The sequence below is a fragment of the Halorubrum coriense DSM 10284 genome, assembly GCF_000337035.1.
GTDB classification, from domain to species: domain Archaea; phylum Halobacteriota; class Halobacteria; order Halobacteriales; family Haloferacaceae; genus Halorubrum; species Halorubrum coriense.
Genome location: NZ_AOJL01000046.1, coordinates 1 through 55,271, shown reverse-complemented (window position 1 = coordinate 55,271; position 55,271 = coordinate 1). Strand labels below are relative to the sequence as shown.

The 55,271-nt window shown below is 71.7% G+C and carries 56 protein-coding genes and 1 pseudogene; 34 read left to right on the top strand and 23 right to left on the bottom strand.

All coding sequences use genetic code 11. From position 1 onward, the window contains the following. Window positions 1-516, bottom strand: a pseudogene (locus C464_RS11555) (hypothetical protein); the annotation flags it as partial. Window positions 517-698: 182 nt separating this feature from the next. Here C464_RS11555 and C464_RS11550 point away from each other — a divergent pair. After that, window positions 699-1,901: a methionine adenosyltransferase gene (locus C464_RS11550; protein WP_006113883.1), complete on the top strand. Its 1,203-nt coding sequence runs from the start codon at window positions 699-701 to the stop codon at window positions 1,899-1,901. Between the two features lie 137 nt (window positions 1,902-2,038). Beyond that, window positions 2,039-2,491, top strand: coding sequence for a DUF5804 family protein (locus C464_RS11545; RefSeq protein ID WP_006113882.1), 453 nt, complete (start codon window positions 2,039-2,041; stop codon window positions 2,489-2,491). Window positions 2,492-2,510: 19 nt separating this feature from the next. On the opposite strand, the gene C464_RS11540 is transcribed toward C464_RS11545, so the two are convergent. The 3 genes from C464_RS11540 to C464_RS11530 form a co-directional block, all read right to left on the bottom strand. After that, the gene (locus tag C464_RS11540) at window positions 2,511-3,053 is read right to left on the bottom strand and encodes a DUF7109 family protein (protein WP_006113881.1); all 543 of its coding nucleotides are present in this window, start codon (window positions 3,051-3,053) and stop codon (window positions 2,511-2,513) included. Window positions 3,054-3,055: 2 nt separating this feature from the next. After that, on the bottom strand, window positions 3,056-4,264 hold the full coding sequence (locus C464_RS11535; RefSeq protein ID WP_006113880.1) for a glycosyltransferase family protein: 1,209 nt from the start codon (window positions 4,262-4,264) through the stop codon (window positions 3,056-3,058). Window positions 4,265-4,356: 92 nt separating this feature from the next. Continuing rightward, window positions 4,357-5,541 carry an MFS transporter gene (locus tag C464_RS11530; protein WP_006113879.1) on the bottom strand — a complete coding sequence of 395 codons (1,185 nt, stop codon included), beginning with the start codon at window positions 5,539-5,541 and terminating at the stop codon, window positions 4,357-4,359. A 162-nt stretch (window positions 5,542-5,703) separates the two neighbouring features. Between C464_RS11530 and C464_RS19255 the strand changes: the two genes are divergently transcribed. Further along, entirely contained in the window at window positions 5,704-5,874 is a 171-nt protein-coding gene (locus C464_RS19255; RefSeq protein ID WP_004595617.1) for an HVO_0758 family zinc finger protein, read from the top strand. A 102-nt stretch (window positions 5,875-5,976) separates the two neighbouring features. Here C464_RS19255 and C464_RS11525 read toward each other — a convergent pair whose 3' ends face one another. From C464_RS11525 to C464_RS11510, 4 genes are all read right to left on the bottom strand, one after another. After that, window positions 5,977-7,329: a hypothetical protein gene (locus C464_RS11525; protein WP_006113878.1), complete on the bottom strand. Its 1,353-nt coding sequence runs from the start codon at window positions 7,327-7,329 to the stop codon at window positions 5,977-5,979. After that, window positions 7,326-7,985: a hypothetical protein gene (locus C464_RS11520; protein WP_006113877.1), complete on the bottom strand. Its 660-nt coding sequence runs from the start codon at window positions 7,983-7,985 to the stop codon at window positions 7,326-7,328. The genes C464_RS11525 and C464_RS11520 overlap by 4 nt, the downstream gene beginning before the upstream one ends. Before the next feature lie 57 nt (window positions 7,986-8,042). Further along, entirely contained in the window at window positions 8,043-9,155 is a 1,113-nt protein-coding gene (locus C464_RS11515; RefSeq protein WP_006113876.1) for an aldo/keto reductase, read from the bottom strand. A gap of 86 nt (window positions 9,156-9,241) precedes the next feature. Continuing rightward, a complete protein-coding gene (locus C464_RS11510; protein ID WP_006113875.1) occupies window positions 9,242-9,862 on the bottom strand; it encodes a class I SAM-dependent methyltransferase in 621 nt (206 codons plus the stop codon). Between the two features lie 122 nt (window positions 9,863-9,984). Between C464_RS11510 and C464_RS11505 the strand changes: the two genes are divergently transcribed. The 7 genes from C464_RS11505 (at window position 9,985) to C464_RS11475 (ending at window position 18,743) form a co-directional block, all read left to right on the top strand. Then, window positions 9,985-11,607: a GMC family oxidoreductase gene (locus C464_RS11505; RefSeq protein ID WP_006113874.1), complete on the top strand. Its 1,623-nt coding sequence runs from the start codon at window positions 9,985-9,987 to the stop codon at window positions 11,605-11,607. Window positions 11,608-11,729: 122 nt separating this feature from the next. After that, entirely contained in the window at window positions 11,730-12,539 is an 810-nt protein-coding gene (gene dacZ / locus C464_RS11500; protein ID WP_006113873.1) for a diadenylate cyclase DacZ, read from the top strand. Between the two features lie 3 nt (window positions 12,540-12,542). Continuing rightward, window positions 12,543-13,331, top strand: coding sequence for a mechanosensitive ion channel family protein (locus tag C464_RS11495; protein WP_006113872.1), 789 nt, complete (start codon window positions 12,543-12,545; stop codon window positions 13,329-13,331). Between the two features lie 102 nt (window positions 13,332-13,433). Then, window positions 13,434-14,099 carry a GNAT family N-acetyltransferase gene (locus C464_RS11490; protein WP_006113871.1) on the top strand — a complete coding sequence of 222 codons (666 nt, stop codon included), beginning with the start codon at window positions 13,434-13,436 and terminating at the stop codon, window positions 14,097-14,099. A 73-nt stretch (window positions 14,100-14,172) separates the two neighbouring features. Then, a complete protein-coding gene (locus C464_RS11485; protein WP_006113870.1) occupies window positions 14,173-16,593 on the top strand; it encodes a DEAD/DEAH box helicase in 2,421 nt (806 codons plus the stop codon). A gap of 75 nt (window positions 16,594-16,668) precedes the next feature. Further along, entirely contained in the window at window positions 16,669-17,115 is a 447-nt protein-coding gene (locus C464_RS11480; protein WP_006113869.1) for a phosphate-starvation-inducible PsiE family protein, read from the top strand. 92 nt (window positions 17,116-17,207) lie between these two features. Next, window positions 17,208-18,743: a cryptochrome/photolyase family protein gene (locus C464_RS11475; RefSeq protein WP_006113868.1), complete on the top strand. Its 1,536-nt coding sequence runs from the start codon at window positions 17,208-17,210 to the stop codon at window positions 18,741-18,743. Between the two features lie 39 nt (window positions 18,744-18,782). On the opposite strand, the gene C464_RS11470 is transcribed toward C464_RS11475, so the two are convergent. Both C464_RS11470 and mvaD read right to left on the bottom strand, forming a co-directional pair. Further along, window positions 18,783-19,133: a hypothetical protein gene (locus C464_RS11470; protein WP_006113867.1), complete on the bottom strand. Its 351-nt coding sequence runs from the start codon at window positions 19,131-19,133 to the stop codon at window positions 18,783-18,785. 82 nt (window positions 19,134-19,215) lie between these two features. Continuing rightward, window positions 19,216-20,214: a phosphomevalonate decarboxylase MvaD gene (gene mvaD, locus C464_RS11465; RefSeq protein WP_006113866.1), complete on the bottom strand. Its 999-nt coding sequence runs from the start codon at window positions 20,212-20,214 to the stop codon at window positions 19,216-19,218. A gap of 119 nt (window positions 20,215-20,333) precedes the next feature. On the opposite strand from mvaD, the gene C464_RS11460 reads away from it, so the two are divergent. After that, window positions 20,334-20,840 carry a hypothetical protein gene (locus C464_RS11460; protein ID WP_006113865.1) on the top strand — a complete coding sequence of 169 codons (507 nt, stop codon included), beginning with the start codon at window positions 20,334-20,336 and terminating at the stop codon, window positions 20,838-20,840. Window positions 20,841-20,928: 88 nt separating this feature from the next. After that, window positions 20,929-21,261 (top strand): 2Fe-2S iron-sulfur cluster-binding protein, encoded by a 333-nt coding sequence (locus C464_RS11455; protein WP_006113864.1) that lies wholly within the window; start codon window positions 20,929-20,931, stop codon window positions 21,259-21,261. Window positions 21,262-21,279: 18 nt separating this feature from the next. Here C464_RS11455 and C464_RS11450 read toward each other — a convergent pair whose 3' ends face one another. Together C464_RS11450 and C464_RS11445 are read right to left on the bottom strand one after the other, a co-directional pair. Continuing rightward, a complete protein-coding gene (locus tag C464_RS11450; RefSeq protein WP_006113863.1) occupies window positions 21,280-22,632 on the bottom strand; it encodes a short-chain fatty acid transporter in 1,353 nt (450 codons plus the stop codon). 196 nt (window positions 22,633-22,828) lie between these two features. Further along, a complete protein-coding gene (locus tag C464_RS11445; RefSeq protein ID WP_006113862.1) occupies window positions 22,829-23,146 on the bottom strand; it encodes an ASCH domain-containing protein in 318 nt (105 codons plus the stop codon). A 203-nt stretch (window positions 23,147-23,349) separates the two neighbouring features. Here C464_RS11445 and pyrB point away from each other — a divergent pair, with 203 nt between their 5' ends. From pyrB to C464_RS11430, 3 genes are all read left to right on the top strand, one after another. Further along, window positions 23,350-24,297: an aspartate carbamoyltransferase gene (gene pyrB, locus C464_RS11440; protein WP_006113861.1), complete on the top strand. Its 948-nt coding sequence runs from the start codon at window positions 23,350-23,352 to the stop codon at window positions 24,295-24,297. Beyond that, on the top strand, window positions 24,294-24,752 hold the full coding sequence (gene pyrI, locus C464_RS11435) for an aspartate carbamoyltransferase regulatory subunit (protein ID WP_006113860.1): 459 nt from the start codon (window positions 24,294-24,296) through the stop codon (window positions 24,750-24,752). The genes pyrB and pyrI overlap by 4 nt, the downstream gene beginning before the upstream one ends. Window positions 24,753-25,053: 301 nt before the next feature. Further along, window positions 25,054-25,914 (top strand): hypothetical protein, encoded by an 861-nt coding sequence (locus tag C464_RS11430; RefSeq protein ID WP_006113859.1) that lies wholly within the window; start codon window positions 25,054-25,056, stop codon window positions 25,912-25,914. Between the two features lie 210 nt (window positions 25,915-26,124). On the opposite strand, the gene C464_RS11425 is transcribed toward C464_RS11430, so the two are convergent. Both C464_RS11425 and C464_RS11420 read right to left on the bottom strand, forming a co-directional pair. After that, window positions 26,125-26,868, bottom strand: a complete 744-nt coding sequence (locus tag C464_RS11425; RefSeq protein WP_006113858.1) for a ThuA domain-containing protein — start codon at window positions 26,866-26,868, stop codon at window positions 26,125-26,127. Window positions 26,869-26,932: 64 nt separating this feature from the next. Further along, entirely contained in the window at window positions 26,933-27,319 is a 387-nt protein-coding gene (locus C464_RS11420) for a TlpA family protein disulfide reductase (protein ID WP_006113857.1), read from the bottom strand. A gap of 623 nt (window positions 27,320-27,942) precedes the next feature. Here C464_RS11420 and C464_RS11415 point away from each other — a divergent pair. From C464_RS11415 to C464_RS11390, 6 genes are all read left to right on the top strand, one after another. After that, the gene (locus C464_RS11415) at window positions 27,943-28,863 is read left to right on the top strand and encodes a PLP-dependent cysteine synthase family protein (protein WP_006113856.1); all 921 of its coding nucleotides are present in this window, start codon (window positions 27,943-27,945) and stop codon (window positions 28,861-28,863) included. 55 nt (window positions 28,864-28,918) lie between these two features. Next, window positions 28,919-29,317 carry a hypothetical protein gene (locus C464_RS11410; protein ID WP_006113855.1) on the top strand — a complete coding sequence of 133 codons (399 nt, stop codon included), beginning with the start codon at window positions 28,919-28,921 and terminating at the stop codon, window positions 29,315-29,317. Next, window positions 29,317-29,889, top strand: a complete 573-nt coding sequence (locus tag C464_RS11405; RefSeq protein ID WP_006113854.1) for an MOSC domain-containing protein — start codon at window positions 29,317-29,319, stop codon at window positions 29,887-29,889. The genes C464_RS11410 and C464_RS11405 overlap by 1 nt, the downstream gene beginning before the upstream one ends. A gap of 104 nt (window positions 29,890-29,993) precedes the next feature. Beyond that, window positions 29,994-31,106 carry a DUF3179 domain-containing protein gene (locus C464_RS11400; RefSeq protein WP_006113853.1) on the top strand — a complete coding sequence of 371 codons (1,113 nt, stop codon included), beginning with the start codon at window positions 29,994-29,996 and terminating at the stop codon, window positions 31,104-31,106. Beyond that, on the top strand, window positions 31,096-31,725 hold the full coding sequence (locus C464_RS11395; protein ID WP_006113852.1) for a hypothetical protein: 630 nt from the start codon (window positions 31,096-31,098) through the stop codon (window positions 31,723-31,725). The genes C464_RS11400 and C464_RS11395 overlap by 11 nt, the downstream gene beginning before the upstream one ends. 79 nt (window positions 31,726-31,804) lie before the next feature. Continuing rightward, window positions 31,805-33,022 carry an MFS transporter gene (locus C464_RS11390; RefSeq protein WP_006113851.1) on the top strand — a complete coding sequence of 406 codons (1,218 nt, stop codon included), beginning with the start codon at window positions 31,805-31,807 and terminating at the stop codon, window positions 33,020-33,022. Between the two features lie 42 nt (window positions 33,023-33,064). Here C464_RS11390 and C464_RS11385 read toward each other — a convergent pair whose 3' ends face one another. Next, window positions 33,065-35,152 carry a peroxidase family protein gene (locus tag C464_RS11385; protein ID WP_006113850.1) on the bottom strand — a complete coding sequence of 696 codons (2,088 nt, stop codon included), beginning with the start codon at window positions 35,150-35,152 and terminating at the stop codon, window positions 33,065-33,067. A gap of 180 nt (window positions 35,153-35,332) precedes the next feature. On the opposite strand from C464_RS11385, the gene C464_RS11380 reads away from it, so the two are divergent. After that, window positions 35,333-36,118 (top strand): PHP domain-containing protein, encoded by a 786-nt coding sequence (locus tag C464_RS11380; RefSeq protein WP_006113849.1) that lies wholly within the window; start codon window positions 35,333-35,335, stop codon window positions 36,116-36,118. A 223-nt stretch (window positions 36,119-36,341) separates the two neighbouring features. Here the strand turns inward: C464_RS11380 and C464_RS11375 are convergent, their stop codons facing one another. Beyond that, entirely contained in the window at window positions 36,342-37,580 is a 1,239-nt protein-coding gene (locus tag C464_RS11375; protein WP_006113848.1) for a mandelate racemase/muconate lactonizing enzyme family protein, read from the bottom strand. Window positions 37,581-37,676: 96 nt separating this feature from the next. On the opposite strand from C464_RS11375, the gene C464_RS11370 reads away from it, so the two are divergent. Beyond that, complete coding sequence (locus tag C464_RS11370) at window positions 37,677-38,162, top strand: TRAM domain-containing protein (RefSeq protein WP_049911098.1); 486 nt, start codon at window positions 37,677-37,679, stop codon at window positions 38,160-38,162. A gap of 47 nt (window positions 38,163-38,209) precedes the next feature. Here C464_RS11370 and C464_RS11365 read toward each other — a convergent pair whose 3' ends face one another. Together C464_RS11365 and C464_RS11360 are read right to left on the bottom strand one after the other, a co-directional pair. Beyond that, window positions 38,210-39,310, bottom strand: coding sequence for a geranylgeranyl reductase family protein (locus C464_RS11365; protein ID WP_006113846.1), 1,101 nt, complete (start codon window positions 39,308-39,310; stop codon window positions 38,210-38,212). A gap of 88 nt (window positions 39,311-39,398) precedes the next feature. Further along, window positions 39,399-41,636, bottom strand: a complete 2,238-nt coding sequence (locus C464_RS11360) for a thioredoxin domain-containing protein (protein WP_006113845.1) — start codon at window positions 41,634-41,636, stop codon at window positions 39,399-39,401. A 141-nt stretch (window positions 41,637-41,777) separates the two neighbouring features. Between C464_RS11360 and purD the strand changes: the two genes are divergently transcribed. Together purD and C464_RS11350 are read left to right on the top strand one after the other, a co-directional pair. Beyond that, window positions 41,778-43,061 (top strand): phosphoribosylamine--glycine ligase, encoded by a 1,284-nt coding sequence (gene purD, locus C464_RS11355; protein ID WP_006113844.1) that lies wholly within the window; start codon window positions 41,778-41,780, stop codon window positions 43,059-43,061. A 63-nt stretch (window positions 43,062-43,124) separates the two neighbouring features. Continuing rightward, window positions 43,125-43,673: an acyltransferase gene (locus tag C464_RS11350; protein WP_006113843.1), complete on the top strand. Its 549-nt coding sequence runs from the start codon at window positions 43,125-43,127 to the stop codon at window positions 43,671-43,673. A gap of 58 nt (window positions 43,674-43,731) precedes the next feature. Here C464_RS11350 and C464_RS11345 read toward each other — a convergent pair whose 3' ends face one another. Further along, complete coding sequence (locus C464_RS11345) at window positions 43,732-44,052, bottom strand: DUF5798 family protein (protein WP_006113842.1); 321 nt, start codon at window positions 44,050-44,052, stop codon at window positions 43,732-43,734. 110 nt (window positions 44,053-44,162) lie between these two features. Between C464_RS11345 and surE the strand changes: the two genes are divergently transcribed. After that, complete coding sequence (gene surE / locus C464_RS11340) at window positions 44,163-44,957, top strand: 5'/3'-nucleotidase SurE (RefSeq protein WP_006113841.1); 795 nt, start codon at window positions 44,163-44,165, stop codon at window positions 44,955-44,957. Between the two features lie 12 nt (window positions 44,958-44,969). Here surE and C464_RS11335 read toward each other — a convergent pair whose 3' ends face one another. Next, complete coding sequence (locus C464_RS11335) at window positions 44,970-45,611, bottom strand: nucleotide exchange factor GrpE (RefSeq protein ID WP_006113840.1); 642 nt, start codon at window positions 45,609-45,611, stop codon at window positions 44,970-44,972. Window positions 45,612-45,697: 86 nt separating this feature from the next. Here C464_RS11335 and C464_RS11330 point away from each other — a divergent pair, with 86 nt between their 5' ends. The 3 genes from C464_RS11330 to C464_RS11320 all read left to right on the top strand — a co-directional run bounded on the left by C464_RS11330 (window position 45,698) and on the right by C464_RS11320 (window position 47,619). Next, the gene (locus C464_RS11330) at window positions 45,698-46,636 is read left to right on the top strand and encodes a DUF1028 domain-containing protein (RefSeq protein WP_006113839.1); all 939 of its coding nucleotides are present in this window, start codon (window positions 45,698-45,700) and stop codon (window positions 46,634-46,636) included. A gap of 90 nt (window positions 46,637-46,726) precedes the next feature. Continuing rightward, window positions 46,727-47,050: a BolA family protein gene (locus tag C464_RS11325; RefSeq protein ID WP_006113838.1), complete on the top strand. Its 324-nt coding sequence runs from the start codon at window positions 46,727-46,729 to the stop codon at window positions 47,048-47,050. A 38-nt stretch (window positions 47,051-47,088) separates the two neighbouring features. Continuing rightward, on the top strand, window positions 47,089-47,619 hold the full coding sequence (locus C464_RS11320) for a hypothetical protein (protein WP_006113837.1): 531 nt from the start codon (window positions 47,089-47,091) through the stop codon (window positions 47,617-47,619). Between the two features lie 15 nt (window positions 47,620-47,634). On the opposite strand, the gene C464_RS11315 is transcribed toward C464_RS11320, so the two are convergent. Then, window positions 47,635-48,216 (bottom strand): hypothetical protein, encoded by a 582-nt coding sequence (locus tag C464_RS11315; RefSeq protein ID WP_006113836.1) that lies wholly within the window; start codon window positions 48,214-48,216, stop codon window positions 47,635-47,637. A gap of 281 nt (window positions 48,217-48,497) precedes the next feature. On the opposite strand from C464_RS11315, the gene C464_RS11310 reads away from it, so the two are divergent. Together C464_RS11310 and C464_RS11305 are read left to right on the top strand one after the other, a co-directional pair. Next, complete coding sequence (locus C464_RS11310; RefSeq protein ID WP_006113835.1) at window positions 48,498-49,907, top strand: class II fumarate hydratase; 1,410 nt, start codon at window positions 48,498-48,500, stop codon at window positions 49,905-49,907. Window positions 49,908-50,056: 149 nt separating this feature from the next. Further along, window positions 50,057-50,674 carry a class I SAM-dependent methyltransferase gene (locus tag C464_RS11305; protein ID WP_049911095.1) on the top strand — a complete coding sequence of 206 codons (618 nt, stop codon included), beginning with the start codon at window positions 50,057-50,059 and terminating at the stop codon, window positions 50,672-50,674. Between the two features lie 45 nt (window positions 50,675-50,719). Here C464_RS11305 and C464_RS19250 read toward each other — a convergent pair whose 3' ends face one another. Both C464_RS19250 and C464_RS11300 read right to left on the bottom strand, forming a co-directional pair. Beyond that, a complete protein-coding gene (locus C464_RS19250; protein WP_006113833.1) occupies window positions 50,720-50,875 on the bottom strand; it encodes a hypothetical protein in 156 nt (51 codons plus the stop codon). 117 nt (window positions 50,876-50,992) lie between these two features. After that, window positions 50,993-51,376: an ACT domain-containing protein gene (locus tag C464_RS11300; RefSeq protein WP_006113832.1), complete on the bottom strand. Its 384-nt coding sequence runs from the start codon at window positions 51,374-51,376 to the stop codon at window positions 50,993-50,995. Window positions 51,377-51,539: 163 nt separating this feature from the next. Between C464_RS11300 and sucC the strand changes: the two genes are divergently transcribed. The 3 genes from sucC to C464_RS11285 form a co-directional block, all read left to right on the top strand. Then, a complete protein-coding gene (sucC, locus tag C464_RS11295) occupies window positions 51,540-52,685 on the top strand; it encodes an ADP-forming succinate--CoA ligase subunit beta (RefSeq protein WP_006113831.1) in 1,146 nt (381 codons plus the stop codon). Beyond that, window positions 52,682-53,551 carry a succinate--CoA ligase subunit alpha gene (sucD, locus tag C464_RS11290; protein WP_006113830.1) on the top strand — a complete coding sequence of 290 codons (870 nt, stop codon included), beginning with the start codon at window positions 52,682-52,684 and terminating at the stop codon, window positions 53,549-53,551. Before sucC ends, sucD begins: the two co-directional genes overlap by 4 nt. A 105-nt stretch (window positions 53,552-53,656) precedes the next feature. After that, a partial coding sequence (locus tag C464_RS11285; protein ID WP_006113829.1) for a response regulator occupies window positions 53,657-55,271 on the top strand: 1,615 nt, incomplete at its 3' end.

The following is a 55,271-nucleotide window of genomic DNA, read 5'->3' as shown; positions in this document are numbered from 1 at the left end:
TAAGTCCGCCGGGTATCCCCCCTCGTTCCCGCGGGCCCGCGCGGCGAAGTGCCCGATCCGGACCGCGCGCTGATCGACCCGCGGGAGCTCCCCGCCCTCGCTGCCGTCGACCGGCGACTCGACCTCGCCCGCCGCTTCGAACAGCCGGAGGACCGGATGCGTCTCCGCGACCTCGTCGACGGCGACGGACCGAAGCCGGTAGTAGGTCCCCTCGTCGCGGACGTACGCGGGGTCGTCGGGCTCCGCGAAGAACGGCTTCCGGTGTTGGGTCGTGTACGGTTCCCCGACCAGCACGGCGCCGAGCGCCGCCTCGTCCCAGTGGTCCGGCGGGTCGTCGTGGCCGCGAACGTGGCGGTCGCGCAGCGTCCCGTCGATCCGCGAGAGCGACAGCGAGAGCTCCGGGCCGCCGCCCGGCTCGCCGTCGGTGTCGTCTCCGAGACAGCCCGCGACCGCGCCGAGACCGCCGGCGACCGCGCCGGCGAGGAGGGTGCGCCGAGAGGGCGCGAGTTCGTCCATGGGACGTCGTATCGGGGCTGACGGAAAGGCGTTGCCGAGGCACAAACGTCCGCTTGCGCGACCGGAGACGGCGCGACGATCGGTTGGGTTCGGTACGACCGTTAGTTGATTACCAGTGGTAATTCGGCATCGCTGAAGAGTTTCCGCAAGTTATACTGTCGCCCGCGGAGTATCCGGCGCTAATGGACCGGAACATACAGGTCAGCCGCCTTGACCGGCAGGCGGTCGAGGACCAGGAGGTCGAAATCGTCGAGCGGAAGGGGATCGGTCACCCCGACTCGATCTGCGACGGCGTCGCGGAGTCGGTCTCGCGGGCGCTCTCCCAGCTCTACCTGGACCGCGTCGGCAAGGTGCTCCACTACAACACGGACGAGACCCAGCTGGTCGCCGGCCGCGCGGCCCCCGCGTTCGGCGGCGGCGAGGTCGTCGAGCCCATCTACATCCTCATCGTCGGCCGCGCCACGAAGGAGTACGACGGCGAGCAGCTCCCGGTCGACTCGACCGCGCTCGCGGCCGCCCGCGACTACCTCTCCGAGGCCATCCCGGAGCTGGAGTACGGCACCGACGTCGTCGTCGACGCGCGACTCGGCGAGGGGTCGGGCGACCTCCAGGACGTCTTCGGCGAGGAGACCCAGGAGGTGCCGATGGCCAACGACACCTCCTTCGGCGTGGGCCACGCCCCGCTCACCGAGACGGAGACCATCGTCCACGAGGCCGAGCGCGCGCTCAACACGACCTATCACGACGACCACCCCGAGCTCGGCCCCGACGTGAAGATCATGGGCAAACGCGAGGGCGACCGGATCGACATCACCGTCGCCGCCGCGATGGTCGACGCCTACGTCGACGGCCTCGGCGAGTACGACGACGCGGTCGCGTCCGTCCGCGAGTACGTCGACGACCTCGCCCGCGAGTACACGGACCGCGAGGTCCACGTCGACGTCAACACGGCCGACGACTACGACGAGGGCTCCGTCTACCTCACCGTCACCGGTACTTCCGCGGAGCAGGGCGACGACGGCTCGGTCGGGCGCGGCAACCGCGCCAACGGGCTCATCACGCCCAACCGCCCGATGTCGATGGAGGCGACCTCCGGGAAGAATCCCGTCAACCACATCGGGAAGATCTACAACCTGCTCTCCACCCGCGTCGCCGAGTCCGTCACGAGCGAGGTCGACGGGATCCGCGACCTCCAGGTCCGGCTCCTCTCGCAGATCGGCCGGCCGATCGACGAGCCGCACGTCGCGGACGCGCAGATCGTCACCGAGGAGGCGGTCGAATTAGGCGACATCGAGGAGGACGTCCTCGCGATCGTCGACCGCGAGCTGGCCGACGTGACGGACGTGACCCGCAGCGTCATCGAGGGCGACGTCTCGACGTTCTGAATCGGAAGCCGCCGCCCGACGACCGCTCTGCCCTCCGCCGCCCGCGACCGCTCCGCCCTCCGCCGCCCGACGACCGCTCCGCCCTCCGCCGACCGCCGACCGCAACGGATTTGCGCCGCCCGGTCGGAACCACGACCATGACGCGGGTGTGTCTCCTCGGCGACCCCGACGTGGAGCTCTCCTACGAGTTGCTCTCCCGCGAGACGGCTCGCGACGCGCTCGCCACCTACGACATCGAGGAGCCGTTCGAGAACAGCGTCGCCGTCGACACCGTGAGCCTCGGGGCCGCCGTCTCGCTGCTGAACGACCTCGACTGGTACCTCATCCGCTTCGTCGACGAGGCGTTCGTGTCGGAGCCCTCGGTGGCGACCGACGAGTGGCTCTCCCGCGACCTCGCCCGCGAGGTCCGCGACGGCGAGGTGCCGCCGGAGGAGACCGATCAGCGCCTGAAGGTGTTCGGGCTCGTCGACGGCCGCCCGGTCGAGCCGCTGTTCGTCCGGCGGCGACAGGGCGAGACGCCCGAGTACGACCTCCGCGACGTCGACGAGACGGTCGTCGTCCGCGTGAGCGAGTCCGAGTTCTCCGGGTGAGCGACGGGGCCCGGCCGAGTCACTCGTCGACTTCCGCGAGGATCCGCGTCCGAACGGGGTCCACGTCGACCGGAGCCCACGCCTCCACGTCGTAGGTCACGTCCGCGAGCGTCTCCAGCCGCTCGGCGTCGCCCCCGTCCATCGCCGTCACCGCCTCGCGGCGGAGCCGGTCGAGGACCGCGTCCGCGAGGACCTCGCGGTCGACGCCGCGGTCGGGCACGTCGAGGATGTGCGGGAGGTCCGCCGCCCCGTCCGGGAGCGTCGGGAACGCCGCCGGCCCGACCGCGAGGGCGGTGTCCTCCTCCGCGTCCCGCTCCGCGGCTTCGTCGAGCGAACTGCGATCGCCCGAGAGCGCTCCCTCGGGGGCCGGCACGAGCGCGTACTCGTCGACCGCGCGGTCGATGGCGGCGTCGATGGCCGCCTCGTCGACCTCGGTCCGCCGTTTGAACGCCAGTTCGGAGAGCGCCCGCGAGAGCTCGGCGCGCGTGAGCCACTCGAACAGGTCGACGACCCCGGCGAGGTCGTCGCGCGCGGCGACGCTCGGTCCGCTCTCGTCGGCCACCGTCAGTCCTCCCTCGGCGCGGGCTCCGTCTGACCCTTCCCGGCCGTCGACCCGCCGACTGCGCCGGTTCCGCCGCCTCCGGCGTCCTTCCGGTCGCCTCCCGCGCCCTCTCCCCGCACCGCGTCGAGGTCGGCGGTCGCGGCCTCGAAGACCTCGTCGGGGTCGACGGGCGCGTCCTGCCACGCCGGCAGCCGGGTGTCGGGCCCCGGAGCCGCCAGCGCCTCGGCGTACGTCGCCACCTGCGAGCGCTCGTCGTCCGCGTCGTACGAGAGCCCGTTGAACGCCGCGTCTGCGGCGTAGCCGTCCGTCAGCGACTCCGCGGCCTCGCGGTACCGCTCGGCGAGGCCGTCGTAGTCGACGTCGACGCCGGCGTCCTCGACCGCGCGCAGGGTCGCCGCGCCGACCGCCCGGCTCATGTCGGCGAGGCCGGTCGGCCCGTCGACGGAGCGGTGGTCGTGCTCGTAGCGCCCGAGGTCGACCTGCGCGCTGTCGGCGAAGCCAGCGTGGGCGAACGCCTCGCCGAGCGTCCCGACCTCCAGCCCCCAGCCGCGCTGGACGCGGAGCCGGGAGACGAGGTCGCTCGTCGCCGCGAACTCGCCGGCGAGCGCGTAGCGGAACGCCGAGAGGTACCGGAGGACGTCGGGCTCTCGCCCCGGCGCGGCGTCGCCGAGCGCGCGGACGAGCGGCCGGAAGAACAGCCGGAACAGCCGCCCGTACAGCGAGCCGTCCTCGACGCGGGCGTAGTACCCCTTCGAGAACGCGTACCCGCGCCCCAAGGGGAACAGCAGCCGGTTCACGAACGCCGGCGAGTACGTCTTCGTGTCGGCGTCGTGGACCACCACGAACTCCTCGTCGAGCGCGCGACCGAGGGCGAGCCACACGTCGCGGCCCTTGCCCCGGTCGCCGTCGAGCCCGCGCGCCTCCAGCAGCGACGCCAGCCGGGGGCCGTCACACCACAGCGTCTCGACGTCGAGGTCGAACCCGTCGAGCCAGTCCGCGAAGGGGCCGGCGCGGTCGGCCGACGCCCGCAGCGGGACGATCACCCGGGCCGGGTCGACCGTCTCCAGCGTGGAGAGCACGCGCTCGGCCGCGAGCGTCCCGTACTCGCGCTCGGTCATCGGCACGACGACCGCCGCGCGGTCCGTCGGCGCGTCGGGCCGGTGGTCGGTCAACGCGTGGAGGGTCGTCACGCGCTCCTGAACGTACTCCATTTATCTATCACACGGGTGCGACGACCAAAACAAGTGCGGTAGCCCACCCCCGTTCGGTCCCGGACCGCGGGGTCGGCGTCCGGGGCGTCGCCTCAGGCGGTCCGGGTCGCGCCCGCCGCGCCACCGGGGACCCGTCCGAGGCGGTACAGCACCGCGTACGTCGCGACGAGGAGCGCCAGTCCCCCGGCGAGCGCGAGGAAGACCGCGTCGTACGCCGCGCCCGCCTCGACGGCCTCGCCGACGACCCACGAGCCGGCCGCCTGCGTGGACATCATCCCGGCCGAGAACATCGCGTACGCCGACGCGCGCGACTCGTCGGGCAGCGACGCGAGCAGGTACGTGTCGCCCGCCGGGAACAGCATGTGGATGGCGAAGCCGACGACGACGCTCGCGGCGATCACCGCCGCCACCCCCTCGGCGACGACGACGAGGACGACCCCGCCGACGAACGCGGCCACGATGCCAAGCAGGTACGGGACGTGGGGGAGCCGGTCCGCGAGGTCGCCCGAGACGAGGAAGGCGGGGACGCCGGCCGCGAAGATCACCGTCAGGAGGTTCCGCGCGGTCGCCCGCGCCAGCCCCTTGTCGATCATGTACAGCTCGTAGAAGTTGAACAGCCCCTGCCAGACGAAGCTCGTGAGGCCCATCAGCACGATGCCGGCGAGGATCAGCTTCCACTCGCCGCGGGCGGCCCCGAGGAAGTCGGTGTCGCTCGCGCCGGCGTCCGGGAGGTCGGCCCGCCGCACGAGCGCGGCGAAGACGACCGTGCTGACGGCGGCGGCGACCGCGAGCGCGTAGAAGGCGTACCGCCAGTCGTACCACAGCGCGACGGTGACCGCGGGCGCGGCGATGACGGCCGAGAGCTGGCTCGCCATGCCGTGGACGCCCATCACCCGACCGACGCGCTGCGGGAACAGCTCGGCGATGAAGGGGTTCGCGGCGACGAAGTAGACGCCGGAGGCCAGCCCGACCGCGAAGGCGGCGACCATCAGCGCGAGCACGCCCGGCGCGAGGGCGACGCCGAGCGCGCCCGCCGTCAGCATCGCGCCGGAGACGAGGATGACCCGCCGCCGGGTGAACCGCGTGAGCGCCCAGCCGGCGGGGAGCCGCGGCGCGGCCGAGCCAAGCCACGCGAGCGTGACGATGAGTCCGGCGGTCCCCTCGCGGATCCCGAACGCGTCGATGAACTCGCCCACGAGGGGGGCGAACACGACGCGCGCGAAGTTGACGAGGAACACCAGCGCGCAGAGCGATCCGAACAGCCGGGTCCGTGACACGGCGGCGATTCCGCGCGCCCGGACACAAGCGTTGCGAAAGCGGCCGGGTAGCACCCCGAGGTCGACCGCCGCCGGCGACGGCGCGTCTCCCGTCGGTTTCGGCCGACGCGTCAGACCGATGTCGTACGGGGTTTTTATCCGCCCCGCCCCCGAACGGCGGGTATGAAATCTACGCGCAAGGGACTCCGCGACGGCGACCTGATGAAGGACACCTACGAGCGGCTCAACTGCGCCGACTGCGAGCAGGTGCTGAAGAAGGAGAACGACCCCGACGAGGTGTTCTCGGTGCGGATCTGCCCGGAGTGCGGTGCCCGATTCAAGGAGCTCCGCTGACCGCCGTCGACGCGTCGCCTCCCCGCTAGCCGCCCTCTGCGCTTCCTTTCACTCCTCTCGCGACCGACCGCTCGCGGACCGGCCCCGTCCGGTCGGCCCCACTCACGACTCGAACCCGTCGGCGACCGACGCCGCGACCGCCTCGGCCTCGCCCGCGACCGTCTCGATCCACCGGTACTCGGTGTACGCCTCGACCGCCGAGCGCGCGCTCCGCTCGTCGGCCGCGAGCGCCCGGTCCTGTACCGCGAACAGCGGCAGGAACTGCGTCACCAGCCACCGGGCCAGCGGGTTCTCGCTCCTCGCGAGCGCCCCGGCCGATCCGATCGCCGCCTCGCGCGCCGAGCCGACCGCCGCGGCGTCGTCCGGGAACATCGTCTCTCCCGCCTCGACGCGCGCGGCGACGGCGTCGAGCGCCCGGAGTCGGGTCCGGACGAGCGCGGTCCGGGTCAGCCCGGTCACCGGGTGGTCGGGCTCGTAACCGCCGAACGCGACCGGATCGAACCACAAGTCGTCGAAGGTCCGGTAGACCGCGCTCGACAGGAGGGAGGTGCTCGGCGCGTCGCGCGCGACGGCGCGCCCGTCGACGAAGGCCTCGGTTCCGGGGCTCTCTCGCAGGTCCTCGACCCCCTCGCCGTGGAGCTCGCGGAGCCGGTCGCCGACCGCGCGGCCGAGGCGGTTCATCTCGCGGCGGATCGGTTCGGCGACCGGCTCCGGGTCGGGGGTCGAGGCCGCGTACCGGTCCCGGAGGTACCGCCCGGCCTCGACGGACGACTGGACGCGCTCGACGTTCCCGACCGCCTCTCCCGCCCGGATCGGATTCGCCTCGTCTGCCGGACTCCCGCCGCCGACCAGCGTGCGGCGGAGCGCGTTATCGTACCAGCGTTCGAGCGGGCCGTAGACCGCGGTGCCCGCGAGCGGGTCCGCGGCGGGACCCGGGAGCGCGTCGAGCGTCTCGGACGCGCGGTGACGCACCGTCCCGAGGTCGGCCGCCACCGACTCCGGCTCGCCCTCGACGGTCACGGCCGCCCACGTGCCGACGGCGGTCGCGGCGTGACCGCGCGCCGCCGCGTACCGCTCGGCCGCTTCCAGCGGCGGGAGCGACTCGTCGGGTCCCGGGAGCGCCTCGCGGGCCGCCGCCCGCTCCGTCTCGATCCGCTCGCGGAACCCGCCGTGCGGGAGCCGCTCCGCGGTCAGCGGCTCCGGGACCACGCCGAGCAGGCGGTCGACGCGGTCGGCGAACGCGGCCGCGACCCGCGGCTCGACGTCGACGGGGACGAGCCGCGGCCGGGCCGGGACGGGGTCCTCGAACTCCCTCGGGACCGCGGCGACGTCCAGCGACGGCGGGTCGTCCCAGAATCTCGGCTCGGTCCCAACGTCCGAACAGCCCGCGAGCGAGCCGACCGCGGCCGCGCCGGCGGCCGCGAGCGCGCCGCGTCGGGTCACCCGCCGCGTCACGGAGAGTCACCTCCGTCGCCGAGGGCCGTGTCGTTCCCCGGGACGGTCGCGTTCCCGTCGATCACGCCGTACTCTGTCCCCGTGGTCCGACACGGCGACCTCCCGCTGGAGCCGGACCCGTTGAGCCGGCCGTCGAGTACGACCGAGAGCCTGAACAGCAGGGCGAGCGCGACCCGCGCGTCCGCTTCGCACGCCTCGTCCGGCGGCCTGAGTTCGCGGCAGTACTCGTACTCCACGCGTCCGGGGTCCCACGAGACGGACGCGACGCGGAGCCGCTCGCACGACCTGACGCCCGCGGGCGAGACGTACACCGTCTCCGCGTCGTAGTCGGTCTCGTCGAGGAACGACCGGATTCGCTCGCGGTCCGCGTCGGCGACGCCCTCGGCGGCGAGCAGGTCGGCCGCTCGCTCCGCGCTCGTGACGAGTTCGCGGTCGACGGCGAGGGGGAACCGATCGCCGTCGACCTCGCTTCCGTCGAGGAGGACCCGGTCGCCGTTCGGGTTCCGCGGCTTCAGGACGGTCGGGTCCGTGTCGGTCCCGGAGGTCCGTCGCCGGACGGACTCGGACTCTGGGTCGTCGGGCCCGGAGCAACCAGCGAGCGCGGCGACCGCGCCGAGGACGCCGCCGCGGAGGAGGGTTCGTCGCGTGGGGGACATGGGGGCGGCTACCGACGGTCCGGGTAAACGTCTTGTGGGGTCGGCCGCCGTCCGCGGTCACTCGAAGACGGCGTCGAACGCCGACGCGCCCAGCGGGTCGAAGGTGCCGGCCGCGACGTTCTCGCGGACATGCTCCGGGTCGGCGCTTCCGACGAGCGACGAGGTGACGCCGGGTGCGCTCCGCGCGAAGTTGAGCGCGCGCTGGGCCGGCGTCTCCCCCGCGAGCGTCGCGTCGACGTCGGCCGGGACCGCGCCCTCGACCGCGAGGTCGCCCTGCCCGATGCTCGCGCTCGTCACCACCGAGAGCCCGGCCTCGTGCGCGAACGAGAGCGCCGAGACCGGTCCGTCCGCGTCCGCGCCCGGCGGCGCGGGCTGGTTCCGCCGCGTGAACGCGTCCGCCATCGCGACGTTGAACGGGAGCTGGACCGCCTCGAACCCGTGGTCGTCGTCGGGGCCGACCGCCTCGCCCGCGGCCTCGGCCCGCGAGAGCACCTCGGCGAGCGACAGGTATCGATCGCCGCCCTCCGGGACGCGGAACGCGTCCCACGTCGCGACGCCGTAGGCCCCGAGATCGCCCGCGGCGCGTCGGCGTTCGAGCGCCTCGAACGCGGCTCCGAGCGCGTCGTACACGTCGGCCCGCGACCTGACGGCGAGCTGCGTCTCGGGGTTGTGGACGTAGTAGCAGTCGACCGAGTCGAGGCCGAGCCGGTCGAGCGAGCGGTCGAGCGACCACTCGAGGAACTCCGGCGTGATCGCGTGCGCGCCGTTCGCGAGGTCGTCGGGGGCGACGATCCCCGGCTCGACGAATCGCTCTCGGACGTACGCGCTCGGGTCGCTCGGGCGCTCGCCGTCGAACGGGAGGAATCCCCCCTTCGTCGCGACGACGACGGACTCGCGGTCGACGGGAGCCGCTCGGAGCGCCTCGCCCACGACGCGCTCGGCGCGGCCGCAGCGGTAGTTGGCCGCGGTGTCGACGTGGTTCACTCCCGACCGCAGCGCCAGTTCGATCGACTCGCGCGAGGCCTCGTCGACCGCGGGCGTCGGCTCGCCGAGGTACGTCCCGATCCCGACGCTGGAGACGACGCCGGGACCGAACCGGCGGAAGTAGGTGCGCCCGAAGGCGTCGCCGAACCGGTTCCGGTACCCCCAGAGGGCCTCGCGAGTCGCCATGTGGCTCGGGTAGTCGGCTCTCGGATAAAAGTCGCGCGGGAGACCGAGCGAGGGGCGGGTGAGGCGGACGGAGAGGCTTCGATCGCTCAGTCGGCGACGCGGAACGTCCGCGTCGTGTCCCTGTCGCCGCGGACGACGTCGACCTCGGTGAGCCCCAGCGAGCCGAATATCTCGCCCCAGTCGCGGTAGTAGAGGGGCGTGTCGTCGTCGACGAAGTTCACCTCCGGGTCCGCCGACGCCGGCTCGGTCGTCGGCTCCTCGATCTCCGCCGTGATCAAGACCTCGTCGGTGATCCGCGCGATCTCCCCGAAGACCGACTCGGCGTCCGGGGGGACGTGCTGGAGCGTCTCGACCGAGTACACCGCGTCGAACGCGCCGTCGTCGAATTCCCCGACGACCTCGGTCAGGGAGCCGCAGTGAAACGTCCCCGCGGACGCGAGCTCGGGATACGTCTCCCGCATCGTCTCGAAGGCCCCGGGGTCGATGTCGACGCCGGACAGGTCCTCGAATCCGTGCGCCGCGAGGTGTCGGAGGTGACGGCCCGACCCGCAGCCGAGTTCGAGGACGGCGGCGTCGCGGTCGAGGCGCGCCGAGAGGGCCTCTCGGATCACCGCGCTCGTCTCGTTCGGCCCACGGTACGCGTAGTACGCCGGCGAGTACTCTCCCGCCCGCTCTCGCCACGCGTCTCGGACGGTGTCGGGGTCCACGCGTAACGACTCGGATAGCGAGGGATAACGGCGTCGAACGCCGCGCGGCGGCACGGCGACCCCGAGACCGCGCCCGCCGCGGACCGGACACAGTTAACTGCCGGACACTCACATGGTTGTCTATGACAGACACGGCATACGACTTCGTCGTCGTCGGGGCCGGCTCGGCGGGTTGCGTCCTCGCGAACCGACTCACCGCGGATCCGGACACGAGCGTGCTCCTCCTCGAAGCGGGCACGCCCGACGACGACCGGAACATGCGGATCCCGGCAGGGTTCCCGGAGCTGTTCGAGACCGACGCGGACTGGGAGTACCACACCGAGCCGCAGGAGGGCTGCGCCGGCCGACGGCTCTACTGGCCGCGCGGCAAGACGCTCGGCGGGTGCTCCTCCACGAACGCGATGATCTACGTCCGCGGTCACCCGTCGGACTACGACGACTGGGCGGATCTCGGCAACGACGGCTGGGGGTACGACGCCATGCTGGAGTACTTCAAGCGGGCGGAGACGTTCGCCCCCTCGTCGTCGCCGTACCACGGCTCCGCGGGACCGCTCAACGTCGCGGATCAGTCCTCGCCGCGGCCGGTCTCGCGGGCGTTCGTCGACGCCGCCGCGCAGGCGGGCTACGACCGCAACGACGACTTCAACGGCGCGGCGCAGGCGGGCGTGGGGACGTACCACGTCACGCAGAAGAACGGGAAGCGCCACAGCGCGGCCGACGCGTACCTCAAACCGGCCCTCGACCGACCGAACCTCGCCGCCGAGACCGGCGCACAGGTGACCGAGGTGACCGTCGAGGACGGCCGCGCCACCGGCGTTCGGTACAGGCAGGGCGGCGAGGCTCAGTCCGTCGGCGCGAGCGAGGAGGTCGTCCTCAGCGCCGGCGCGGTCAACTCGCCGCAGCTCCTCATGCTCTCGGGCGTGGGCGACCCCGACCACCTCGCGGACCACGGCATCGACGTCGAGGCGGACTCGCCCGGCGTCGGTCGGAACCTCCAGGACCACCTGTTCGCGTTCACCGTCTACGAGACCGACGACGACGTCAGCACGCTGGACGACGCCGGCGGACTGAAGGACGTCTTCAACTGGTTCCTCCGCAAGCGCGGGAAGCTGACCTCCAACGTCGCCGAGGCCGGCGGGTTCGTCCGCACCGGCGACGGCGAGTCCCGGCCGGAGCTCCAGTTCCACTTCGCCCCCTCGTACTTCATGGAGCACGGCTTCGAGAACCCCGACACCGGGCGGGGGCTGTCGATCGGCGCGACGCAGCTCCGGCCGGAGAGCCGGGGGCGCATCGCGCTCCGGTCGGCCGACCCGTTCGACGATCCCGCCATCGACCCGAACTACCTCGCGGCGGACGCGGACGTCGACGCCCTCGTGGACGGGGTCAAGCGGGCCCGCGAGATCGCGCGGCAGGACGCGCTCTCGGAGTACGTCGGGCGGGAGGTGTGGCCCGGCGAGGACGCCCGGACCGACGAGGAGATCGCCCGGCACGTCCGCGAGACGTGCCACACGGTGTACCACCCCGTCGGCACGTGTAGGATGGGCGACGACGAGGCGGCGGTCGTGGACGAGGAGCTCCGAGTTCACGGGGTCGAGGGGCTCCGCGTCGTCGACGCGAGCGTGATGCCCACGCTCGTCGGCGGCAACACGAACGCCCCGACGATAGCGGTCGCCGAGCGAGCGGCCGACCTGATTCGCGACCGGCGGCCGCCGAACGCGGAGGAACCGGCGGCGGCCGACGATTGATCGGATCTGCGCGCGAGCCGTCAGCTCTTCCGCGTCGAATCGCAGGGCGATCCCGCCCGGCGTCAGACGTTCGCACGACGCCGACGCAACGACTATACGCCCACCGAGAGTCACGTGGCTCAATGGCCTCGCTCACCGACCACCTGGCGGACCTCGTCGCGGACGTCGACGCCGCCCTGCTGTTCTCCCCGACGAGTTCCTTCTACGAGCGGTTCGCGGACGACGGGGGTGAGGTCGTCGTCGTCGCGCCCGACAACGACGTCGACGCCGAGACGTTCGTCGACCTGCCCCTCCCCTTCGACAACGTGAAAGACCGGATCCGGTTCGGGATCGAGGGCGCGATGGACGCGGACCTCGTCTCCGAGGGGGACGAGGTGGCCTGCGTCGCCTCCGTCTTCGACGGCGGCTCGGACGCGGTCGTCCGGGTCACCGTCGACGAGGAGATCCGCACCGGCATCTACGACCTGTTCGCCAACTCCCGGGCCGAGCCGAGCGTCATCCGCGACGTGTTCGAGGTCGCGATCGAACTCGGCCAGAAGGGGCAGAAGGGGAAGCCGGTGGGCGCGCTGTTCGTCGTCGGCGACGCGGGGAAGGTGATGAACAAGTCGCGGCCGCTGTCGTACAACCCTTTCGAGAAGAGCCACGTCCACGTCGGCGACCCCATCGTGAACGTCATGCTGAAGGAGTTCTCGCGGCTCGACGGCGCGTTCGTCGTCTCCGACTCCGGGAAGATCGTCTCCGCGTACCGCTACCTCGAACCCGCCGCGGAGGGGGTCGACATCCCGAAGGGGCTCGGCGCGCGGCACATGTCCGGGGCCGCCATCACCCGCGACACCAACTCGACCGCTATCGTCCTCTCCGAGTCGGACGGGCTCGTTCGGGCGTTCAAGGCCGGCGAACTCGTCTTGGAGATCGATCCGGAGGAGTACTGACAGATGTCCGCGGTCCCGACCGCCCTCTCCGAGTTCGCGCGGACCGTCCCGGACCGGATCTGGCTGGCGCTGTTCGTCCTCGTCGTCGGCCTCCTGCTGGCGTACCTCGTCGGCGTGATCAACCGGCGGCTGCTCCGCCGCGCCGGCGTCCCGGAGGTGATCGAGGGGACGGCCTTCGAGCGGACGGCCCGCGAGTTCGACACCTCGACGGTGCGGATCTTGGCACAACTGTCGAGCTACTTCATCGTCGCCGTCACGGTCATCGTCGCGCTGACGGTCGCGGACGTGAACTACCTCGAACAGTTCTGGTCGGGGGTCGCCGCCTTCCTCCCGCGGCTGTTCGTCGCCGCCGTCGTCCTCGTCGTCGGCGTCGTCGTCGGCGACAAGACGGAGCTGCTCGTCGCCGAGCGCCTCCGGGGGATCAAGCTCCCCGAACTCGGCGTGCTCCCGACGCTCGTGAAGTACAGCGTCGTCTACGTCGCCGCGCTCATCGCGCTCGGCCAGGTCGGCGTCCAGACGCTCGCGCTCATCGTGTTGCTCGCGGCGTACGCGTTCGCGGTCGTGCTGTTCGCCGCGCTCGCGACGAAGGACCTGGTCGCGTCGGCCGCCGCCGGCGTCTTCCTCCTCCTCCGGCAGCCGTACGGCATCGGCGACGAGGTCCGCGTCGCGGGCGAGCGCGGCGTCGTCCAAGAGGTCGACCTCTTCGTCACCCACATCGAGACCGACGGCGAGGAGCACGTCGTCCCGAACCACGCGGTGTTCCGCGAGGGCATCGTGCTGATCCGGGAGTAGCCCCCGCCCGGCCGCGTCGTGCCCGCGCAGTCTCCGTCACCGATTCCCACGCCGTGAAAGTCGTTGTCACCCTATAACACGATCCGGTGCGAACGTCGAGCCATGAGCCCCGATACCGCGAGCGTCGCCTGCGACGGCTGGGACGGGAGCGAGTGCGAGGGGACGCCGCACTGCCCGCCGCGGTGTCCGCGCTTCGTCGACGAGGAGGGCGCGCGCTGGACGATCCGGCCCGCGACCGACGCCGACGAGCCGTTCCTCGCCGAGATGTACGAGCGGTTCGGCCGTCCCCACCGCGCGCAGGGGCTCCCGCCGGTGAGCCGGCGGCGGCGCGTCGACTGGATCCGGTCGTTGCTGTCCGAGGGGAACAACGTCGTCGCCGAGCGGAACGGCGAGCTGTTCGGCCACGCGGTGTACACGCCGACCGACGCCGAAACGCCCGAACTCGCCGTCTTCGTCCACCCCGACGCGCAGGACCGGGGCGTCGGGACCGAGCTGTGCCGACACGTGATCGCCAACGCCGCGGCCGCCGGCCGCGACGGGATCGAACTCCACGTCGAGACCGGGAACCGTCCCGCCCGGAGCGTCTACCGGACGGTCGGCTTCGAGGTCGTCGAGCGGCGCGGCGACCTCCGGATGCGGCTCGACCTCGACCGGCCGATCGCGACCGAAGTCCGCTGGCCGCCGCTCGCCCGCGAGGGGCCCGCGGAGCCGGCGGTCGACCTCTCGCCGGCCGACCGCGGTCCCGGGCGGTCGCCGGCGGACGACTGACCGGCGAGGCGCGCGCCGTGCCGCCGCCGCCACCGCAACCGTTAGGCCCCGCCGGCCCGAGGGTATCGTAACCGTGGACGACGCCATCGAGTGGCTGCGCGACCGCCCCTTCTACGAGGGACAGATCGCCGACCACCGGCGGCTCCCGGCGCGCGACCCCGAGTTCGCCGACGTCGACCTCGAACCACGGCTCGCCGGCGCGCTCGACGACCGCGGCGTCGAGCGCCTCTACCGGCATCAGGCCGACGCGATCGGCGCGGTCCGCGACGGCGACGACGTCGTGCTCGCGACCGAGACGGCCAGCGGCAAGTCGCTCGCGTACACCGTCCCCGCGTTCGAGGCCGCGATGGATCACGGCGGGCGGACCCTCTACCTCGGGCCGCAGAACGCGCTGATCGCGGACCAAGAGGAGTCGCTCTCGGGGCTCGCCGCCGACCTCGGCTTCGGCAGCCGCGTGTCGGTCGACTCCTACACCGGCCGGCTCTCGCGCTCGGAGAAGCGCGACGTGCGCGACCGCCGTCCGACCGTCCTCCTCTCGAACCCGGACATGCTCCACTACGCGCTGCTCCCGTACGCGGGGCGGCTGTGGGACTGGTTCTTCTCGTCGCTGGAGTACGTCGTGATCGACGAGGTCCACAGCTACCGCGGCGTGTTCGGCTCGCAGGTCGCGCTGACGCTCCGCCGGCTCGCACGGACCTGCGAGCGGTTCGGCTCCGCGCCGCAGTTCGTCTGCTGTTCGGCGACGATCAACAACCCCGTCGACCACGTCGCGACCGTCACCGGTCGCGACCCCGAGGGGATCGCCCTGGTCGACGAGGACGCCTCGGGACGCGGACCGCGCGACTGGGTGCTGTGGAACCCGCCCGAGTACGACGACGACTGGGCCGAGCGCGGCAGCGGCCGGCGGAAGTCGAGCCACACGGAGAGCAAACGACTCTTCGTCGACCTCGTCACGGCGGGCCAGCAGACGCTCGCGTTCACCCGCGCGCGCCAGACCGCGGAGCAGTACGCGACCGACAGCGCGAGCGACCTCCGCGAGCGGGGCGAGCGCGACCTCGCCGGGAAGGTCGGCGCGTACCAGGCGGCGCTCACCGACGACCGCCGCCGCGAGATCGAGTCGGCGCTCCACGGCGGCGACCTCCGGGGCGTCTGGTCGACGAGCGCGCTCGAACTCGGCGTCGACGTGGGCGGGCTCGACGCCGTGGTGCTGGACGGCTACCCCGGGACGCGGATGTCCGCCCACCAGCGCGCGGGCCGGGCGGGCCGCGGCGACGACCCCGCCACGGTCGTCATGGTCGGCGGCGAGGACCAGCTCGACCAGTACCTGATGCGCAACCCGAGCGACTTCTTCGACGCGCCGCCCGAGGACGCGATCTGCGACCCGGAGAACGGACAGCTCATGCCCGGCCACGTGGCGTGTGCGGCCGACGAGAGCTGGCTCTCGCCCGAGGACGAGCGCTTCTTCGGCGACTCGTTCCCGAGCGTGGTCGCCGACCTGACCGAGGAGGGCGTCCTCGAACGGCGCGAGGCCGCGGACGGTACGCGCTGGGTCCACGCCGGCGGGGGGAGCCCGCAGCAGTCGGTGAACCTCCGCACCGCCGAGGAGCGCGAGATATCGCTGATCGAGCGGTCGAGCGGGGAGACGGTGGCGACGCTCGGCTTCGCGGACGCGCTCCGGGACGCGCACCCGGGAGCGATCTACCACCAGCAGGGCCGAACCTACGAGGTGGTCGAGTTGGACCTCGACCGCGACGTGGCCGAGCTCCAGCAGTCCTGGGCGGACTACTACACGCAGGTGCGCTCCGACAAGGACATCGTCGTGAACGCGGACCTCGACGAGCGCGCGCTCTCGGCGCGCCCCGACGTTCCCGTCCGGTTCGCGGACGTCACGGTGACGGAGCAGATCACGGGGTTCGTCCGGAAGGACGCCGCGACCGGGGAGTCGCTCGGCGAGTCGACGCTCGACCTCCCGGAGACGACGCTGCGGACGAAGTCGCTGTACTTCCCCGTGCCCGAGGACGTCGAGCGCGAGATGCGCCGCCTCGGCGACGCGGTCGACGAGGACGGGGCTGGCCCGGCGGTCAGCGCCGACGGGGGGAGGCCCGACGACGAGCCGATCCCCGGCGGCGAGTACGCGTTCAACGGCGGGATCCACGCCGCCGAACACGGGATCATCTCGCTGTTCCCGTTCCACCTGCTGTGCGACCGCGCCGACGTGGGCGGCATCTCGACGCCCCACCACCCGCACACCGAGGGCCCGGCGGTGTTCGTCTACGACGGCTACCCCGGCGGCGTCGGGCTCACGCGCCGCGGCCACCGTCGGATCGAGGAGCTGATGACGCGGACGGCGCGGCTGATCGACACCTGCGACTGCGAGGGCGGCTGCCCGGCCTGCGTCCAGTCGCCCCACTGCGGCAACGGCAACGACCCCTTGGCCAAGGCCCCGGCCGTCCGACTGCTCGAATCGCTCACGGGAGCCGACGCGGACGTCTGACTCGGCCCACCCAAACGCCGACGCCTGACCCGAGCCACCCAAAGTTCCTTGCTGCCCGGGGTCGAGTGGCAGACGATGGCCATCGACCTCGACGACGCCGCGGACCCCGCGGCCCGCGCGATGGAGTGGCTCGTCCTCGGCGCGGCGTACTTCCTCCTCCTCCTGTTCCTCATCGGCGTGTTCGACCTGTTCGTCTCGCTGTACCGCCTGCTCGTCGCCGGCAACTTCACCGACCCGGCGGAGGTCGTCGAGCTGCTCGACAGCGTCCTCCTGCTGTTGATCATCGTGGAGGTCCACCGGACGCTCGTGGCGTACGCGCGCGGCCAGCCCGTCCTCCGGATCGTCGTGAGCGCCGCGATAATCGCGGTCTCGCGGCGCGTGATCAGCTTCCGGCTCGACGACTACGGCACGGGCGACGAGGCGCTGCTCGCGGCCGCGGCGCTCGGCGTGCTCGTCCTCGCGCTCACGGTCGGCTACTTCCTCCTCGACCGCGTGAGCGTCCCGGGGCGGCTGGAGCTCTGATCGCCGACGGACCGGGACGACCCGACCGACGCCCGCGGGGCATCCGCCGGCGGTCCCGGTGGTTTCACGGTGGACGCGCCCGTGTTGATCCCATGGAGCTGTTCTGGCACCGACGCGACCTCAGGGCCGCGGACAACGTGGGGCTCGCGGCCGCCGCGGGGACCGAGACCGACGAGGCCGACCGGGGACCGGCCGCGCCCGTCTTCGTCTTCGACCCCGCCGTCCTCGACCACGCGAGCGACGTGCGGGTCCGCCGCCTGCTCGACGGGCTCGCCGCGCTGCGCGACGACTACCGCGAGCGCGGGAGCGACCTCCTCGTCGCCCGCGGCGACCCCGAGGCCGTCCTCCCGCGGCTCGCCGAGGCGCTCGACGCCGAGCGCGTCGTCTGGAACCGCGACTACTCGGGGCTCGCCCGAGAGCGCGACGCGGGCGTGCGGCGCGCGCTCGACGCGGTCGACGTCGCGCGCGAGGCCCACCACGACGCGGTCCTCCACGACCCCGACGCCATCCGGACGAACGCCGGCGACCCGTACTCCGTGTACAGCTACTACTGGAAGAAGTGGACCGACCGCGCGAAGGCGGACCCGGCCCCCGCGCCGAGCGACGAGGCGCTCGCGGACGCCGACCGACTCGCGGACGCGGCCGACGCTGTCGACGGGACCGACGCGAGCGACGCGACGGCGGCCGACGGCGGCGTCGACGCGTCCCCCGTCGCCGCGGTCGGCGACCTCCCGACGCCCGCCGACCTCGGCTTCGCGGAGCCGGACGCCGACGTCGGACCGGCGGGGACCGCCGCGGCCCGCGAGCGCCTCGCCGACTTCCTCGACGAGGCGGTGTTCGCCTACGAGGCCGAGCGCGACTTCCCCGCCGAGGGGGCGACCTCTCGCCTGTCCGCCTTCCTCAAGTACGGCGAGATCGGCGTCCGGGAGGCGTACGCGGCGACCGAGGAGGCGATGGCCGAGGCCGAGTCCGACGCGCGACCCGACGACGCCCCCGAGCAGGTCGAGGAGTTCCAACAGCAGCTCGCGTGGCGGGAGTTCTACACGCAGGTCCTCTTCCACAACCCCGAGGTGGTGACGGCGAACTACAAGGAGTACGAGGAGGGGATCGACTGGCGCGACGACCCCGAGGAGATCGCGGCGTGGAAGCGCGGCGAGACGGGGTACCCCATCGTCGACGCCGGGATGCGCCAGCTGCGCGAGGAGGCGTTCATGCACAACCGCGTGCGGATGATCGTCGCCTCCTTCCTCACGAAGGACCTGCTCGCGGACTGGCGGCACGGCTACGACCACTTCCGCGAGCACCTTGCCGACCACGACACCGCGAACGACAACGGCGGCTGGCAGTGGGCGGCCTCGACCGGGACCGACGCGCAGCCGTACTTCCGCATCTTCAACCCGATGACGCAGGGCGAGCGCTACGACGCCGACGCGGAGTACATCAAGGAGTACGTCCCGGAACTGCGCGGCGTCGAGGCCGACCTGATCCACGAGTGGCACGAGCTGTCGCCGACGCAGCGCGCGAACGCGGCTCCGGCGTACCCCGCGCCGATCGTCGACCACTCGGAGCGCCGCGAGGAGGCGCTCGCGATGTACAAGCGGGCCCGCGGCGAAGACCCGGACGAGTGACCGTCGTCGCGGGCCGCTCACCCCGGCTCACTCCTCCCGCTAGACTTCGGTGACCGCGCTCACCAGCGCGTTCACGGGGAACGACTCGTCGTAGTCGAACGACGCGAACACCGCGTCGTACCGGTCCGACGGGAAGAGGAACACCACGAGGTCGTCGAAGAACAGCGTCTGCGCCGCGTACTCGCTCCGCCCCACGAGGCGCTTGAAGTCGTCGCCCGTGATCTGGTTCGACATCACCAGCTGGTACGCCTCGTCGAGGTCGGCGTCCGAGTAGCGGTCCTCGACGTCCCCGCGGACGTGTTCGATCTCGAACGAGACGCTCCGGAGGTCCGCGACGACGCGGGGCGTGGGCCCGTCGAACGAGAGGATCGCGTCGGCGATCGGTGACATGTCACCCTGATTCAACCCGCGTGCGCATAAATCACCGCGACGGAGCCCGCAAGCCCCGTTTCGCCGCCCCCATCGCGCCCCGTCAGAACAGCGCCTCGCTCTCGTCGAGGACGCGCGCCGGACCGCCGACCTCCCAGACGTCGGTGTCGATCCCGACCTCGGCGATCCGGCTCTCGACCTCGTCGACGTGGTCGGCGAGCGTGTTCACGTACACCGAGGCCCCGGTGTCGGTCGAGAAGTAGACTGGAACGCCCGACTCCCGCAGCTCGCGGACCGCGTTGAACACGGCGATCGTCTCGGGCTGCCAGTACACCCACCCGGCGGGCCCGGTCATCGTCGTCGCCGTCAGCGAGAGGGAGTCGTGCTCGGCGGTCTCGAAGATCCGGTCGAAGTCGCCCGCGCGGAGCGCGTCGGTCATCTCGACCAGCTGGTCCTGGACGTGCGCGGTCCGCGCCTGCATCATGTGGCTCGCGGCGGCCTCGCGGTGGGCCTCCTCCGTCTCCTTGTACGCGGGAACGTGCGCGGCGACGATCCGGAGGTCCTCCTCGGGGTCGAAGCCGTCCTCGCTCACGCCCACGTCGAGCCGATAGGAGCGGCAGTCCTCGTCGTTGAGCCCGGCGTCGAGCCGCGAATACGCGCCCGTGACGGCGCGGGCGGCCGACGAGGACCCGCGGCGGGCGACGGTGGAGACCTCCGGGAGAGACATGTCGAGTCCGGCGGCCTCCACTAGGGCGAGCGCGGCGGCCGCGAACCCGGACGACGAGGAGCCGAAGCCGATGTTCGACGGGAAGGAGTTCTCGCTCTCCAGCCGCACGGCGGCGTCGACGCCGGCCAGGTCGCGGACGTGGTCGACGACCATGTCGATGCGCTCGGCGGCGCGGCCGTCAACGTCCTCGCCGCCGATGACGTAGGCGTCCTCGCTCGCGTCCGGCTGCCACTCGACGGTCGTCGTCGTCGCTGTCGGGGCGGTACAGAGGCTGATGCTGTCGTGGTACGGGAGTCGCAGTTCCTCGTCGCGCATCCCGTGGTACTTGACGAGCCCCTGGATCGGGTGGGCTCGCGCGGTGGCCTTACCGGTCATACCTCGGGAAGCGTCCGGCGGGGGATTAGTCGTTGCGATGGGCGGGAGCGACGCGGAGCGGCCGGCGACGCGGACGGCCCCGAGGCAAATTATTAGTGGCGGCCGACGCCCGAGCCGACATGGCCTTCCGCGACGCGTTCGCCCGGCAACCCCAGGCGAAGGCCTACGCACTCGCCGCCGTTTCGGCGGCCCTGCTGTTCCTCGAAACCGTGGTTCGCTCACGCCAGTACTCGATACGGGAGGGTCAGCCGGTGCCGGCCCGGACGGCCCTCGATCTGCTCGTCGACGTGGCCGGGACGTACCTCGTGGTGCCCGGGCTCCTCTTCGTCGCCTACTACGCGATCGACGGTATCGGACCGCGGATCCCCCTGACCGCTCGGTCGCTCGGAGCGCTGCTCGCGGCCGTCGTCGCCGGGTCCCTCGCCGGACAGTACGTCGGCGGGGCCCCTCACTCGCTCCGGTTCCTGCTGGGGTCGAACGCCTTCGCCGCCCGCCCGCTGACCGCGCGCCTGTGGCTCGACGTGTTCGGACCGATCGGCCGCGACTTCCTCGCGGCCGTCGGCCTGTTGGTCGTGACGAGGGCCGTCCGGCACGCGAGGGGCGACCGCGAGGACCCCGTCGAGTAGCGACCGCGCGTCCCGCCCGCTTCCGTCCCCGCGACGGCGACGCGATCGAGGGGAACCCTTTTTGCCCGGCCGGCGGGTACTCCGCGCCATGACCGAGTACACCGTCGAGTTCGTCGGCACCGGCGAGACGATCGAGGTGGCCGACACGGAGACGATCCTCAGCGCCTGCTTCGACGAGGGGATCGCTCAGGAGTACTCCTGCCGCGTCGGGATGTGTCTCGCCTGCTCCGCCGAGATAGTCGAGGGCGAGGTGACCCAGCCCGCGGCCCGCGGTTTCTCCGACGAGGAGGCGGAGAGCTACGCGCTCACCTGTATGGCCCGCCCGCAGTCCGACCTGAAGCTCGAACGCGGGAAGTACCCGCCGAGCATCGAGGACGACGCGGCGACCGCCGCGGGCGACGGCGCGGCCGCGGACGACTGAAAACGGGCTTTTATTTGCTCAGTACGGTACCGCGTACAGCGCTATCGCGAGGAACGGGATGAGCGCGATCAGCATCGCGATGGCGTAGCCGAACATCTCGCGCGCCCTGACGTTCGTGATCGCGAGGAGCGGCAGCGCCCAGAACGGGTTCAGCAGGTTCGTGTGCGCGTCGCCGACCGCGTACGCGACGGTCGCCTGCCCGTAGGGGACGCCCAGCTCCTGTGCGGCCTGAAGCACCGACGGTCCGACGACGAGCCACTCGCCGCCGCCGGATGGGACGAACAGGTTCGCGACGGAGCCGACCACCCACGCGATCACGGGGTACGTGGCCGTCGTCGACACGTCGAGCAGCGCCTCGGCGAGCAGCAGCGCCAGGCCGGAGCCGGCCATGATACCCTGAATCCCGGCGAAGAAGGGGAACAGCAGGACGATCCCCGCCGCCGCGCCGGCCGCGTCGTTGAACCGGTCGCGGTAGTACGCCGGGCGCTGGTAGATGAGGAGGCCCGCGAAGAGGAAGCCGAAGTTGACGGCGTTCAGCGTGAACGCGCCGAGCCCCTGGTTGGCGAACTGGAGCACGAGCAGGGCGACGCCCGACAGCGCGACCAGCCCGCCGATGAGCCGGCTGTTGTTCAGCCGCTCCGCGGGGACGTCGTCTGCGCGGCCCCCGTCGGCGGCCGCGTCGTCGTCTGCGCGGCCCCCGTCCGCACTCCTGTCGAACAGCTCCGCCTCGTCGACGTACGCCGTGATCCCCTTCGCCCGACCCCCGGAGGGCGCGAGGACGTACAGCACGGCGCTCGCGAACAGGATCGAGAGGGCGGTGAGCGTGAGCGCGTACGGGTGAAAGATCGTCTCCGCGGCCGGGACGGTCGACGAGAGGAACTCGAACCCGGTCCCCTCACCGATGTTGTTCGCGTCGGTCAACTGGAGCGGGGCCGACCCGGAGATCCCCCAGTGCCACGTCAGGCCGAGCCCCATGTAGCCGGCGACCGCGAGCAGCGGGTAGTGGACGTCGATGTCCTTCCGGTGGGCGACCTTCCCCATCTCGCGGGCGAAGATCGCGCCCATGATGAGGCTGAACCCCCAGTGGACCCACGCCAGCGACATCGAGATGAAGCCGACGAACGCGGCGGCCTGCGCCCCGGAGTTCGGGACCTCGGCCAGCCGCTGGAGGACCGCGTTGACCCGCGGGTGGTACGCGATGACGAACCCGGTCATCAGGATGAGCACCATCTGCATCGAGAAGCCGAGGAACGCCCAGAACCCCCCGTACCAGAACTCCAACAGTTCTATCGGCCCGGAGTCGGTGGCTATCAGGCCGGCCCCGTAGACGAGATACGTCAACAGGATGGCGAAGACGAACGGACTCGGCATCTACCGTTCGACGACGTTCAATATTCGAAATCCGACACGTTCGACGATCCCGGCCCCGCCACTGGCTGCCATGGCTTCCCTATCCAGTATCCTACAGTATAAATAATGGGATACGACGGCGGCGGCCGAGACGTTCGGCGTCGCCGCGTCGTCCGCGGATGCGGTCCTGCTTCGCCGCGTCGATCTCGGGGGCGGCCTACTCGGCGCGCTCGAACCGGTGTCTGACCACGTCGGCGTCGTCGTCCCACTCGAAGTTCCCGCCGTGCGCGCGGACCATCCGCTCTTTGTACGCCGAGAGCGACGGCGACCCCTCGCGTTTCGCGTCCTCGTCGGTCATGTCGCCGAGCGTGCGCTCGGTCACCTCGACTAGTTCGAAGGCGACGCCGTCGATCTCGAAGGTCTCGCCCTCCTCGCCGTACTGGTTTCCGCGGTGGAGCTGCGTCACCTCGCCGTCGAGGGCGGCCTGCTTCACGCGGTCGTTCGGGAGCAGGTCGGCCGGGTCGTTGTCGGTCATGTCACGCCCTTCGGTCCGCTCCGGCTTATGCGCGGCGGCGAGCGCGGCCACGACTCGGCCCCCGCGTCGCGGTGACGCCGGACCGAACCCCGACGCGTTACGGATATCGAAACGCCGACCCGAGCGGGTACGCACGTCCGTGAACACCCGCGCTGCGTCCCGAGCCGAGGGATTCAAGATACTGCCGGTACCCATCTCTGACGATGCGACAGGACCACCTCATCACCGCGACCCAGCTCTCGCGGGATGACATCGAGGCCGTGCTCGACCGGGCCCGGGCGGTCGCCGACGACCCCGCCGCCTACGCGGACCGGCACGCCGGGCGGGTGCTCGCGCTCTGCTTCTTCGAGCCCAGCACCCGCACCCGGATGAGCTTCGACAGCGCGGCCAAGCGCCTCGGGATGAACACCATCGGCATGGGCGATGTCGACTCCTCGTCGGTCTCGAAGGGCGAGTCGCTGTCGGACACCGTCCGCGTCATCGAGGGGTACGCGGACGCGCTCGTCCTCCGGCACCCGAGCGAGGGCGCGGCCACGCTGGCGGGCGAGCGCGTCGACGTCCCCGTCGTCAACGCTGGCGACGGCGCGGGCCAGCACCCGTCCCAGACGCTCCTCGACCTCCACACGATCCGCGAGGACCACGGGCTCGACGACCTCACGATCGGGATCATGGGCGACCTGAAGTACGGGCGGACGGTCCACTCGCTGGCGGCCGCGCTGACGGAGTTCGACGCCAACCAGCACTTCATCAGCCCCGACTCGCTGCGGCTCCCGCGGTCGGTCCGCTTCGACCTCCACGAGACCGGCGCGCAGATCCGCGAACACGACGAGCTCGAACCGGTCTTAGGCGAGCTCGACGTGCTGTACGTCACCCGGATCCAGAAGGAGCGGTTCCCGGACGAGAACGAGTACCACCGCGTCGCGGGCGAGTACCGGATCGACGCCGAGACGCTCGAGGCCGCGGCCGACGACCTCACCGTGATGCACCCGCTCCCCCGGGTGGACGAGATCGCCCCCGATGTCGACGAGACCGACCACGCGCGCTACTTCGAACAGGCGCACAACGGGATTCCGGTCCGGATGGCGTTGCTCGACACCCTACTGGAGAACGCGGATCCCGACGGCGACGAGGGGACGGAGGTGGACCGATGAGCGACCACGAGCTCCGCGTCTCGAAGATCCGCGACGGCACCGTGATCGACCACGTCGAGGGCGGGCAGGCGCTGAACGTCCTCGCGATCCTAGGCATCGACGGCTCCGGGGGGTTCGGCGTCTCGGTGGGGATGAACGTCCCCTCCGACCGGCTCGGCCGCAAGGACATCGTGAAGGTCGAGGACCGCGAGCTGTCGCAGTCGGAGGTCGACGTGCTCTCGCTCATCGCGCCGGAGGCGACGATCAACATCGTCCGCGACTTCGAGGTGGTCGAGAAGAACCGCGTCACCCGCCCCGACGGCGTGACGGGCGTCCTCTCGTGTCCGAACCGCAACTGTATCACCAACGCCGGCGAGCCGGTCGAGACGCGGTTCGACGTCGTCGCCGACGGGGTGCGCTGCGACTACTGCGCGACGATCCTGCGCGCCGACATCGCCGACCACATCGACGTGTGAGGCGGCGAGCGCCGCGAGCCGTCTCTCGCGGGGCGATCCCCGCTCGGTCCGGTAAGTTTTAGCGCCCGCCGTTCCAACCGTCGCGTATGAGCAAGAAAGCCAAGCTCGTCCTCGTGCTGTCGCTCGTCGCGCTCGCGTACTTCCTGTTCGCCGGCGACAAGGAGCCGGTCGAGATCGAGTAACCGCGCTCGCGCCCTCCGCGAACCGCACCGACGACCGAACCGCCGCGCGGGTTGACCCGCGGCCGCGGCCGACCGCCCGATACCGTCCGTTTTTACCGACCTGTCCCGTAGCCGGTCCCATGTATGGGGTCGTCACGCGCAACGCCGACGAGGTCGCGATGGAGCCGTTCGACCTCGGGTTCTACGAGGTCAAAGACGTCACGGGACGGGCGGCCGAGCCCCTGCCGAACGCCGTGAACATGGTGTCGTGTTTCGGCGACAACGCGGCCGCGAGCGAGGACGAGGACCTCGTTCCGGTCGACGAGCGTGGCGAGCCGGCGACCCGCGACCGCGACTACTTCGACTGGGCGTACATCTGCCCGACGCACCCCGAGTACCGCGAGGGACTCCTGGAGATCATCGCGGACTGCGCCGCCGAGAACGGGGACGTGCGCCTCGACGACGTGGGGTTCCCCCGCGAGGGGTTCTGTCACTGCGACCGCTGCGAGCGCCTGTTCGCCGAGAGCGACCGCGACGACTTCGCCGACTGGCGCGCGGACGTCATCACCGGCTTCGTCGCCGAGGCGGCGGAGCTGGTCCCCGGCCGGCTGCTCCTCACGCTGTACCCCGATCCGTATCCCGACCACCTCTACGAGCGCGCCGGCCTCGACCTCGACCGCCTCACGGAGCACGTCGACGAGTTCGTGGTCCCGCTGTACGACACCGAGTACGCGACGACCTACTGGCTGGAGGCGATCGCGCGGGGGTTCCGCTCGCGGCTCGGCGGCGACTACGACGTCCACGGTGCGCCGCCGGAGACGCCGTTCTCGCTGGAGCTGTACGCGGTCGAGGTGGACGTCGACGACCTGATCCACGCGACCGAGGTCGCCGAGACGTACGCGAAGGACGTGTTCTTCGGCTACGACGCGAACAACGCCGCCGCCGCGGTCCGCCGGAAGAACGCCGACTCCCGCGACGGCGAGGTCCACCGACCGGAGTGACCGACCGCGTCGGCCGGCCTCTCGCGGCCCCGTGAACGAGGGTTTATATACGGCCGCGGTCGACGCTTACTCGACCGGCCGCCGGCGCGCGACACGACCGGTCGTCTCGCGTTCGCGCGAGGCGGTCGCCTTTCAACGTCCGCGCCGTAGCGGCGGTCGCCCTACACCGGTGAGCCGACGGCTCGCCGTTTCTCCGTGTCTCCGTTCCGCTCAGTGGACCGTCCGGTCGTCGCTCGCGTCGATCTCCTCGATCGGCTCCGCGTTGCCGAACTCGGGCGTCGGCCCGTCGCCCGGCTCCGCCCAGTCGACCGCGTTCCGGAGGACGCGCCGGACGTCCTCGTCGTAGTAGATCGGATACGTCTCGTGGCCGGGGCGGAAGTAGAACACCCGCCCGTTCCCGCGGCGGTAACAGCAGCCGGAGCGGAACGTCTCGCCGCCCTCGAACCACGAGGTGAACACGAGCGCGTCCGGCGCGGGCACGTCGAAGCGCTCGCCGTACATCTCCGTCTCTTCGAGTTCGATCGCCTCGCCGATCCCGTCCGCGATCGGGTGGCTCGGCTCGATCGTCCAGAGCCGCTCGCGCTCGGCGGCCTCGCGCCACTTGAGCGAGCAGCTGGTCCCCATCAGCCGCTTGAAAATCTTCGAGTAGTGCGCGGAGTGGAGGACGATCAGGCCCGTCCCGTCGAGGACGCGTTCGTGAACCCGGTCGACGACCGCGTCGCGGACCTCGTCGTGGGCCGCGTGACCCCACCAGACCAGCACGTCGGTGTCGTCCATGACCGCCTCGGTGAGCCCGTGCTCCGGCCCCTCGTCGAGGGTCGCGGTGCGGACCTCGTGGCCGCCCTCGCGGAGCGCGTCGGCGACGACGGCGTGGATGCCGTCGGGGTAGACCTCGGCGACGATCTCGCTCTCGCGCTCGTGTCGGTACTCGTTCCAGACCGTGACGCGTGCCATACGCGGGGTCGTCGCCGAACCGACTTGAGCGCTCGCCCCGGCCCTCGCCGCCTGCTCACCCGTCTCAGGCGGTCGCTTCGACGTTGGCGAGCCGGGTCGCGAGGAACTCCGCGATGGAGCCGTCTTCTTCCTCGACGAACCGCGCGAGCTCCTCGCCGTCGGGCGACTCCACGACGACCGTCGGGATCAGTTCGATCCCGTACGCCTCGACGAGTTCGCCCTCCTTCCCGTCCGGCCCCTTCGTCACCGGAAACGACTCGATGCGGTCGTCCGGGACGCCGGCGGCCGCGAGCGCGGCACCGAACTCGGGGAGCTGTCGCTGGCAGTCGATACACCAGTCGCCGCCCCACACTTTGAACACGTAGTCGTCCGCCGCGAGCGCGTCGAGAACGGAGTCGTCGAACGCGGCCGCGTCGACGTCGTCCGCGGGCGCGAGCGTTTCGAGCGTCATGGCGTTCGGTAGGTCGCGGAGCCACGTAAACGGCGCGTCGGTGGCAAGACGAGGTCTCGGTCGTTCGCGGCACGAACGGCCCGGTGTTACGTCGCTCCGACTGCTCTGAAACCGAAACCCGTCACGAACGCTTCCGAAGGCCCAGCCGCTCGGCTGTACGGTTCTGTTTATAAATCGTCAGTCGACACGAGTACCCCCGAAGCCCCAGGCACGAGGCGGGCGCAGGTGACGGCAGGACCGCAGCGAGTGAGCGGAGCGAACGAGCGAGGACCGCCCCGAGCGTGCGCCCGCTTCGCGACTGCCCCTTCGAGTCCCACCCCGTACCGCACAGCACTTCACACCTCCCCAGCCTCGTCGCGGCCGTTTTTAAACGGCCGCGACTCCGGCGAGGGACCGGGCGTCCCTCTGGCAGTCGGGCGTCGCCCGACGACCTCGCGCGTGCTCCTCCCGGCCTATCGGCCGCTCGGAGGCACGCGCCACCGCGTCAGTCTCGGGTCCCGGCTGTCTATTTATATACAGACCCGGTCGTGCTGAGGCGTTTATAACCGGATTTCGCCGGCGCGGGCGACATCGCTTGCCGGAGTCCGCGGGGCCTTTGCGTCGCGACCGCCTCGGTTCGGCTAATGGACGACGACATCCTGTCGACGCTCGGCTCGCCGCTGGTGCGGGTCGACGCGCCCGCGGGGACGACGGTCGCGGCGAAGGTCGAGTCCCGCAACCCGGGCGGCTCAGCGAAGGACCGCCCCGCGCTGTACATGGTCGAGGCCGCCGAGGAGGCGGGCGAGATCGAGCCGGGCGACCGCATCGTGGAGCCCACGTCGGGCAACACGGGCATCGGCCTCGCGATGGTCGGCGCGGCGCGCGGCTACGACGTCACCCTCGTCATCCCCGAGGGGAAGTCGATCGAGCGCCGCCGGCTCATGCGGGCGTACGGCGCGACCGTCGAGCTCGTCGACGGCGACATCTCGGACGCGAAGGACCGGGCGGACGAGCTCGAAGGCGAGCCGAACACCGTCCAGCTCCGCCAGTTCGAGAACCCGGCGAACCCCCGCGCCCACTACGAGACGACGGGCCCGGAGATACTCGACCAAGTGGGCGACCGCACCGTCGACGCGCTGGTCGCCGGCGTCGGCACGGGCGGGACGATCACCGGGGTCGGCCGCCGGCTGCGCGAGGCCTTCCCGGACGTCCGGATCGACGCCGTGGAGCCCGCGGACAACGCCGTCCTCTCCGGCGGGGAGCCGAGCGTCGACGGCTTTCAGGGGATGGGCCCGGGGTTCGTCTCGCCGAACCTCGACGTCGACCTGATCGACGAGGTCCACACGGTCGAGCTGGCCGACGCCGAGGCCGAGTGCCGCCGGCTCGCCCGCGAGGAGGGCATTCTGGTCGGCCAGTCGTCGGGCGCGTCGAACCTCGCGGCGAAGGACGTCGCGGCCGAACTGCGAGAGAGCGGCGCGTTCGACGGCGAGGAGCCGCTCGTCGTCACGGTCTACTGGGACAGCGGCGAGCGCTACCTGACCGCGGGTACCTTCGACGCCGAGTGAGCCGCGCGGACCGACCCACCCGGGAGTTGATTAGCGTTCGGCGCGCAGATGCCCCGTGAACACGCGCGCAGAACCGACGGAGCCGTCCGGCGGCGACTCGGCGGGCTCGCCCGACGCCCCGGACCGACGCTTCGACGGGCCGTGGCTCGCCGCGCTGACCGCCACTGTCGCCGTCTGGACGCTCCTGTACGCGCTCGACTGGGCGTTCTTGACTCCCCAGACGCCGATCGGCGCGGCGGTCTCGTTCGCGTACGGGTACCTGCTCGCCCCGCTGGCGACCGCGACCATCCTCCTCGACGCGCTCTCGCTCGCCGAGCGGGGGGTCGCCGATCTCGGCGTCTTCAAGTGGGTCTACGCGCTCGTCGCGCTCCCCGCGCCCCCGGTCGCCGTCCTCTACTACGCGCACCGCGAGTGGCTGAAACCCGACGACGCGGACCTCCTCGGAGGGCCCTGATGTCGGCCGACCGTCGACCGGAGTCGACCGACGGGGACGCCGGCCCCGGCGCGGTCGCCGGCCTCGTGACGGCCCCCGAGGGCGGGGCTCCGCCGGTCAGTTGCGACGCGGTCGAAATCCGTCCGGACGGCGTCGAGGGCGACCGCTACCGCCGCGGCGACGGCCACTTCCAGCTCGACGGCTGCGCGGTCACCCTCGTCGCCGCGGAGGCGCTCGACGCGGTCCGCGAGGAGACCGGCATCGACGTGAGCGACGGCCGTCACCGTCGGAACGTGGTCGTCGAGGGGTTCGGCGCGGGGTTGGACCCGCTCCTCGACGCGACCGTCGCGGTCGGCGACGCCCTCCTGCGACCGACTCGCCGCCGGCCGCCCTGCGCGCACGTCGAGGAACTCGCCGCCGAAGACGGGCTGGCGTCCGCGCTCCGGAACCGCGGCGGCCTCTGCTGTGACGTGGTCGAACCGGGTCCCGTCGCCGTCGGCGACGCGGTGACGCTCCGCGAGGCCGACCCGCGGACCGCCGGCGCGGCCATCGCGGAGCGCCTCGCGGAACGGTCGTCGAGCGGCCACGAGTAGCGCCCGCGCATCGTCGGGCTTTGGACTGATTCCGGAATATCGGGTGTGCGTGTGATTTACACCCGCGCTTCGGACTTTAGCCGCTCGAAGCCGGAGAGAGCGGCATGAACCGAACCCGTCGCGCGGCGCTGGCCGGGATCGCGGCGGTCGGGGGGGCTTCCCTCGCCGGCTGCCTCGGGGGCCGAGCGACGGACTCTGCCGGCCGAAACGCCGAGGAGTTGGGCGGCGGAACCCCCCCGCCGACCGTCGACACCGGCTATCACCTCGCGTACGAGGCCGACACGCTCGCCTCCGAGTCGCTCGACGGCGGCGTCGGGAAGGACGGGATCCCCTCGGTCGACGACCCGGTCTTCCGCCCCATCGAGGAGACGGACTCGCCGAGCAACGAGCCGGTGTTCGGCGTCGTCCGCGGCGGCGAGGCGAAGGCGTATCCGCGTCGGATCCTCTCGCACCACGAGATCGCCAACGACGAGGTCGGCGGCGAGCCGGTCGCGGTCACGTACTGTCCGCTCACCGGGACGGCGCAGGGGTTCCGCCGCGGCGACACGACCTTCGGCGTGTCGGGCCGGCTCGTCAACTCCAACCTGATCATGTACGACCGCGCCACCGACAGCTGGTTCCCGCAGATGCTCGCCACCGGGGTCGACGGGCCGATGGCCGGCGAGACCCTCGACGAGTTCCGCGTCGCGTGGACGACCGCGGGCGAGTGGGCGGCGCAGCGTCCCGACTCGCTGCTCATGACCGAGGAGACCGGCTACGTCCGCCGCTACGACAGCGACCCGTACGGGGGCTACGCGCCGCTGAGCGGGTACTACATGCGGGACGGGACCAGGTTCCCGGCGCTCGCGTCCCCGGAGGACGGCCACGCCAAGTCGGTCGTCGTGGGGGCGCGGACCGCGACGGGCGCGATCGCCTTCGACAAGGCGACGCTGCTCTCGGAGCGCGTCCTGACCGGGACCGTCGGCGGCGGAGGCCCGGCCGTCGTCGCCGTCGCCGACCCGGCCCTCTCGACGGGGTACGTCTACCGGAACCCCGACGGCGTCGCGGTCGAACCGGACGGCGACGGGTACCGGGTCGACGGCGAGGCCGGGGTCGCGGCCGCGGACCTGCCGCTCGAAGGGGTCCTCGCGTTCGACGCGATGTGGTTCGCCTGGTACGGCTTCTACCCGGACACCGCGTTCGTCGGCGAGCACACGCGGGCGGGCTATGGGGGCTGAGACCGCCGCGGCCGCGGACTCGCCCCGCGCGTGGCTCGCCGGGCTGGTCCGACGAACGCTGTTCGCCGTCCGCGCCGCCCTCGGTCGGCGCGACGGTCGGGCGACGGCCGCCGTCGTCGCCGCCGCCTATCTCGTCGCGTACCACCTCGGCCTCGGCCACCTCGGGCTGCGCGCCGGGGCGAGCGCCTCGACGCCCCGGTTCGACCTCGCCGTCGCCGACGACCCGGTCGCGCTCGCGACGCGGCGCGTCGCCGCGTTCCAGTACGAGCCCGTGGCGCTCCTCTCGGCGGGACCGGTCGAGTACCTCTTCGCTCCCGTCAACACCGTCCTCGGGCTCGCGCTCGCGGCGCTCGTCGGCGTCACGCTCGCCGTCTCCGTCGTCGCGTGGCGGGGCCCCTCGGCCTGCCGGATCGGTGCCGGCGCGGGCGCCGTCGCGGGGCTTCCGGGGGTCCTCTCGGGGGTCGCCTGCTGCGGCCCCGCGTTCCTCGCAGTGATCGGCGTTCAGGCCTCTGCGGGGCTGCTCGCCGCGTTCCGGTGGTTCCTGCCGGCGTCCGTCGCCGGACTCGTCCTCACCCTCCTCTGGGTCGGTAGCCGGGTCGATCCGGCGGCCGTGAGCTGACCCCTCGCACGGCTCGCGGGCTGCCGAAAGCGAAAGGGTTGACGGCCGACCGCCCCGAGGTGTCGCCCGTGACTGTCGGATGAACTGGCGGTACCGCCACACGGTGTTGACGCTGTGTATGCTGGCGTTCTTCGTGACCTACTTCGCCCGGCTGGCGATCAGCCCCGTCGTCCCCCTCATCATCGACGATTTCGGCGTCTCGAACACGGCCGTCGGGGTGGCGCTCTCGGGCATGTGGTTCGCCTACGGGCTCTCGCAGTTCCCGAGCGGGATCCTCGCGGACCGGTACGGCGAGCGCCGGGTGATCCTCGTCGCGGTCGGCGGGACGACGGCGATGAGCCTCCTGCTGGCGGCGGTTCCGGTCTTCCCCGCGTTCGTGCTGGCGGCGGTGCTGTTGGGGCTCGCGGCGGGGCTCCACTACGCCGTGGCGACCACGCTGCTCTCGCGGACGTTCGACGACCTCGGCACCGCGGTTGGGATCCACTCGCTCGGCGGCCCGCTCGCGGGCCTGATCGCGCCCGTCGCCGCGACGTGGGTCGGCGTTCGCTACGGCTGGCGGCCCGGCGTCGCGCTGGCCGCGCTCGTCGGCGTCCCCATCTTCCTCCTGTTCGCGCGGCGCGTCCGCCCCGCCGAGCCGCGCCGCCCGGAGCAGCCGATGACCGAGCGGCTCCGGCTCGGGCCGCTGTTCGAACTGGTCGGCCGCCGCGAGATCCTCGTCCCGCTCGCCGTGGCGACGCTCGGGACGTACGTCGCGCAGGGCGTCATCTCTTTCCTGCCGACGTTCCTCGTCGAGTTCCGCGGCTACTCGCCGGGGTTCGCCGGCGGCGTCTTCTCGGCGTTCTTCGTCGTCCGGGCGGGGGCGCAGGTCGGGCTCGGCCGCCTCTCGGACCGGGTGGGTCGCGACGCGAGCATCGCCGCGTCCCTCCTCGGCGGGGCGCTCGGACTGGCCTCGCTGGTCGCGCTCCCCGACCTCGTCCGACTCCCCGTCGCCGTCGGCCTGCCGGCGCTCCCGACGACCGTCGGGCTCGGCGTCGCCGTGCTCCTCGCCGGGCTCGGCTCCTCGTTCTTCTCCGCCATCGACCCCCGGTTCATGGACGCGCTCGGCGACGCCGAGCGGGGGGCCGGCTTCGGACTGATCCGGACCGTCTACACCGTCATCGGCTCGGCCGGCTCCGTCGGCGTCGGGCTCGTCGCCGACCTCTTCGGCTGGGGCGCGTCGTTCGCCCTCATCGCCGGCCTCGCCGGCGTCTCGTTCCTCGTCATCTCGGCGAACGCGCTCGCCGGCCGAGGTCGGTGAGGCGTCGCCGACGCCGTCACTCGCCTCTGTCGATCCATACCCTCACCCGACGTATCGCCGCCTCGTCGTACGCTCGCCGTCCGGATCGTACAGCGTGACGACCTCTCCCCCGTCGTCGAGGACGGGTGCCTCCCGACCGAGGTAGTGGTCGGCGGCCGTGTCCGTGCCGCTGCCGACGTGGACGGTCAGCGTCTCGTCGGGGGCGAGCGTCGCGCCCGGGAGGTCGTCGCGCTGCCCGTCGAAGTCGATGACGTAGCCCGTCAGGTCGATCGGTTCGGCGGCGGCGTTCCGCAGCCGCACCGACTCGTCGAGGGGGTCTCCCGCGCCGTCGGCGGCTCCGCTCCCCGGCCCTGCGTCGATGGTGTCGATCACGAGCCCGTCAGGCCTCGCCTCCGCGGCGAAGGCCGTGATGTCGGCCAGCGTGTACCCGTCTGTCGGCGTCGGCTGCGGGAGGCTCGGCTCCCAGCCGTCGGGCGCGGCGTTGGGGTAGGCGGTCTCGTCGGCCTCGATGAGCCCGATGAGCGTCTCCGCGACGATGCGACTGCCGACCGCGCCGAGCCGTTCGCCGTCCTGCTGATAGTCGGCCTCGGCGAGCACGTAGTACCACAGCGGCGCGTCGGGGTCGGCGCCGCGGCCGTGCGCCCGGAGCGTCCGCATGATCGGCGACTCGTCGCCGAACGCCTCGTTCCGGATCGGGTCGTACCCCATCCGGGCGGCGACGTCCTGTCCGGAGGCCAGCCCGAGCGCCTTCCCGCGGCGGAGGTTCCGGACGGCGAGGGATCTGTCGCCGGACACCGGGAGCTCGAACAGCGCCGGCGCGAGTAGAGGTTCGATCTTCCGCGAGGGCTGGTAGTTGCCGTCGCCGGTGTCGAGCAGCCGGGACCAGTCGACGACGAGGTCGCTCGACACCGGTCCCCCTCCGCGGAGGTGTTGTTCTTCCGCCTCGGAGCCGGTCGGGAACAGCGGCACCTCGCCCACCCCGTCGTTGACGTCGAACGCGTGCGGGATCATGCTGTGGCCGAACCGGTACGCGGCCCCGCCGAACTCGACCGGGATCGCCGGCGTATGCCCCGGCGGGAGGAAGAACTGCCGGCCGTGCTCCTCGATGTCGGCCAAGACGTAGCGGTCGCAGATCCGCGGGAGCAAGTCGTGTCGCACGACCCATTGGTAGTGCCACCTGACGAGCCGCTGCGCGGCTTCGAGGACGGACTCGTCCTCCTCGACGAGTGACGAGCCGGGACCGAGCAGGTGGTCGACGATCCGGCTGTGGAAGTTCGCGAACGCGAGCTGGAGCTGCGAGACGACGACGTTCTCGTCGTTCCGCGGGTCGCCGATCACCGCCGTGTCCTGCTCGTTCCGCTGGAGGTCCGTCCCCGGCGGTCCGAAGACGCCGCCGTCGTCACCCTCCGGCGGGGCCGCCTCGCCGGTGAGCAGCTTGCGCTCGTCCGCGTCGTGGTCGTAGAGGAACGGGGCCGTCTCGGCGTTCGTCCGGTACAGCGAGTCGAGGTCGAGCGCGGGCGTCCGGAAGTTCCGGAGCGCGGCCGGGTCGTTGCGCCGGTCGATATCGGAGGTGGGGTCGAACGTGATATCGTGGTCGACGAACTGGCCGAAGATGCCGTAGCCGGCCGGGGTCTCCGCGTCGCCGACCGGGTCGTCGGGCGTCTCCATCATCGGCGCCCCGACCTCGCCGCCGGTCCCGCCCAGCGTCCGGAGCAGCTCCTCGTCGCGGTCGTACGGGTCCAGCTCCGGGAACTGCGTGTAGAACCGGTGGCTCCGGACCGGGCCCGCGGTCGTACACGCGGCGTCGTTCATCCCGCGGTGTCCGCTCCCTCCGTGGAGCACGATGTCGCGCGCGTTCACCGTCAGGCGGAGCGTCGCCTCGCTCTCGTCCGGTCGCTTCCGCCGTCGGACCGGCTCCTCGGTCCCGCCCTGCGCAGGGTTTCGCACGGTGAAGGAGACGTCGTCGAGGGCGGTGCCGCCGTCCGCCTCGAGGACGAAGTCCCCGTCGGCTCCGGTCGTCCAGTGGCCGATGCGGTCGCCGTCCCGCCGCTCGCCGATGACGATCCGCCCCGCCAGCGGCCGGGAATCGTCGTCGACGACGCGACAAGTTATTTTGTCAGTAACACCCATGGGTTTAGATGACACACATAAGTGTCAAAAAATTTTCTAAATGAACTTTCAACTTGTTCCCCGGATTATATTGCTGGCTTCGTGCCCGCCGGCCGGTCAACGTAGTCGCGGCGGACCGCTGCGCGCCGGTCGTTCCCACGCGACCCGAACCTTCGAGTTCGCCCGGAACGAACCGTCGGTGTGTACGACTACCACGCCCACACGAACTACTCGGACGGGGCGTTCCTCCGGTGGATGGTCGAGGCCGCCGCGGACGCCGGGCTCGACGGGATCGGGTTCGCCGACCACTGTAACGTCTCGCCGGAGCCGAACGCGCGGGAGCACAAGCGCGCGTTCGGGTTCAACCTCGACCTGACCTACGAGCGCCGCCGCGACGCGATCGAGTCGGTCCGCGACGCCGTCGACGTCGACGTGTTCGACGCGGCGGAGATGGACTACGACCCGGCTCACGAGGGCGCGATCGCCGACTTCCTCGACGAGGCGGACTTCGACTACGCCGTCGGCAGCGTCCACGACCTCGACGGCGCGAACGTCCACACGCGCTCGCACTTCGCCGACAAGCCGGCGGCGGAGCGGCGGGACCTCGTCGACCGCTACTTCGAGAAGCTGGTCGCGCTCGCCGAGTCGGAGCTGTTCGCGATCGCCGCGCACCCGGACCTGATCGAGCGCAACCCGCACCTCCGCGGGTTCGCGACCGAGGACCACTACGCGGCGGTCGCCGAGGCGTTCCGCGACTCGCGGACCGTCCCGGAGATCAACGCCGGCCGGCTGCTCGACGACTACGGCGAGTTCCACCCGGCCCCCGCCTTCCTCGACCGACTCGTCGACGCCGGCGTCGACGTGACGGTCGGGACCGACAGCCACGACCCGGCGGAGATCGCCCCGCGGGCCGAGGAGATCGAGGCCGAACTCGACCGTCGCGGCCTGGAGCCGGTCCGCCTCGATCGGATCGTCGCGGACGCCTGACTGGAGCGGTCGCGCTCGCGACGGAGTGAACTGCGAAAATCAGCGAGTCGCTCGCTCGACTTCGCTCCGCTCAACCGAACTGCGGAAATCAGAGATTTCCGCGTTTGACTTCGGCTTACGCCTCGTCGAACAACGCAGCGCTCCGCGCTGCTGGCTCGACTTCGCTCCGCTCAGTCGAACACCGATAGACTCGCTTCGCTCGTCTATCGAGTTTGACTTCGGCTTACGCCTCGTCAAACAGCGTCTCGCCGTCGACCATATGCTCCTCGACGGCGTCCATGTCGAGCGTGACGCCGAGGCCCGGCTCCTCCGGCACCTCGATGTACCCGTCCTCGATGACGTCCTCCTCGACGAGGTCCTCCCACCAGCCGAGCTCGTAGGAGTGGTACTCGATGGCGAGCGAGTTCGGGATCGCCGCGCCGACGTGCGTCGCGGCCATCGTCGCGATCGGCGAGGCGACGTTGTGCATCGCGACCGGCACGTAGTACTGGTTCGCGACGTCGGCGATCTTGCGCGTCTCCCGCATCCCGCCGACCTTCGGCAGGTCGGGCGCGACGATGTCGACCGCCTGGTTCTCGATGAGCCGGCGGAGCTCCGTGACGCGGTAGCGGTTCTCGCCGACCGCGATCGGCGTGACCGTGTTCTTCGTGACCTCCTCTTGGACCTCGAGGTTCTCCGGCGGCACGGGGTCTTCGAGCCACCACACGTCGTACTCCTCGATGGCGTCCGCGAGGCGCTTGGCGGAGCCGCCCGAGAACGTCCAGTGGCAGTCGAAGGAGACGTCGGCCTCGTCCTTCACGCGCTCGGTGACCGTCTCGACGATCTCCGCCTTGTGGCGGATCTCGCCGGGCCGGAGGTGGCGGTTCGCGCGGTCCTTCTCGAAGCCCGAGGGGACGTCGAGGTCGAACTTCAGCGCGTCGTAGCCGAGCTCGTCGACGACGCGCTCGGCCTCGTCGGCGCAGGCCTCGGGGTCCGCCTCCTCCTCGGTGTGGCAGTCGCAGTAGACGCGCATCTCGTCGCGGTACTTGCCCCCGAGCAGCTGGTAGGCCGGCACGTCGAGGACCTTCCCGGCGAGGTCGTGGAGCGCGACCTCGATGCCCGAGATGGCGGTGACGGTGACGCCCTCGACGGAGCCCTCGCCCGACATCTTCTGGATGAGGTGCTCGTAGAGGCGGTCGATGTCGAGCGGGTTCTCGCCGATCACGAACGGCTTCATGCGCTCGATCAGCTCCGGAACGCCCGCGCCCCAGTACGCCTCGCCGGTGCCGACGACGCCCGCGTCGGTGTAGACGCGCACGAGCGTCCACGGGAAGTTCCCGTCGACCATCGTCGTCTGCACGTCCGTGATCTCGACGTCTCGGTCGCCGCCGCGCGTCCCCGTGGTCCCCATCGTCTCGGCGGAGAGCTCCCGCATCGTGTACTCCGCGTTCGGGTCGTGGAGCGACTCGTAGTCCCGGCTCATGCCCTTCGATTTATTCGGAACAGGGTAAACGTTTACCATCGGGCGTGGTACGCCTGAACAGGTGGCTTTTCATCCCCGTACGCGCAACGGGAGGGCATGGTCGAAATCACTGATTCTCTCGCGTGTCTGTACACCGGTCGGGTGGAGTCTCGCGGCGACGACTACGTGGTCACCGTTCCGGCCTCGGAGATTGAACACGGCAGCGTCAGCGTCGGCGAGACGTACCGGATAGCCGTTCTCGACCGAGCCGAAGCGGCTGACGACGGGGCGGCCGCGAGCGCGGACAGCGGCGCGGCGTCCGGACCGGCCGCCGACGGTTCTTCGGGCGAATCGCCCTCGGACGACGGGCAGCGCCCCACCTCTCGCGGGGCCGCCGGAGCCGTCCAGCCCGACCCGCCCGTCTCCGAGGGCGAGGTCCGCGACGTGACGATCGAGACGCTGGGCGACAAGGGCGACGGGATCGCCAAGATCGAGCGCGGCTACGTCGTCATCGTCCCCGACGCCGAACCCGGCGAGGAGCCGACCGTCGAGATCACGAGCGTCCGCGAGAACGTCTCGTTCGCGAACGTCGTCGAGAAGTAGCTCTTCCTCCGACGCCTCCCGCACCGGTCTCGCTCTCCGTCCCCGGCTCACTCGGGCGGGTTCCCCCGCGAGAACAGCGCCCGCAGGTTCGACGGCGAGAAGAACGAGGACGGCTCGTCCATGTGGACGCCGATCTCGCCCGAGAGCGCCCGGAGCCCGACCCGCTGGACCGGCTCCGGCAGCGAGTAACACCGCCGGATCGCCTTCCCGAGCCGGATCTCCGTCGCGAGCGCCTCGCGCCACCCGGACTCGTAGGCGGCGAGCGTCGCCGGGTCGCGGGGGTCGATCGCCGCCGCGGCGACGTCGGCCGCCCGCATCCCGTAGAGGATGCCGCCCCCGGTGAACGGCTTCGTCTGCGCGGCGGCGTCGCCGATCAGGAACCCGCGGTCGCTCGTCGTCCGCCCCGGCGGCCCGACGGGGATCGCGCCCGAGCAGCGGCGGTCGGTCGTCGCGCCGTACGCGTCGGTGAGCCGGTCGAACCGCCCGGAGACGTCCTCGCTCGGCGGCGCGGCGAGCCCGTACTCGACGCCCGCGTCGCCCCGGGGGATCCGCCACGCGAAGAACGTCGGGGCGGTGAGGTGGACGTCGACGTAGTCGCCCGCGTCCGCCTCCTCGTCGAAGCCGAGGACGCCGTGGAGCAGCTCGTCCGGCTCCGGGAGGTCGAGCGCGCGGCGCACCCGCGAGGTCGGCCCGTCGCAGCCGGCGACCATCCGCGACTCGACCGACTCCACGTCGCCCGCGGGCGTCTTGACGTCGACGACGACCCGGTCGGAACGCTCCTCGACGCCGACGACCGTGTGGTTCTCGCGGACGTCGGCGCCGGCCTCCCGCGCGCTGTCCGCGAGCGTTCGGTCGAGTCCGACGCGGTCGATCACGTTCGACACCGGCTCTCGCTTGTAGAACGGATACGCCCGCGACCCCGGCCCGTCGACGTGGAAGCGAGCGCCGTACACCAGGTTCTGGAGGAGTTCGTCGCGGGCCCCCTCGGGGACGTACTCCCACACGTCGTCGGAGACGTGGCCGGAGCAGGCGAGCGGCTCGCCGACCGACCCCTTCTCGAAGGCGACGACGTCGCGGCCGGCCTCGGCCGCGCGCCGAGCGAACCGCGAGCCCGGCGGCCCCGCGCCCACGACGGCGAAATCGTACATGGGGGAAGCGAGGTGACGGGGATATTTAATTACGACGCGGCTAACCGGCCGGGACCGGCGGGAGTCGCGAGGGTGCGAGGCGTCGCCGTCACTCCGACGGCTCCCGCGTCTCCAACCACTCCAGCGCGGCGTCGAGGTCCGTGCGCGGCGGCGAACAGGTGAACCCCTCGCAGACGTAGGCGGTCGGCTCGCCGTCGGTCGCGTCGCGGTCCGCCCAGATCGGGGGGGCCTCGGCCATGCCGAGGCGGTCGAGCCACTCGTCGAGTCCCGTCTCGGTGAGCGGCCGGGGCGCGACGAGGGCCCCGGGCAGGTACCGCTCGCCGAGCGTCTCGCGCCACTCGCGCGGGACCTCGGCAGCGGCGATCGTCACCTCGATCCCGCCGGTCTCGACGAGGTCCGCGGCCCGCACGAGCGAGGCGTGTTCGAGCGGGCTCCCGCGGATCCGGTCCCCGTGGGTCGTCACGACGCGCTCCGCGATCTCCCGGAACTCCCCGTCGGCCCGGAAGCCGTCGAGGAGCGCGAGCGTCTCGGCCGCGACGCCGAGGCTCGACGGCGTCGACCGGTCGGTGAACTCCTGCGGCCGCGCGATGAGGGGGCCGGCGTCGGCGCGGTCGTCGGCCGTCCCGTCGTCGAGGTCCCGCGTGAAGTAGATCGTGCCGTCGTCGGCGTCGTAGAACTCCTCGACGAGCGCGCCGGCCAGGTCGAGCGCGAACCCGAGCGGCTCCGGGTCGCCGGTCGCGGCGTAGGTGTCGAGCGCGCCGCGCGCGAGGAACGCGTAGTCGTCGAGGTAGCCCGGCCCCCGCACGTCGCCGTCGAGCCAGCGGCGGGCGAGCGCGCCCGCGTCGGCGTCGGCGTCGTAGAGCCGCTCGCGGCAGAAATCGAGCGCCTCGCGGGCGATCTCGGCGTACGGTTCGCCGAGAGAATCACCGGCTCTCGCGAACGCGGATATCGCCCGCCCGTTCCACGAGGCCAGCACCTTCTCGTCGCGGGCGGGCCGCGGCCGCGACTCGCGGGCGTCGAACAGCGCCGTGCGCGCCTCGACGAGCGTCTCGCGGACCGCCTCGGGCGACAGGTCGCGGTCCGCGGCCAGCCCCTCGACCGACGCGGCTATCGTCGGGACGGTCGTGCCGCGCTCGAAGTTGCCCCCGGACCGGATCCCGTAGCGATCCTTCGCCAGCGACGCCGCCGGCTCGTCGAGGACCGCGTCCACCTCCTCGGGCGTCCAGACGTAGAACGCCCCCTCGACGTCGTCTCCCCCGACGTTCCCCGCGTCGACGTCCGCCTCCTCGTCCGCCTCCGAGTCGCTTCCGCGGCTCGCTGGCCGGCGGCTCCGCGCGTCGAGCGTGCTGAAGAACCCGCCGCCCTCGTGGCGGAGCTCGCGGTCGAGGAACGCCAGCGACTCGCTCGCGACGCGGGCGTACCTCGGGTCGCCGGTGAGCCGGTAGCCGTCGAGGTAGGCCATCGGCAGTTCGGCGTTGTCGTACAGCATCTTCTCGAAGTGGGGGACGGTCCACTGACGGTCGACCGCGTAGCGGTGGAACCCCCCGCCGACCTGGTCGTACATCCCGCCGTCGGCCATCCCGTCGAGGGTCCCCGTGGCGGCAGACAGGAGCGCGTCGCGGCCGCGGCCGGCGTACGCGCGCATGAGGAGGTCGATCCGGCCCGGCATCGGGAACTTCGCGCCGCCGCTCCCGAAGCCGCCGTACTCCTCGTCGTAGCCGCGCAGCGCCGCGGCGGCGGCCGTGTCGAGCAGGTCGGAGCCGGGCGGCGACGCGTCGCCCTCGGCGGGCGTCGGCACCGACTCCAGTTCGTCGCGCGCGCTCTGGGTCCACTGGTCGGCGCGCCGCTTCATCTCCTCGCGCTGCTCGGGGTCGCTCCACGAGTCGGCGATCCGTTCACAGAGGCCGCGGAACCCGGGCTGGTTCCGCCGCGGCTCGGGCGGGAAGTAGGTCCCGACGTAGAACGGCTTCCCCTCGGGCGTACACCACGCCGAGAGCGGCCAGCCGCCCCCGCCGGTGACGAGCTGGCAGACGGTCATGAACGTGCTGTCGACGTCGGGGCGCTCCTCGCGGTCGACCTTGATCGGGACGAACGAGTCGTTCACGACGGCCGCGACCGACTCGTCCTCGAAGCTCTCCTCGGCCATGACGTGACACCAGTGACACGAGGAGTAGCCGATGGAGACGAACACCGGCACGTCGTGCTCGCGGGCGCGCTCGAACGCCTCGTCGCCCCACGGCTGCCAGTTGACGGGGTTGTCCGCGTGCTGTCGGAGGTAGGGACTCGCCTCCCCGTCGAGGCGGTTCCGCTCGGTCGGCTGTGACATGGCCCTGGTTCGGCCCGGCGCGACAAAAGGCGTCCGGGCCGCGCCGAGCGCCGCCGCTCGGGACGAAAGTATCCACGAACGCGCACACATCTAGTCGCGTAGAGAGTAAGGTTTACACTACCGTGCGGTCACCCGTCGGGCATGACGGAGACCGTGCTGCTGGTGGGAGGCGGCGGCCGCGAACACGCGATCGCTCGGGCGGTGGCGGACGACTGCGCGCTGTACGCCTGCGCGAGCGTCCGGAACCCGGGCGTCCGGCGGCTCGCGGACGGGTTCGAGTCGATCGACGAGACCGACGCCGAGGCGGTCGCCGAGTACGCGACCGCGGTCGACGCCGACTTGGCCGTCATCGGCCCGGAGTCCGCGCTGGAGGCCGGCGTCGCGGACGCCCTGGACGACGCCGGCGTCTACGCCTTCGGTCCGCGTGCGGCGGAGGCCCGCTTGGAGACGGACAAGGCGTATCAGCGGGAGTTCATGGAGCGGAACGCGATCCCCGGCTGCCCGGACTACGCCGTGTTCGACGACACCGAGGCGGCCTGCGAGCACATCGACGCCTACGACGGCGACCTCGCGGTCAAGCCGGCCGGGCTCACCGGCGGCAAGGGCGTGAAGGTGATCGGCGATCAGGTGACCGCCGAGGAGGCAAAGGCGTACCTCCGGGACTCCGACTACGACCGCGTCGTCCTCGAGGAGCGGCTCGTCGGCGAGGAGTTCACGGTTCAGGCGTTCGTCGCGAACGGCGACGTGCGGACGACACCCGCGGTCCAGGACCACAAGCGCGCCTACGAGGGCGACGAGGGGCCGAACACCGGCGGGATGGGATCGTACACCGACACCGGTCTCTCGCTCCCGTTCATGGCCGAGGGCGACTACGACGCCGCGGTCGACGTGCTGGAGGCCGTCGTCGACGCGCTCCCCGACTACAAGGGCGTCCTCTACGGGCAGTTCATGCTCACCGACGAGGGCCCGAAGGTCGTCGAGTTCAACGCCCGCTTCGGCGACCCGGAGGCGATGAACGCGCTCCCCGTCCTCGACACGCCGTTCGTCGACGTGCTCGCCGCCGCGCGCGACGGAGAACCGCTCCCCGAACTCGCGTTCTCGGGGGAGGCGACCGTCTGTAAGTACGCGGTGCCCGACGGCTACCCCACCGACCCCGACGCCGGGGCGGCGATCGCGGTCGACGAGGAGAGCGCGGGCGACGCGCTCCTCTACTACGCCAGCGTCGACGAGCGCGACGGCGGGCTGTACACCACCACGTCGCGGGCGTTCGCCGTCGTCGGCCGCGGCGACTCGATCGCCGCGGCCGAGGCGCAGGCCGAGGACGCGCTGGCCGCCGCGGGCGACCGCGTCCGCATCCGCCACGACATCGGTACGGCCGACCTCGTTCAGCGCCGGATCGACCACATGGACGAACTGCGGGACTGATCCGGTCCCGTCGGTCGGCGGTCCGGAGCGACCCTTTTATCCTCCCCGTTCGAACGGCGTGACGTGACAGACGACGACGCGGCCGCGACGCGCGAGGACCCGTCCCGAAGCGACCGCCTCGACCGGTTTCCGACCCCGGGAACCCGCAACTCGCTGTGGTCGTGGCCGGACGCGAAGTCGCCGCTCGCGGTCGTCCGCAACTACGTCGCGATCGTCCTCGCGCGGATCTGTCCGAGCCTCCGGCTGAAGAACCGGCTGCTCCGGCGGATCGGCGTCACGGTCGGGGAGGGCGTCGCGTGGGGGCTGGAGTCGACGCCGGACGTGTTCTGGCCCGAGCGGATCCGCGTCGGCAACGACGCGATCATCGGGTACGACGCCACGCTGCTGTGCCACGAGTTCCTCCACGAGGAGTACCGGCTCGGCGACGTGGTCGTCGAGGAACAGGCGATGATCGGCGCGGGGGCGATAGTCCTCCCGGGCGTCACGGTCGGGGAGGGCGCGCGCGTCGCCGCGAACTCGCTCGTCGCGGAGGACGTCCCGCCGGGCGCGACCGTCGCGGGGGTCCCGGCCGAGGTCGTCTCGCGGACGGACGCGGCGGCGAGCGACGACTGACCGCGGCGACTACGCGGCGGCGAGCGACGACTGACCGCGGCGACTACGCGGCGTCGAGTTACGCGGCGTCGTCGTCCGTGTCGCCCTCCCCGGCGTCCGCGTCGCCGCCGTCGCTCGCGGCTCCTCCCTCCTCCGCGTCGGCGATGTGCGCCTCGGTGCTCACGCGCTCCAGATCGACGCCGACCTCCTCGGCGACGGCGTCGAGGACGGCCCGCTGCTCGGCCATCTCGTTTTCGAGCGTCTTCACGCGCCGGGAGGTGTCGACGACGGTCTCCTGCGTCTCGTCAACCTCGTCGCGCAGTTCGCTGATCTTCTTGTACGTCCGCTCGGCGCGGTCGGCGAGCGTCTGGATCTTCTTGGCGGTGTCCCCGAATCCCATACCGACCGGTCGGCCCGGCGATACGTGTGCTTTTCCGTTCGATCCGAATTCACTCGGCGATTCGCTCCGGTCGACGGTGGACTTTTGCCCGACTCGCCCCTGATACGGGTATGAGCGTCGACCGGATCCTCTTGACCAACGACGACGGCGTCGACGCCGCGGGACTGCGCGCGCTCTACGACGCCCTCGCGGCCGAGTACGCGGTGACCGTCGTCGCGCCGGCGGACGACCAGTCGTCCGTGGGCCGCTTGCTCTCCGAGGACGTCGCCGTCGAAGCGCACGACCTCGGGTACGTCGTCGACGGTACGCCGGTCGACTGCGTCGTCGCGGGGCTCGACGAGCTCGTCCCCGAGGCGGACGCGGTCGTCGCGGGCTGTAACGAGGGCGCGAACCTCGGGGCGTACACGCTGGGCCGGTCGGGGACCGTCTCCGCGGCGGTCGAGGCGTCGTTCTTCGACGTGCCCGCGGTGGCGACCTCGATGTACGTGCCCGGGGGCGACGACTGGTGGAAACGCGAGTTCGAGGGGCCGGACTTCGCGCACGCGGCCCGCGCGACCCGGTTCCTCGTCGACGAGGCGGTCGAGGCGGGCGTGTTCGACCGCGCGGACTACCTCAACGTCAACGCGCCGATCGCGGACGCGGACCGCGCGCCGCTCCGCGTCACGACGCCGTCGACGTGGTACGGGCTGCGAGCGGAGCGGAACGGCGACGGTCGGGTCGGGTTCTCCGACCCGATCTGGGGCCGGATGAACGAGGACGACGTGCCGGACTCGGTGGGGACCGACCGACGCGCCGTCGTCGACGGCGAGGTGTCGGTCTCGCCGCTGTCCGTACCGCACGCGGCCGAGCCGGACGCCGGGGTCGACGACCTGATCGACGCCTACGAGGCGGCGCTCCGGTCGTGAGAAGCGGTCGCGCTACTCGCCGTCGCCGCTGACCGTCACCTTCGCCTCGCTCAGCACGCGGTCGCCCATCTCGTAGCCGGGCTCGTACACCTCGTGGACCGTCCCCTCGGGGCGGTCGCTGTCGACGCGGAGCATCACCTGATGGCGCGCGGGGTCGACCTCCTCGCCCGGCTCCGGGTCGATCGACTCGACGCCCTCGTCGGCGAGCACGTCGTCGAACTTCTCTAACGTCGACTCGACGCCGGGGCGGAGGTCGCTTCCCTCGTCTTGGTCGAGCGCGCGCAGCAGGTCGTTGCGGACCGGGGTGAGCCGCTCGACGAGCGCCTCGGAGGCGCGCTCGCGGATGTCCTCCTGCTTCCGCTTCGCGCGCTGCTTGTAGTTGCTGAAGTCCGCCTTCACGCGGGCGAGCTTGCTCGTCAGCTCCTCGACCTCCTCGTCGCGCTCGCGGAGCTCCTCGCGGGCCTCGGCGAGGTCCGCCTCCAGCGCCGCGACCGCTCTCGCGAGCGCCTCGTCGTGTTCGGCGACGGCCGCGGCCAGCGCCTCGCCCTCGCCGGGCTCGCCCTCGGCGGTCGCCTCCGCCGTGCCGTTCGCTCTCGCCGCGTCGCCCTCGGCGTCGTCGGGGGACTCGACATCGACGGCGTCGTCGTCACTCATACCCGATCGAAGTCGGTCGGCGGGGATAAGCGTTCAGAACCGGGACGGGCGGATTTATGATCGCGGCGACCGACGGTCGTTCCCGCATGCCACCTCGACCATCGACCTTCTCGATCGCCGCCCGCGACCCGGAGACGGGCGCGGTCGGCGTGGCGGTCCAGTCGAAGTTCGTCGGCGTCGGCTCCGTGGTCCCGTTCGTCAGCGCCGACGCGGGCGCGGTCGCCACGCAGAGCTTCGCGAACGTTGCGTACGGCCCCGACGGGCTCGACCTGCTGCGCGAGGGCCACGCGCCCGCCGAGGCGATCGACCGGCTTACCGCGGCGGACGACGAGGCCCCGTCGCGACAGGTGGGAATCGTCGGCGTCGACCCCGACGAGCCGCCCGCGGCGTTCACCGGTGACGAGTGCCACGACCACGCCGGCGACCGACGGGGCGACCACTACACGGTCCAGGGCAACATCTTGGAGAACGCCGACACCCTCGACGCGATGGCCGCGGCGTTCGAGGAGACAGACGGGGGGCTCCCGGAGCGGCTGATAGCCGCGCTCCACGCGGGCAACGAGGCCGGCGGCGACAGGCGGGGCGAGCAGGCGGCGGCGCTGTACGTCGCGAAGCCCGAGGGCGGCTACGACGGACGGAACGACCGCTGGGTCGACGTGCGCGTCGACGACCACGAGCGGCCGATCGACGAGCTGGAGCGCGTGTTCAAGATCTACGACGTGACGCTCCTCGAACGCGAAGCGCCCGCGGAGACGCAGGAACTGACCGGCGACGCGGCGGTCGCCGTCGAGGCGGCGCTCGCGGACCTCGGCTTCTACGAGGGCGAGCCGACCCCCGACTTCGGCGACGACGCCCGGGACGCCCTGGAGTCGTTCCGCGGGATGAACAACTTCGAGAACCACTCGCTCCCGGTGCTGGAGGACGCCGTTGCGAGGGGCTGGGACGAGACGGACCCGGACGCCGATCCCGAACCGCGGCTGATCGACGCGATCTGGCGCGGGCTCTCGCGGCTCGACCGGGTGTAGCGGCGGCCCGCGGACCGTCTCCGTCGCCCCGGGCCGGCTCGCGCCGAGCGTGGCCGGTCGACTTTTGCCCGTCCGCTACCGAGCGGGCCCATGACCATCGAACCCGACGCGGTCGCAGACCTCATCGAGGAGCACCTCCCCGACGCGGTCGCGGACGTGACCGCGCCCCGGATCCACAACGACGAGGCCGAGGACGCCCACTTCGCGGCGGTCGTCGTCTCCCCGGCCTTCGAGGGCGAGTCGCTCGTCGACCAGCACCAGCGCGTGTACGACGCGGTCGGCGACCACATGACGCGCTCGGTCCACGCGCTGGAGATCAAGACGTACACGCCCGAAGCGTACGCGGAACACGGCGACGGCGCGCTCGCCGGCGAACTCCGCGAGGCCGGGCTGCTCCCGATCGACGAGGCCTGACGCCCGCGCTCCGACCCCTCGCGGATCCCTCCACACAGATGCGCTCCGCCATCGCCCGCGCCCTCCGCGGAACCGCGGCCGCCGTCTCGCTCCTCGCGTTCGCCGCGCTCTTCCTCGCCCTCCGAGCGCGCGTCACCGCGCCGACCGTCCTCGGCGGACTCGCCGCCGTCGCGGTCGCCACGCTGCTCGCGGCCGTCGGTCCCTCGGGAGTCCGGCAGCTGCTGGGGCGAGGTGAGCCGGGTCGCGGCGACGACCGCGGACCGACCGCCGAGGGGGACGCGTGGCTCGACGAGACCGGCGACGACGCGCCGTGGACCGACCGGGCAGACCGCGCCGCGGAGTCCGACCCGGACTGGTGGCTCGCGCGGCTCGACCCCGCGCTCGACGACGCGTGGAACCGCTGGGCGGACGCCGCGCTGACCGTCGGACTGGCCGCGCTCGGAATCGGGTCCCTCGCGCTGTTGGCCACCTACCCGGGCGAGGACCCGCCGCTCGGGTTGGCCGTGCTGGGCGTGTTCGGACTCAACGGGGCGCTCGTGGCGCTCCCGTTCCTGTTCGAGGGGGACTGACGCGCTCCCCCGCGGTCAGCCGTCGTCTCGGCCGTCGGTCGCGGCCGACTCGCCGCCACCCTCCGCGGACGCCTCGCCCGCGACGCGGTCGGCGACCAGTTCGGCCAGCGGGTCGACGGTCACCGTCAGGCGGGCGACGAGGAACACGACGGGGGCGAGCGCGACGAACAGGAACCCGGCGTCGTACGCCCACGCGGCGTCGTTCAGCAGGGGAACCGCCGCGCCCGCGAGCCCGCGGTACGCGACGAGGACCGCCCCGAAGACGACGAGCCAGTAGGCCATCCCGCCGGCGTTCTCGGCGATCCGGTCCGGCCGCGCGTCCGCCTCGGCGTCGGTTCCGTCGAGCGCCAGCCGCGTTAGCTCCGCGAACTTGGGCGCGGCGTACAGGAGGACGCCCGACACCGCGAGCGCGACGACGCCCGTCGCGACCGCGGCGAACGTCACCGGCGCGAACGGGACGAGCCGGTCCGCCCCCGGGAGCAGCGTCGCGACCGAGAGCACGCCGACGACCGCCAGCGCGCCGATCAGCAGCTTGCTCGCCGACCGGACGGTGTCGCGGTCGAGCGCGTCTCCGATCGCTGAGTCGTTCGAGATCATAGGCGCTCGGCCGTTGCCGGCGGACCGACATATAACGGGAACGCCGTCGCGCCGAGTTGACTCGGTTTCAGTCGAATTAAAATCACTCCAGAGAGCCCCCGATACCGCTGAAAAGAGGCGGAAGATCGATTTCAAGCCGGCGGTCGCTCCGCCGAGCGAGTCGTCGGACGCTCCTCGAAGCCGCGCGTATCAGCACCGACAGTATTGCTACCGCATCGCACGATTTTGCGCGTGTGACGCCTTCCAGTACCTTTTACAGCGTCTCGCGGGAAGGCCGAGCCATGGGAGACGACTACCGCACGGAGGAGGACAGCCTCGGCGAGATGCAGGTGCCGGCGGACGCCTACTGGGGCGCGCAGACCCAGCGCGCCGTCGAGAACTTCCCCGTCTCGGGGATCCCGATGAGTCGACGGTTCATCCGCGCGCTCGGCGTCGTCAAGAAGGCGGCCGCGCAGGCGAACCGCGACCTCGGCCTCGTCGAGGACGACACCGCGGAGGCGATCGTCGCCGCCGCCGACGAGGTGATCGCGGGCGAGCACGACGACCAGTTCCCGGTCGACGTGTTCCAGACCGGCTCCGGCACCTCCTCGAACATGAACGCCAACGAGGTGATCGCCAACCGCGCCGCCGAGATCGCCGGCGCGGAGATCGGCGACCGCGTCGTCCACCCGAACGACCACGTCAACTACGGGCAGTCGTCGAACGACGTGATCCCGACTGCGATGCACGTCGCCGCGCTGGAGGCCGTCGAGAAGGACCTCGTGCCGGCGCTGGAGACGCTCCACGCCGAGCTCGAAGCCAAGGAGACGGAGTTCGACGGCGTCGTCAAGACGGGGCGGACGCACCTCCAAGACGCCACGCCGATCCGGCTCGGCCAGGAGTTCGGCGGCTACCGGACGCAGGTGGCGAAGGGCATCGAGCGCGCCGAGGGCGTCCAGTCGAACCTCCGCGAGCTCGCCCTCGGCGGCACCGCGGTCGGGACCGGACTCAACACCCACCCCGAGTTCCCCGAACTCGCCGCGGAGTACATCTCCGACGAGACCGGGACGGAGTTCCGCGAGGCGGAGAACCACTTCGAGGCGCAGGCCGCCCACGACGCGATGGCGGAGGGCCACGGCGCGCTCAAGACGATCGCCGGCAGCCTCAACAAGATGGCCAACGACCTGCGGCTGCTCGCCTCCGGCCCCCGTAACGGGCTCGGCGAGGTCGAACAGCCGGAGAACCAGCCCGGCTCCTCGATCATGCCCGGCAAGATCAACCCGGTCGTCGCGGAGTCGGTCAACCAGGTCCACAAGCAGGTCGTCGGCAACGACGCCGCCGTCTCCGCGGGCGCGGCCCGCGGCGAGATCGACCTGAACCTCTATAAACCGGTCATCGCGCACAACTTCCTCGAATCCGCGGCGCTGCTCTCGAACGTCGCCGAGACGTTCGGCGAGCGCTTCGTCGGGAAGCTGGAGGCGAACGAGGAGTTCGCGCGCGAGCGCGTCGAGCAGTCGATGGCGCTGGCGACCGCGCTGAACCCCGCCATCGGCTACGACAAGGCCAGTAAGGTCGCGAAGACCGCGCTGAAGGAAGGGAAGAGCGTCCGGGAGGCCGCGGTCGAGGCCGGCTACCTCACCGAGGCGGAGGCCGACGAGGTGCTCGATCCCGAGGCGATGACCCACCGCGTCATCCTCGGCGACGAGGACTGACGCGAGAGCGACCTGTGCGGACGGGGCGACGCCGCCGTCCGCGCTGACGCCCCGTCTCTCGGTACACTGATTGGTCCGGCTGCCGACATCGTCTCCGTGAACGTCACGGCGACGCGCCGCGCGAACGCGAGCGGTCGGCGGGGTGACGGATGAGCGGTCGGCCGTACCCCAGTGAGCCGCCCATCACTCACGTGTACGACGCGGCGTACGCGGGGGTTCCGAACTGGGACATCGGGCGGCCACAGCGGGCGTTCGTCGACCTTCTCGACGCCGGCCTCGTTCGAAGTCCCGTCCTCGACGTCGGCTGCGGGACGGGAGAGCTGTCGCTGTTCCTCGCGCGGCACGGGCACGACGTCCTCGGCGTCGACCTCTCGCCGCTGGCGATACGGCAGGCCACGGAGAAGGCGCGCTGGCGGCGGATCTCCGCCCAGTTCCTCGTCTGGGACGCGCTGGCCCTCTCTCGGCTCCGCGCGGCCGACCTGTCCTTTCGAACCGTCGTCGACTCCGCGATGTTTCACATCCTCGGCGACCGCGAGCGCGACCGGTTCGTCGAGAGCCTCGCCGACGTCGTTCGCCCCGGGGGCCTCTACTGCGTCCTCGGTGACGCTCGGCGGGCCGACGGCGCGATATACGGACTTTCGCCGGAGGAAGTACGGACCCGGTTCGGGAACGCCGGGGGGTGGGAGGTCGCGTTCGCGTTCCGGACCGCATTCGAACGACGCCGGAGCCGTAACCCCGCTTACTTCGTGGGCGTCAGGCGGCTGTGAGTCGTCGCCGTCGGCGGAAACCCACCGGCCGTGCGTCGCCGCGGGTCAGTTGAGAAGCGGGTTGTCGAGCGGCTCGAACCGGTGGCCGCACTCCGGACACTCGACGAGCCGGCGCCCGCTCGCGTCGACGACGACCGCGAAGCGGCGGCTCCAGTCGCTGGCGCCGCACTCGGGGCACCAACGAACGATAGGTGGAATCATGCCGAAATCGAACTCCTGACCGTTCTATCCGTCCGAGCGGGAAATGGATGCCGGGGCGAGCGACGCAGTTCGACCCGGCCCGTCCGCCGAGCGATCGAGAACGCCTCACCGCCGCTCTCAGTCGCCGACCTCACAGTCCAGCGACTTCAGTCGCCGAACCGCGGCCGAGAGGTCTCTCTCTTTGACGAACACGTGGTCCGTCGCGTACGACGAGACGACGAACACCGAGACGTCGACCTCGGCGAGCGCCGTCGCGACGGCCGCCAGGAACCCCACGAGCTCGAAGGGGAGCTCCATCTCGAAGGTGAGCCGCTTCCACCCGTGTTCGACCGCGTCGGCCGCGACCGCGTCGACTCGGCCCTGCTCGACCACGACCGTCGTCTCGTTCGCCTCCCGGACCGTCGCGAACGCGTCGGGGCGGTCGCCGTCGGTCCGGCAGACCGCGTACGTCTCCTCGGAGACGCTGACGGTCCCGTCCTCGAGGAACTCGGCGGGATCCATGCGGTCCGCAGACGCCGGACGGGCAAAAAGGCGCGCCGGCCGGCGTCGTCGCCGCAGTCCCCCGATTTAGGCCTCGTTTCGGCCCCGGTTCGGATCCCGTCGCGACCGCGGTTCGCGCCGAATCGGAACCATTTAAGCCGGTGTCGGTACCGATCCCACACGGATGAAACTTCACGAATATCAAGCGAAGTCTCTCTTCGCCGACGCCGGGATCCCGGTTCCGGACTCCCGGCTCGCGACGAGCGTCGACGAAGCGCTCGACGCCGTCGACGAGATCGGCTACCCGGCCGCGATCAAGGCGCAGGTCCACGTGGGGGGCCGCGGCAAGGCCGGCGGGATCAAGATCGCGACCGACCGCGAGGAGGCCGAGCGGTACGCCGACGAGATCCTCGGGATGGATCTGAAGGGGTACACCGTCGACCAGGTCCTCGTCGAGGCCGGCGTCGACTTCGTCGACGAGCTGTACGTCGGCGTCACGATGGACCGCGGCGAGGGGAAGCCGGTCCTGATGGTGTCGACCGAGGGCGGCGTGAACATCGAGGAGGTCGCCGAGTCGAACCCCGACGCGATCGCGCGCGAGCACGTCGACCCCGCATTCGGCCTCCACCCGTACCAGGCCCGGAAGGTCGTCTACGAGGCGGGCGTCGACGCCGACGTGGCGCTCGACGTGGCGTCGATCCTCTCGACGCTGTACGACCTCTACGAGGAGAACGACGCCTCCGAGATCGAGGTCAACCCCGTGATGATCACGGGCGACCGCGACGTGGTCGCCGCGGACGCCGTGATGAACATCGACGAGGACGCGCTGTTCCGCCAGCCCGACCTCGCGGACATGGCCGAGGCGTCCTACGAGGACGACCTCGAACGCAAGGCCGGCGAGTACGGCTTCGACTACGTCCGCCTCTCCGGGAACGTCGGCATCATCGGCAACGGTGCCGGGCTCGTGATGACGACGCTCGACCTCGTGGACTACTACGGCGGCGCGCCCGCGAACTTCCTCGACATCGGCGGCGGGGCCAAGGCCGAGCGCGTCACGCAGGCGCTCGACATGGTGTTCTCCGACGACAACGTCGACGCCGTCGTCTTCAATATCTTCGGCGGGATCACCCGCGGCGACGAGGTCGCCAAGGGGATCAACGAGGCCCTCGAAGGGTTCGACGAGATCCCCAAGAAGGTGGTCGTCCGGCTCGCCGGCACGAACGCCGAGGAGGGGATGGAAATTCTGAACACCGACCTCGTCGAGGTCGAGAAGACGCTGGAGGACGCGGTCCAGCGCGCGGTGAAGAACGCCGAAGAGGTGACTCAATGAGCATTTTCGTCGACGACGACACCAGAGTGGTGGTCCAGGGGATCACCGGCGGGGAGGGGAAGTTCCACGCCGGCCAGATGATCGAGTACGGCACGAACGTCGTCGCCGGCGCGGTGCCCGGCAAGGGCGGGCAGGAGGTCGACGGCGTCCCGGTGTACGACACCGTCGACGAGGCCGTCGAGGCGGAGGACGCTGACGCCTCCGTCATCTTCGTACCGCCGGCGTTCGCCGCCGACGCGATCTTCGAGTCGCTCGACACCGACCTCGACCTCGCGGTCGCGATCACCGAGGGGATCCCGACGCAGGACATGGCGAAGGTGAACAAGCGGCTGGACGAGACCGACACCCGCCTCATCGGGCCGAACTGCCCCGGGATCATCACGCCCGGCGAGGCGAAGCTCGGCATCCTTCCCGGCAACATCTTCTCCGGGGGCAACGTCGGGCTCGTCTCCCGCTCCGGCACGCTCACCTACCAGGTCGTCGACAACCTCACCGAGCGCGGGCTCGGCCAGTCGACCGCCATCGGCATCGGCGGCGACCCGATCATCGGCACCTCCTTCGTCGACGCCCTCGAAGCGTTCGAGGCCGACACCGACACCGACGCCGTCGTGATGTGCGGCGAGATCGGCGGCGAAGACGAGGAACAGGCCGCGAAGTTCATCGGCGAGCACATGGACACGCCGGTCGCCGGGTTCATCGCCGGGCGCACGGCCCCGCCGGGCAAACGCATGGGCCACGCGGGCGCCATCGTCTCCGGCTCCGGCACGGGCACGGCGCAGTCGAAGATCGACGCGCTCAACGAGGCGGGCGTCCCCGTCGGCGACACGCCGGAGGAGGTCGCCGACCACGTCGAGGACTTCCTGTAGACGCCCCTCGACCGCCCGGCTCCCGGGCGCGCCGCCGGCGGCTCTAGTTTTCAATCCCGGTAGTCAGAGCGAAAGCTAAAGTTACGGGTGGCGCAACCTCCGCTTATGAACACAGGTCCCGACGACCCGTCGCCTCGCTCCGACTCGGAGGCTTCCGAGCGGTCGGGACCGACCGGCGACACCGCGACTCGCGTCCTGTTCGTCGACGACGAACCCGGGGCGGCCGACCTCGCCGCGACCCACGTCGAGCGGCTGCTCGACGGCGTCGAACCGGTCACGCGGCTCTCCCCCGACGAGGCGCTCGACGTCGTCCGCGGGGGGTCGATCGACTGCGTCGTCAGCGACTTCGACATGCCGGGCCACAACGGGCTGGAGTTCCTCGACTCGGTCCGCGGGGTGGACCCCGACGTCCCGTTCGTCCTGTTCACCGGCAAGGGGAGCGAGGAGATAGCGAGCGAGGCCATCTCGGCCGGCGTCACGGACTACCTCCAGAAGGGCGCGGGACGGGACCGCTACGAGATGCTCGCCAACAGCGTCGCGAACGCGCTCGGCCGGCGGCGGGCGGAGCGCGACCTCCGCGAGGTGAACGACCAGATCACCGGCATCCACCGGTTCGCGACCGGACTCGCGGACGTCGAGGACGTTCCGACCGTGTTCGACCGCGTCATCGACGTCGCCGAAGAGATACTGGAGTTCGACCGCTGCGTCGTCGCCCGGCGGCGCGGCGACCGACTCGTTCCGGTGGTCCGGTCGGAGAGCGTCTCGACCGACGAGATACGCACGTTCGACCTCGACGAGGGCGTGGTCGGATACACGGCGCGGGAGCAGCGGACCGTCGTCGTGGACAACCTCAGCGTCGATCCGGCGGACCCGGACGAACTGGAGGGTCCGGTCGACTCGGCGGACTCGGGCCGCCGCGGGCCCGACCACGACCGGGTCGGCGGTCCGGAGCCCCTCGACACGGCGGAGGTGGCGGACCCGGTGTCCGACGACGTCCGGTCCGCGATCAGCGTGCCGATCGGACCGTACGGGGTGTTCCAGGCCGTCTCGAACGGCTACGCCGCCTTCGACGCCGGCGACGTCGAGTTCGCCGAACTCATCGCGTCGCACGCCGCGAACGCGATCGACCGGATCCGGACGGAGACGGAGCTGCGGAGCGAGCGGGACCGCCTCGCGGCGCTGTACGACAACCTCCCGCTGCCGATGGCGAGCACCGTCATCGACGGGGACGGCGCGAAGCGCCTGACGGACACCAACGACGCCTTCGCGGAGACGTTCGGCTACGACGCCGCGGAGTCGACGTACGACGAGGTCGCCGACGCGGTCATCCCGCCGGAGACCGAGCAGTTCGACCACGAGACGCTCATTCGGGAGGACGAACCGATCAGGCTCGAAGTGCGCCGCCGGACGACCGACGGGCTGCGCAACTTCATCCTCCACGCCATCCCCGTCGTCCAGCCGGAGGAATCGGTCGTCTACTCCATCTACGCCGACATCGACGAGCAGAAGCGCGTCCAACAGACACTCAGGAAGCTCCACGCGACGACGCGGGAGATGTTCGGCGGCGAGAACCGCGAGGACGTCGCCGCGGTGGCGGCCCGTGCCGCGATAGACACCCTCGAGTTTCCGAACAGCGGCGTCCGGCTGTACGACCCGTCGGCGAACCGCCTCCGTCCGACGGCGATCAGCCGGGAGGCGACCGAGGCGTTCGGCGAGCGAC

Coding starts and splice junctions, on each gene's coding strand:
- C464_RS11550 (WP_006113883.1), top strand. CDS start 699: ATGGACCGGAACATACAGGTCAGCCGCCTTGACCGGCAGGCGGTCGAG.
- C464_RS11545 (WP_006113882.1), top strand. CDS start 2,039: ATGACGCGGGTGTGTCTCCTCGGCGACCCCGACGTGGAGCTCTCCTAC.
- C464_RS11535 (WP_006113880.1), bottom strand. CDS start 4,264: ATGGAGTACGTTCAGGAGCGCGTGACGACCCTCCACGCGTTGACCGAC.
- C464_RS19255 (WP_004595617.1), top strand. CDS start 5,704: ATGAAATCTACGCGCAAGGGACTCCGCGACGGCGACCTGATGAAGGAC.
- C464_RS11520 (WP_006113877.1), bottom strand. CDS start 7,985: ATGTCCCCCACGCGACGAACCCTCCTCCGCGGCGGCGTCCTCGGCGCG.
- C464_RS11515 (WP_006113876.1), bottom strand. CDS start 9,155: ATGGCGACTCGCGAGGCCCTCTGGGGGTACCGGAACCGGTTCGGCGAC.
- C464_RS11505 (WP_006113874.1), top strand. CDS start 9,985: ATGACAGACACGGCATACGACTTCGTCGTCGTCGGGGCCGGCTCGGCG.
- dacZ (WP_006113873.1), top strand. CDS start 11,730: ATGGCCTCGCTCACCGACCACCTGGCGGACCTCGTCGCGGACGTCGAC.
- C464_RS11495 (WP_006113872.1), top strand. CDS start 12,543: ATGTCCGCGGTCCCGACCGCCCTCTCCGAGTTCGCGCGGACCGTCCCG.
- C464_RS11490 (WP_006113871.1), top strand. CDS start 13,434: ATGAGCCCCGATACCGCGAGCGTCGCCTGCGACGGCTGGGACGGGAGC.
- C464_RS11480 (WP_006113869.1), top strand. CDS start 16,669: ATGGCCATCGACCTCGACGACGCCGCGGACCCCGCGGCCCGCGCGATG.
- C464_RS11475 (WP_006113868.1), top strand. CDS start 17,208: ATGGAGCTGTTCTGGCACCGACGCGACCTCAGGGCCGCGGACAACGTG.
- C464_RS11470 (WP_006113867.1), bottom strand. CDS start 19,133: ATGTCACCGATCGCCGACGCGATCCTCTCGTTCGACGGGCCCACGCCC.
- mvaD (WP_006113866.1), bottom strand. CDS start 20,214: ATGACCGGTAAGGCCACCGCGCGAGCCCACCCGATCCAGGGGCTCGTC.
- C464_RS11460 (WP_006113865.1), top strand. CDS start 20,334: ATGGCCTTCCGCGACGCGTTCGCCCGGCAACCCCAGGCGAAGGCCTAC.
- C464_RS11455 (WP_006113864.1), top strand. CDS start 20,929: ATGACCGAGTACACCGTCGAGTTCGTCGGCACCGGCGAGACGATCGAG.
- C464_RS11450 (WP_006113863.1), bottom strand. CDS start 22,632: ATGCCGAGTCCGTTCGTCTTCGCCATCCTGTTGACGTATCTCGTCTAC.
- C464_RS11445 (WP_006113862.1), bottom strand. CDS start 23,146: ATGACCGACAACGACCCGGCCGACCTGCTCCCGAACGACCGCGTGAAG.
- pyrB (WP_006113861.1), top strand. CDS start 23,350: ATGCGACAGGACCACCTCATCACCGCGACCCAGCTCTCGCGGGATGAC.
- pyrI (WP_006113860.1), top strand. CDS start 24,294: ATGAGCGACCACGAGCTCCGCGTCTCGAAGATCCGCGACGGCACCGTG.
- C464_RS11430 (WP_006113859.1), top strand. CDS start 25,054: ATGTATGGGGTCGTCACGCGCAACGCCGACGAGGTCGCGATGGAGCCG.
- C464_RS11425 (WP_006113858.1), bottom strand. CDS start 26,868: ATGGCACGCGTCACGGTCTGGAACGAGTACCGACACGAGCGCGAGAGC.
- C464_RS11420 (WP_006113857.1), bottom strand. CDS start 27,319: ATGACGCTCGAAACGCTCGCGCCCGCGGACGACGTCGACGCGGCCGCG.
- C464_RS11415 (WP_006113856.1), top strand. CDS start 27,943: ATGGACGACGACATCCTGTCGACGCTCGGCTCGCCGCTGGTGCGGGTC.
- C464_RS11405 (WP_006113854.1), top strand. CDS start 29,317: ATGTCGGCCGACCGTCGACCGGAGTCGACCGACGGGGACGCCGGCCCC.
- C464_RS11400 (WP_006113853.1), top strand. CDS start 29,994: ATGAACCGAACCCGTCGCGCGGCGCTGGCCGGGATCGCGGCGGTCGGG.
- C464_RS11395 (WP_006113852.1), top strand. CDS start 31,096: ATGGGGGCTGAGACCGCCGCGGCCGCGGACTCGCCCCGCGCGTGGCTC.
- C464_RS11390 (WP_006113851.1), top strand. CDS start 31,805: ATGAACTGGCGGTACCGCCACACGGTGTTGACGCTGTGTATGCTGGCG.
- C464_RS11385 (WP_006113850.1), bottom strand. CDS start 35,152: ATGGGTGTTACTGACAAAATAACTTGTCGCGTCGTCGACGACGATTCC.
- C464_RS11375 (WP_006113848.1), bottom strand. CDS start 37,580: ATGAGCCGGGACTACGAGTCGCTCCACGACCCGAACGCGGAGTACACG.
- C464_RS11370 (WP_049911098.1), top strand. CDS start 37,677: ATGGTCGAAATCACTGATTCTCTCGCGTGTCTGTACACCGGTCGGGTG.
- C464_RS11365 (WP_006113846.1), bottom strand. CDS start 39,310: ATGTACGATTTCGCCGTCGTGGGCGCGGGGCCGCCGGGCTCGCGGTTC.
- C464_RS11360 (WP_006113845.1), bottom strand. CDS start 41,636: ATGTCACAGCCGACCGAGCGGAACCGCCTCGACGGGGAGGCGAGTCCC.
- purD (WP_006113844.1), top strand. CDS start 41,778: ATGACGGAGACCGTGCTGCTGGTGGGAGGCGGCGGCCGCGAACACGCG.
- C464_RS11345 (WP_006113842.1), bottom strand. CDS start 44,052: ATGGGATTCGGGGACACCGCCAAGAAGATCCAGACGCTCGCCGACCGC.
- surE (WP_006113841.1), top strand. CDS start 44,163: ATGAGCGTCGACCGGATCCTCTTGACCAACGACGACGGCGTCGACGCC.
- C464_RS11335 (WP_006113840.1), bottom strand. CDS start 45,611: ATGAGTGACGACGACGCCGTCGATGTCGAGTCCCCCGACGACGCCGAG.
- C464_RS11330 (WP_006113839.1), top strand. CDS start 45,698: ATGCCACCTCGACCATCGACCTTCTCGATCGCCGCCCGCGACCCGGAG.
- C464_RS11325 (WP_006113838.1), top strand. CDS start 46,727: ATGACCATCGAACCCGACGCGGTCGCAGACCTCATCGAGGAGCACCTC.
- C464_RS11320 (WP_006113837.1), top strand. CDS start 47,089: ATGCGCTCCGCCATCGCCCGCGCCCTCCGCGGAACCGCGGCCGCCGTC.
- C464_RS11315 (WP_006113836.1), bottom strand. CDS start 48,216: ATGATCTCGAACGACTCAGCGATCGGAGACGCGCTCGACCGCGACACC.
- C464_RS11310 (WP_006113835.1), top strand. CDS start 48,498: ATGGGAGACGACTACCGCACGGAGGAGGACAGCCTCGGCGAGATGCAG.
- C464_RS11305 (WP_049911095.1), top strand. CDS start 50,057: ATGAGCGGTCGGCCGTACCCCAGTGAGCCGCCCATCACTCACGTGTAC.
- C464_RS19250 (WP_006113833.1), bottom strand. CDS start 50,875: ATGATTCCACCTATCGTTCGTTGGTGCCCCGAGTGCGGCGCCAGCGAC.
- C464_RS11300 (WP_006113832.1), bottom strand. CDS start 51,376: ATGGATCCCGCCGAGTTCCTCGAGGACGGGACCGTCAGCGTCTCCGAG.
- sucC (WP_006113831.1), top strand. CDS start 51,540: ATGAAACTTCACGAATATCAAGCGAAGTCTCTCTTCGCCGACGCCGGG.
- sucD (WP_006113830.1), top strand. CDS start 52,682: ATGAGCATTTTCGTCGACGACGACACCAGAGTGGTGGTCCAGGGGATC.